This is a genomic window from Planktothrix agardhii (genome assembly GCF_904830935.1).
Classification (GTDB): Bacteria; Cyanobacteriota; Cyanobacteriia; order Cyanobacteriales; family Microcoleaceae; genus Planktothrix; species Planktothrix agardhii.
In genome coordinates, this window is the sequence record NZ_LR882952.1 from 4,590,344 (window position 1) to 4,648,014 (window position 57,671).

Sequence of the window (57,671 nt, forward strand, 5' to 3'; positions counted from 1 at the left end):
CTTAAACATGACCCATCCTAACACACCGATCACGGGATGGACAAAAAGAATCAAGACTAATCAAAACCAAGTTAAAATTTAGAATCGGGATGACAGGATTCGAACCTGCGGCATCCTGCTCCCAAAGCAGGCGCGCTACCAAGCTGCGCTACATCCCGTTTAATCTTTTCTGAGTATAACCTAGATTTACACAAATTGGATTAAAAATTGCAAAATTGATTCAGAAGAAGCTAGGGTCGGTTGTCTGTTGTCGGTTATCAGTTATTTGTTCACACCTCCATACCTCAACACCTCAACCGCCAACCCAGGCTTAATCTGGATACCAAAACATTCCTTTGATCCCCTCTGGATCGGATATAAAACCCAAATTTCGGTAAAAATCCACAACATGAGGGTCAGCAAATAGAGTAATGTTGCTGATATCATCGCTACGGAGTTTTTTGATGATAAATTTCATCAGGGCTTTACCCATACCCTTATTCTGGAAATCTGGGTGAACAACCACATCCCAGAGCGTAGCATTAAAAGCATGATCGGATGTAGCCCTAGCAAAACCAATCAGCCGTCGCTGATTCCCTCGAATTTGCCACATAGAAACTACAAGGAAACTATACTGAATGGCTTTTTTAACTTTACGCAGGGGCCGCCGAGACCAACCGACTGCATTGCAAAGTTCTTCCAATTCATATAAATCAATGTCCCGATCGGTACTAAAAAAAATGCGACCATTATTACTTGATGACGGGCGAGAGTTTAGGGATACGGACTCCTCGCCTCCACCCTCATACCCCTCATACTCCACCTGGCAGGAGGACGAGGAGGAGGACTCTGAACTGCTAAACAAGTTTTTCCAAAAACCCATGCAGGCGTAGTTAAGGTAATAGATTTTCAATGAACGTATTAGATAGTATATCTCCCGTACCTTCACCTCAATTATGGCTCCGGGCTTAAAATCCTCAACTTTAGAACTCCTAAAACGCTTCAATCGGGCGTTTCCACAGTTTTATGAGCAATTTGTCAGTAGTGAAATTCAATTGCAAAATCTTAAACTGGCCTATCAAGTTTACCAAACCAAGCAGGCTGTTATTGAAATTCAGCCGGACAGTAACAAAAGTGTCCTCCATTTTTCCTATCGGAATCAATCATTTTTACTCAGCGATATTTTTGGGGTTTTGGCGGCCTATGGCTTGACAATTCATAGTCTGAGTTTGTATGGCCAAATTTATCCGCCGATGTTGGTGTTTATTAAGTTAGTGGTTTCTCGTGGAGGAAAAGCTCTCACGGATAAAACCTCGGAAAATGTTTGTCGGGCCGTGCGAGAAGCCTTGGCGGGACATTTTGAGGTGGAAGAAATGTTGGCGGTGGAATTTAACCTGGATGCTGGGTTAGAGGATGTGGCCACAGAATTTTATGTTGACCCGGTATTTCATCTCCCGGCGTTATTAATTGAAGCGGATAACCAACCGGGATTATTTTATAAAGTTATGTATGCGATTTGGCAGGAGGATTTATTGGTGGTGAATGCTAATTTGTTAGTTTGGCGGGGACGCACCCGGTTAATTTTATATTTATTGGGGCCAAATGAAAGTTTGATTCCTGAATATCTTGGTCAAAAAATTGCCGAGGGAATGCGACAACGGTTAATGGGAGAACGATTTTAAACAGTTATTTTCATGATTACTGCTGTCGATTTATTTAGTGGTTGTGGTGGTCTATCTCTGGGTTTTCAGCAAGCAGGAATTGAGATATTAGCAGCCATTGACAATAATCGTGTTTTCTTAGAGGTCTATCAAGCAAATTTTGATCATTTAGCTATTTTACAAGACCTCACAGATGAAGTTGCAGCCATCAAAATTATCCAACAACTTGCTCCTGAAATGATCATTGGTGGCCCCCCATGTCAAGATTTTTCTAGTGCTGGCAAACTTAATATAAATGGTAGTAGAGCTAATTTAACTTATAACTTTGCTAATATTGTTTGTGCCATTAAACCTAAATGGTTTGTTATGGAAAATGTGCCAAGAATAACTAAAAGTCCGATTCTGACACAAATATCTGAGCAGTTTTTGAACAATGGTTATGGTTTATCTGCCATTGTTTTAAATGCGTCTTTTTGTAATACACCCCAATCGCGATCGCGTTTTTTTTTAATAGGTGAACTTGCAGGTAAAAATAATGCTTTGGTAGATTTATTAAAATTGGGTTTATCCAAAAAACCAATGACAATTAGAGATTATCTTGGGGATAGATTAAATCTTCAATATTATTATAGACATCCCAGAAGCTATGCTCGACGAGGGATATTTTCTATTGATGAACCCAGTCCCACCATTAGAGGAGTTAATCGTCCGATACCACCCAACTATAAACTCCATAGTGGTGATCCGCAAGATATTGATCTACATACTATCAGACCTTTATCTACTATAGAACGGAGTTATATTCAAACCTTCCCCGATTCTTTTAAATTTTTGGGAACTAAAACCAATTTAGAACAAATGATCGGAAATTCCGTTCCTGTGAATTTGGCTTTTTTTGTCGCTTCTACCCTTTTGAAATATATATGTCAAGGTATTGATCCGGGTTGAAAATAATAATGCGGATGGCGAGACTCGAACTCGCAAGGACAAAGCCACACGCCCCTCAAACGTGCGCGTATACCAATTCCGCCACATCCGCTTATGAACACTGCGTTTAATCTTGCAGTCAACTTACTAATATAGCACAGCTTCCTCAACCTGTCACCCCTTTTCTAAAATTTTTTTCAGATCCGGCAAATTTGGGGTTGGTAGTGGTACTGAAAGTCTATTCCCATAGCAAGATAGGCTTGAAAGGAAGATTTCTTCAGCAATCTTACCGTTTTAATAATACCTTTACTTTAATTCTAATTAATTGATAATCTCCCTGATCCTGCAATAATTGATAATCAGAATATTGTAATCCTAGTTTAGCTATATCTTTGGGTCTGGTGATAATTAAAATCGTGTCAACGGGAGTATTTACAGGAAATAATTTTAATAATCTTTGCTGAATATTATAGGTCATAAACTCTATGTTTTGTTGGGTATAATAGACCAAACTAGGTCTAAAGACCCCAATCACTAATAGGGGTTCATTCGGTTGATGAACTTGACGAACTGTGGTTGATAATTGTCTGAGGGGTAAGTGTCGTTGAGTATCTAATAATTGACCTACAGGTAAAGCTACTAAAGCCATAAATGCAAAGAATCCTAGGGCATTTCCCGCCCAAACTGCCCGTCGCCATTGAGGTTTAATCAGACAATAGAGAGTAATTCCACTAGCAATCAACCAGATAATTCCTGATACCGTTGTTAAATGACTGCTTTCTAATAATTGGGAAAAATTGGGGGTATCATCTCCGACTAATTTAGGACTAATAAAACTAGCGATCGCTAATATCAACAACACCAGAATATTTACAAAACCTGTGATTAAAAATGGTAGAGAAATTTTAGGATGTTCAGACTCAATATTATTTTGTTGATTTCCCCATAAACTAATTAAAATCACGCCCGCAGGAATCGAGGGTAAGATATAACTAGGTAATTTCGTCGCTGAAAGACTAAAAAATACAAAGATAATTACCAACCAAAATAGAGCAAATAAGCCCAAATGTTGAGACCGATCTTGCGATCGCCAATCTTGGATTTGCCAAAATTTAACCTGATAAATTGCTATAGGTAAATACACCGACCAAGGTAATAAAGCCACTAAAATTACTGGAAAATAATAAAACCAAGGGCCAGGATGATTACTGACAACACTGGTAAAGCGTGCAAAATTATGATGTCCAAAAAATGTGTTTAAATAGGCTTGACCATTAGCCATAGTCACTAAAACAAACCAAGGGACAGCAATAATTAAAAATACCAAACTTCCCTTAATTAACTGCATTTCCCAGATAACTTTTTGCCATTGTTTTGTATAAATCAGAAACCCCCCAATAATCAAAATCGGTAAGACAATTCCAATCGGCCCTTTAGCTAAAACTGCTAAAGCTGCAAAACTATAAAATATAAAATACCAGCCTTTTTGTTGGCGAGTTTTAGGTTGAGCATAAGCTAAGAAAAATGCTAATAATGAAATCGTCATACAGGAGGCTAGAAGCATATCAGAAACCCCCGCCCGTCCCCAAGCAATCCAAGCCGGATTTAAGGTCATCATTGCCATTCCCCACCACGCTCCCCCCCCTATATCCCCCCGTAGACGGGTGGAATTGAAGGGGGAGCAGGTGCGAGCAGATTCCGTTTCTAAAGATATCAACCCACCGAAATAACGCAGGGTATAAAATACTAAAAAGGTAGATAATATTGCGGCTATGGCTGAAGGTAATCGTGCCCCCCATTCATTTACTCCAACGGTTTGAAAAGCGATTACTATTAACCAATAAATTAAGGGCGGTTTATCAAAGCGAGTTTCCCCATTCCAATAGGGGGTAATCCAATCTCCTGTTAGGTGCATTTGTCGGGCGGCTTCGACAAACATCGGTTCAGTTTTATCAATTAAACCAATATCGCCTAAATGACTTAAAAATGCGATCGCACTTAACAAAAATAATCCTAAAATAGAAATGCCCCAAGTCAGCTTAGGGTAGTTTTCCCAGGATTCCCAAATTGTTTTAAAGTATGAATTAAATTCTGATTTTTTACTATTCATGATTCTCTCAATTTTTGATTTTCACGGGAAACTTTTAACCAAGCTAAACTAATCGTTAAACAGATATAGCCTAAACCATAACCTGCCAGAATATCGCTAGGCCAATGACATCTTAAATAAACGCTACTAAACCCAATAATTATTAACCAGATTGTAGCGAATCCATAAATATAGGGAGTCGATTTTGGATAACGTTCTGCGAGAAGATAAGCTATAAGAAAATAAAACAAAATATTCCCCGTCGCATGACCACTAGGAAAACTTCTACCCACAGATTTTACGAGTCGATCCAAAGGGCGACTACGCTCAATCATTGGCTTGAGAATTCTATCGACTAAAATTAAAATTCCCAAGGTGGAAAAGGCTAACACTTTGGCTTCAATCCAATACCGTTTCCAGGCTAAAAAGACCAAGGTTAAAGCCACAATTACCGCCGTTCCTTTTACCCCAGTTAATAAATAGAAAAATCTAAAAAAATCATCCCAACTATCAGGAAAAATTTGATGGGGAACTTGAATTAAAATTTGGTCTAAAGCTAAATTCTCATTAACCGAGACTCGAATCGACAGTAAAATAAATGCACATAAAATAGCTAAACAAATCCAGAGTTGCCGTTGAGGAATTGCTTTTTTAAACGCAATTAATTGATGAGTTAAGGTTAAACGCATTATTTTTTACGTTTACAGATCAGCAGTTAAGCAACTTTTGATTATACAATAAGTTGAAATACTGGGTCAATGCGAAAAAAAACAGAAGTTAAAAAAGTTGTTTAGGTTTTCAAGGTATCGGAGAAAAAGAACTAGAATATCTAATTAGAACTTCATTAGGATGGGAGAGTCTATGCTAGATACACTAGATATAACCTTATCACTGGACAAAGAAAGCTACAAAAGCCAAATAGAGGCTTTAATGAAGGAGTTGCGATCGCTTCAGCATACCTGTCGAGAAAAAAAATTACCAATTATTATTGTTTTAGAAGGTTGGGCCTCCGCCGGAAAAGGGGGACTGGTGAAGAAAATGGTCGGATATATGGACCCGAGAGGATTTGCCGTCCATCCCATTTGGCCATCAACCAATGAAGAATCCCGCTATCCTTTTCTCTGGAGGTTTTGGCAGAAATTACCCCCCCAGGGCAGTATTGGTATTTTTTACCATAGTTGGTATACCTATGTTTTAGAGGATCGTTTATTTGGACGCCTGGAAAAACAGGAAGTCCCAATGGCGATGCGACAAATTAACGCCTTTGAACGTCAACTGGCGGACGATGGGGCGGTGATGGTGAAATTTTGGATACATTTGAGCAAAAAAGAAATTAAACAACGCCTGAAAAAAGCCTCAGAAGACGAGTTAGAAGCTTGGCGGGTGCGTCCTGAAGATTGGCAACAGGCCAAAAATTATGATACCTATAGAAGTCTAGCGGAAGAAATGGTAATTCATACCGGGACAGGTTCCGCCCCCTGGACATTGGTAGAGGGAGATTGTAAACGCTGGGCCAGGGTGAAGGTATTATCAACGGTAGTGGCATCAATTAAAGAAGCCTTAGACCGTTTAAATATTCAGTTACCCCCCGTATTTACACCCTCCCAAACCCATTTAGAACCCACGGAACCCCACCCCCTAGCGGCGGTAAATCTGAAAGTTACTTTATCTCCAGAAGACTACAAAAACCAACTGCGTCATCAACAGGCCAATTTAGGTCAACTGCAACAAATTCTCTATCAAAAACAAATTCCAGTTTTAGCTTTATTTGAAGGTTGGGATGCGGCGGGTAAAGGCGGGGCGATTTAAACGATTAACCGATATTTTAGATCCTCGGAGTTATGAAGTGAACACCTTTGCCGCTCCCACAGATGAGGAAAAAGCCCGTCATTATTTATGGCGGTTTTGGCGACGCTTACCTCCGGCGGGTAAATTGGGGATATTTGACCGCAGTTGGTATGGTCGGGTTTTGGTAGAACGAGTTGAAGGTTTTGCTACAGAATTAGAATGGCGGCGGGCCTATCAAGAAATTAATGAATTTGAAGAACAGTTAACCAGTGCGGGCTATGTATTAGTTAAATTTTGGTTACATATTGACCAAGAAGAACAGTTAAAACGGTTTGAGGAGCGAAAAGAAAACCCCTATAAACTCCATAAACTCACGGAGGAAGATTGGCGAAACCGGGAAAAATGGCCGTTGTATGAAGTCGCCGCCAATCAAATGATTCAACGGACTCATACCCCTAATGCGCCCTGGACATTGGTAGAAGCTAATGATAAATATTATGCTCGGGTTAAAGTTGTTGAAACCGTTGTTGATGCAATTCGCCATCATTTAAAACATCATTAATTCCCGGCCAGATTTATCTAATCCAATGTTTGTTATTCTAACTCGAATTTTATTTCTGTTGCTAGTTGCTGCCATTATATTTAAAGCCTGGGAAATTTTGGGTAGTAAGAATAATGGCTTAATTAATCGCTTATTATTTATCCTGGTTTTAGTTTTAATTCTTGTCGCTTTATTTTTCCCAGATAGCCAAGTTGGGTCAGTGGTATTAGGAATTTTATCAATTCTTTTTAGACCTCTTGGCTTTTCAATTTTGCTATTATTAATTGCTTCTATTTTTATTAAAAATGGTAAAATTGATAAACCTGGGCCGGGTTTAATTTTAATAGCATTATTAATTTTAATTGTAGCTAGTACCCCCGTATTTGCTAACTGGTTAGCCCAACAGGTGGAAAAGGTGGCTTTAAAAACCGTACAAACGGATTTATGTTGTGGAGAAAGGGCGGGAGCTATTGTATTATTAGGACGGGGAACCACCGAACCGAAATTACCTTATCGGAAACAAATTCAATTAACCGATACAGGCGATCGCATTCCCTACTCCGCCCAACTATTTAGACAGGATCGAGGCCCGTTTATTATTGTTAGTGCTGGCCCCCGTAATCAATTAGTTAATCCCTTAGTTGAAGCTAATGATGTTAAACAACTTTTAGTTTATATGGGGATTCCTCCTGATAGAATTATCTTAGAAACTCACGGCGGAACCACCCATAATAATGCCGTTGAAATTTATCGAATTATGCAAAATCACAATTTAGGTAGAACTATTATTCTAGTGACTTCCGCCCTAGAAATGCGTCGAGCTAGTCTCGCTTTTGCTCGAATTGGGTTTAAAGTAATTCCGGCTCCAACAAATTTTTATACATTTGTTCATCAGACAAAATATCTGCGTCACATTACCGGGGCTGATTTCGCGCCCAGTGCTGAAGCATTATTACTAACTACAAGAGTTTTGAATGAATACTTTTTAACCTTCTATTATTTTATCCGAGGTTGGTTAGCACCAACTATTTAACATCTAGGATTTTGAGAATTGCGATGAGAAGGATCTGATAAGCAGGGATTTGAAAATGAATCTACTTCGCCAGAACTTCCCACAATTACAATCAAAGAAAACAGAATTAAAAATAAAAATCCTAATATTTGCCAATTGTAATTGGGTTTTGGCTCCTCTTGAATAGGTTTAACATCAACTTGAATTTCTATCTTTTTACCCTGGATTGGGCCAGCTAGTTTAATACTTTTACAGGTAATTTGATCCGGGACATGATCTTTATGTGACATGATGCTTACCCAAGTATAAGTCTTGTACTGATTCGCTAATCAACTACAACTGGGTTGACTAAGATTCTGGATCAAATCCTAAGCAAAAAAAATCTGTAGAGATTTGGAGACCAAAGCCCTACAGTCCAAGATTACAAATTGTTTCAGAAGCTCAAACAGGACTTACGCACAAGACCAAAGAAACCGGGTTTCTGGCCGGTGATTTTGCGAATGAAATCTGGATTTCTCGTTCAGCAACCCGGTTTCTGGGTAAGTCCTATCAAACTTAAATCTAGTTTCAGGCAGAACCCTGGGACTAGATTTAACCCTAATTATTCATTACGGAATTTAGATAGGAAATTGCGAAGTTGTTCCCCCGCCACATCTCGTCCACCTAAACCGAAAGCAATAGCGATCGCCACCGCCACGGCTCCTAACAACAAACCAAAAGCTAAATTGACAATATCACTGGCAATGCCCATTTGTTGTAAGGCCATGGCACCGACAAAGATAATAATGGCAATCCGAGCCGCCTGGGCTAACAGACTCGATTGACGAGTCCCAGAACTTAAAATTAAATCATGGGCTAAATTGGCAAAATATAAACCAATTCCAAACACAATCACGCCAATCAAAACTTGACCCGCGATGATAATGATTTGATTGATAATTACAGTTAAAGCAGCTAATCCCAAAATATCCGTTGCCGTAACCGCCGCAAATAACATAATACCGACTAACACCACAATTCCGATTAACTCAGAAGGAGTACGTTGGGTTAATTGGGCAGAAACAGGAGGGACTGTATACTCATTGGTTTCGGGGGTTTCCGTGGGAATATACTCCTCAACAATTGGAGATACGGGAGTATGAATCCCCAACCAGCGAAACACATTATCAAACCCCACACTGGTCAGAATATTCGTGACCAAATTGGCGATAAAACGGCCAATAAAATAGGCAGCAATTAAAACTAAAATTGCTAAAAATACTTGGGGTAAGGCGTTAAAAATTTCCGTCAGCATTAAAATAGCTGGCTCAGAAATTGCCTTAACTTGCAGGGCTTCTAAGGCAGAAATCGCGGTAGGGATCAAAATTAAAACGTAAACAATCAATCCAATAATGGAAGATGCTTTTTGATTCCCCGCGACCTGATTTAAGCCGAAACGAGTTCCGAATTGATCAATTCCGACAGCAGCTAAAAGGTTAGTAACAATTCGACTCACCACTTGAGCCACCAGCCAACCCGCACCTGCAATTACTAATGCCGCCACAATATTCGGCAGAACTGCCAGGATCTGATAGAGCATATTTTGAACAGGCTCTAATAATCCTTGTAACTGAAGGGTACTGAGAATTGCTGGTAAAAATAACAGCACCACAAACCAATACAGGGCATTCCCTAGGGTTTCACTCAGGGAAAATTGGTCGGGAGAGACAACCTCATTATCACTAACTTGTTGATTTAAACGTTCATCCAGACGAAGTGTTCGGAACAATCGAATTAATAAAGTTCGGGCAATAGTGGCTAAAATCCAAGCCGCCGCAATTAAAATCGTCGCCCCAAAAATTCGGGGTAAATAACTGGTGACTTGGTTGAGTAAATTGGTTAGGGGTGTCGATGCTGCGGTCAACTGAAGCTTATCCAGAAAGGCAACCACCGCAAAGATAAAAACAATCCAGAAGGCGACGGTTCCCGCCCAAGATTCTACCGGAAGTTTGTCTTCTGGTGCTGTTGAACCTGAAACCCAACTGGCAATTTGGTTGTCTAAGCCTGTTTTTTTAAACAAGCTTTTAACTAAAGATTGAGCAAATAAGGCAATCAGATAACCAACCAGTAGAATCGCACAAGCTAAGGCAATATCCACCACGGAGGCTTGACCAAGCTTTATGTCATTAATATTGGTAGGGATAGCCAAGGAGTTATCCTGGGCAAAATAAAGGGGGGATAGGGAGGATAAGTCCGTTCCCCAAAAGGGTATTAATTGATCGATTCTATTCATAATTGTTCCAGTAACTTATTCGATGTTTTGATACTCGTGCGCTGTGGTTTGAACGAGAGTGCATCTTAAGTCTGGTTAAAATGGCAGAAAAAACCGCTAAAATTTAAGGTTTTTTTTGTTTTCTGATGCGCCCCTCGTTTATACTAAGATTCTTTCATGTTTTCCATGAAATTAATCTGCCTATAGCTTGAAGGTTATGATGCCATATCGTCAAGTTTTTGAACAATCTATTTTAATTTCGGCCAATTCTGGGGTTGTGGAACGGTGTTTTACAGATTTGGAACTGATGCACCAATGGTTGAATCCGATGTTACGCTGTGAACCGATTGATGTATGGGATACAACTGTGGGGGGGAAATGCCGATTTTTGATTCAAATTCCCATATTTCAACCGAGTTTAAAAACAGTGGTTTTAGAACGGGAACCGGGGTTAATTGTTTGGGGATTTGAAGGCTATTTTAAAGGATGCGATCGCTGGGAATGTGTACCGGAAATCCCAGGGACTAAACTTTTAAATAGATTTGAATTTGAAATCCCTAATCCTCTAATTAAATTCGGTTTTAATCTCTTTGCTGCTGCTCTAACAAAAGCAGACATGGAAGCCCAATTAAAACGATTAAAACAAGTAGCAGAAAATCTTTAATCAGTCATCAGTCATCAGTTAACAGTCATCAGTTAACAGTTTATTACCCATTACCGATCACGGATTTAAGAGGATTACGCAGATTAACACAGATTAAAATCTGTGAAATCCGTGAAATCCTCTTAAATCCGCGATCCCTGTTACCTTAAAATAAAAAGGAGTTTTTAACTTCATAGTCAAAACCCCTTTTTACTGTTTAAAAAATTAAAGGTTCAATTATTTGCAAAGCCGCATTTGAACAGCCGGTTGAGCTTTTAGGAAAGCGATCGCCTGATCGCCTAAAGCATAAACATCATTGTAGAGATTGATCAGATTTTGAACGTTAACCGTAATTGCGGTAATTCCTCGGTAACTTAGAAGTAATTCCAAAATTGAAAGTTGACCATCCCCGGCGGATTCACGTAAAGCAGTAATCACTTTATCAACCGCGATATCAATGGTGCTTCCCGAAGAAACAAATTGATTAAAAGCTCCTACCAATAATCTGCCATAGGTAGAATCTAGTAGATCATTAACAACATTATTAGGAATTTTGACAGAGAAATTCAGTGCTTTCTGGAATTGCTCAACCTGATCGGGAGTCAGTTTTGCTAAAGTAATCATAGAACGAAGTTGATTAGACTGTTCTCCCGTTTGAGCAAAGGTTTGTAAATCAGCAGTGGCTAAGGATATATTTGCTGGGCCATAGATCAATCTTAATTCATCAATAGCCGGGGACGGTTGAGCAAATATTCCCAAACTAATTGTTAATCCCAATACTATAGCTAACCCCAGGGATATATATTTAGATAGACCCTGCGTAAAAAATTGATAGGGGTTACGAATACCCCGAAACCAACGTCCTGAATTTAAGTTCATTTGTTCCTTCCTCACAAGTTAAATTGAGTAACACAGTTCTGTTGTTGTCCCATACTATAGGTCTGTTTTAACCCTATTTAGGTTCCTTTAGATAGAGACTTCTCAAACTGTTAGATATTCTGGCTCATCTGATCCAGTATTTGCCGAATTATAGCAGTATCCTGAGCCGTCGGTAGAATTTCTAAATAATTCTCTAAATCTTGCTGTGCTTCTCTCCATCGCTGAAGATGGTAGTACATAATCCCGCGATCTCGTCTTTCATGGGGTGAATCTGGAAACAGTAGTAAAATCCGTTCTATTACCCCCAATGCGAGTTCTATAATTACCCCCTAAAAAGGGCATTAATTAACTTAAAATTCCTCCGATAAAAAAGGATTTTCTGCGGGAAAACTGGGCAAATTAATTGATGCTAAAGACTCTAATTTTTTTCGTCGTTGCGGATAAACTAAAGGGGCTGGCCAGTTAGCACTATTTTCTTTTTGATCGGGTTCCTGCACGGCTACAGAGCCCGCATTTTTGGATTTTGTTTCTCCTAAATTAAAAGACTGACCCCCCATCGATTTAGTCGATTGTGGTTGAATAGCTGTATCTTCTGATGTTACTTTTAATGAAAATAGATCAGTATCTTCTGAAATGAAAGAGGCATATTCTAGGCGAATTCGCTCTAATTCTCCTTCTAAAAATCGAGGTTTAGGTAATTCTTCCACAGGAATATTGTTAATTGAAGCTGTCAACTCTACGGGAGGTTTAAAACCTGGTTCAGAATTCAATTCCGATGTTAAGGATTCTAACCCATGATTAAGAGGAATCTCCTGTTCTAATTCTGAAGATATTGGATCTAAATCCTTGGATGAATTAACTGCATCCTCCATCAAATTCATCGGGTTATGATTCGGGTTTAAAGCGTCTGACCAAGGTTTAACAGGGGGTGCTTTTGGGACTAATAAAGTGGCAGATGAGGATAGGGATTGTTCTTCCGTAATTACCGATAGGGTTTCTAGGTTTTGTTTTCCGGTTTCAAACTGGATTTGATTGTTCAAACACCGTTCTAAAGCGACTTTAAATTGGAGGGTTTGGCGCTGTTGACGATGGAGACGCGATCGCAATTCTCGGTTACTATTTTGAGATTGAACTAACTCATGGAACTGTTCATTATAGCGTTGTTGAGTTAAGGCCGTATCCCTTTCCATCTGGGCGAGTCGGTTTTGGGTAACTTCCCATTGTTGGGTTAAGGTTTCGACTAAAACCTGTTGCTGTCGAATCACTTGATTGGCAATTTCCAACTTTTTAAACAGTCGTTTAACTTGATCCTGTGTCGCCCCTAATTCCTGGGTATGTTGCAATAATTGTGTTTTTTGATCCTGTTGATTTTGCCGACTTTCATCTAATTCTGCTTCTAATTCAGTCACCCGATTAATTAAATCTCGGTTACATTCATGGAGAATTTGCACCACTTTTACCGGATTTTCTTGGGTTTCTGCTTCCACTGACATCAGCGAAGCAATCGCCATTTCATTCCCCTGAGAACCCTCAACAAATATCTCCTCTGGAACTACCAAATCTCCACTATTAGACTCCGTTTCTGCTTGTTCTAACTCGGCAACGAACTGGGTCAATAATTCCTCCAGGGGGATAGCATTGGGAAAGTTCACCGTCTCCCAATCCTGATCCGGAGTCACAACCGGACTAACGGACTCCTCCGATGGGGGAAAGGGTGGGGATAAAGGTGCTTCAGTAGGCTGATCAAACGATTCAGGAATGGGGAGATCGGCTTCAGACATAGCTTTATTTATTGGGTTTGTTATTTTAATTCTTGATACATGGTGAAATGTATTGTTACTAATAATAAGGGAAATTGAGAATTAAGTCAAGTTGCCAGGATTATTTTAATTAGCAATGTATTGTTATTAACTAATCATTAATGTTTCTATTAATATTGTATTGTCCGGGTTAATGTTTATGCAGTGGGTTTATTATGAAAGCGGAATATTCAACTTGAGCAGGATTGTTCCCCCAGATCAATCCGGGCGACCCTCCCGACCGTCTTTTGTGTCCACCATGAACTTTTTAGGGTTCCCATAAGACGCTTGACTGTGTACTGTTGACACCAGAATAAAAAAAAGCCAAATTATGACAACAACGAACTCAAAAACTTGGAGCCAACGGTTTGAGAAATCTCTGCATCCTGCGATTGCAGAGTTTAACGCCAGTATTAGTTTTGATATCCAACTGATTGAATATGATTTGACCGGATCAGTTGCCCATGCTAAAATGTTAGCAAAAACTGGTATTATTAGTCACGAAGAAGCCGAAAAATTGGTTTTGGGTTTAGAACAAATTCGTCAAGAATATCGAGACGGAAATTTTAATCCTGGTGTTGATGCCGAGGATATTCATTTTGCCGTTGAACGTCGCTTAACTGAATTAGTAGGAGATGTGGGTAAAAAACTCCATACCGCTAGATCTCGCAATGATCAAGTCGGAACTGATACCCGTTTATATTTACGAGATCAAATTCAACAAATTCGACAACAATTAGTTGATTTTCAAAAGGTATTATTAGATCTAGCTGAAACCAATGTGGAAACTTTAATTCCAGGTTATACCCATTTACAACGGGCGCAACCGATTAGTTTAGCCCATCATTTATTAGCCTATACGGAAATGTTAAACCGAGATTGGGAACGTTTAGGAGATGTCTATAAACGGGTTGATATTTGTCCTTTAGGGAGTGGAGCATTAGCCGGAACAACTTTTCCGATTGATCGCCATTATAGTGCTGAATTATTAGGATTTGGTCGAGTTTATGCTAATAGTTTAGATGGAGTCAGTGATCGAGATTGGGCGATTGAATTTTTGAGCGCGGCGAGTTTAATTATGGTACATTTAAGTCGCCTTGCTGAAGAAATTACCCTCTGGGCTTCTCAAGAATTTAGTTTTGTTACTTTGACCGATAGCTGTTCTACGGGTTCGAGTATTATGCCTCAAAAGAAAAACCCCGATATTCCTGAATTAGTGCGAGGAAAAACCGGGCGGGTATTTGGTCATTTACAAGGATTATTAGTGGTGATGAAGGGATTACCTTTAGCCTATAATAAAGACTTACAAGAGGATAAAGAGGCATTATTTGATGCGGTAAAAACCGTTAAAGGCAGTTTAGAATGTATGACCATTTTAATCGCAGAAGGCATAGAATTTCGCTCTAGTCGTTTAGCTGAAGCGGTGGCGGAAGATTTCTCGAATGCAACGGATGTGGCTGATTATTTAGCCGCGCGAGGAATTCCCTTTCGTGAAGCCTATGGTTTAGTGGGAAAAGTGGTTAGAACTTGTTTAGAAGCGGGGAAATTACTTAAAGATTTAACCCTAGAAGAATGGAAACAATTACATCCTCAATTTGAAGCCGATATATACGAAGCGATCACTCCTCGTCAAGTGGTTTCGGCTCGAAATAGCTATGGGGGAACCGGATTTGATCAGGTCAAACAAGCCTTACAAAATGCCCGTCAACGGGTTGAATAATTGTTAGGAATAGGGATCACGGATTTAAGAGGATTTCACGGATTTCACGGATTTTAATCTGCGTAATCCTCTTAAATCCGTCCCAGATTGCTATATTTTTGATCAGACCACGAAGGAGCGATCGCTTCCTAAAATACATAAAGCAATATTTTTGTCAAGTTCTGCTCATGTAGTAAAAACCGTCTATTGAATCAATATAATTCAATATTAAATTTCGCTAAAGTGGGAAAAAAGATTAAATTTAGGTCAATATAATGTCTAGTCCGATTAATCCTCCTGAATCTGAAGTGGTTGTTTCTCAAGTTCCTGCTAGATTATTATTAGTAGATGATGAACCCGGACTGCGAGAAGCTGTACAAGCTTATTTAGAAGATAGTAATTTTAGTGTTGATACGGCCAGTAATGCCAAACAAGGGTGGGAAATATTACAGCAAAGTTTGCCCGATTTAGTGATTACTGATGTAATGATGCCGGAAGTTGACGGTTATCAATTTTTACAACAAATGCGGGAAGACCCCCGTTTTAAAGCCTTACCCGTTGTTTTCCTAACTGCTAAAGGGATGAAAAGCGATCGTATCCAAGGGTATCAATCCGGATGTGATGCTTATTTATCTAAACCTTTTGATCCTGAAGAATTAGTAGTAATTGTTAAAAATTTATTAGCCAGACAAGCCGCCCTTCGTAATAGTAGTGGTGATGGCAACCCCGATATTGCCACCTTAGCAGGTCAAATTGCCCGGATTGAAAATATGTTAAAAGGCAAAAGTGGAATTCATCAAACCCCACCCCCAATTAAAATTGATTTAACCCCTCGAGAACAGAGTGTTTTAGATTTAGTCGCTAAAGGATTAATGAACAAAGAAATAGCGCGGGATTTAGAAACCAGTGTGCGGAATGTGGAAAAATATGTCAGTCGTCTGTTTACAAAAACCGGAACCAATAGTCGGACAGAATTAGTCCGTTATGCCCTCGAACATGGATTAACTCAGTAAAGAATAGTGAAGATGGGAAGGAGAAATCCTTCCATGTTTTAATCTTAGGGGAACGGATATCATTAAGGCTTTGATTAGCTTCTGGACTTCAAAGCCGCAGTAACAAGTTACGACCATGAGTATCTGTACCACAGGTGTTGAGCAAACCATAACCATCTGTTAACTGTTTAACTTGGTTCGTAATTTTAGCGGTGGGTAGCCAAGGGTTTGTATGACGATAGGCATAATAGACCTCAATCCCATCAATCCCTAAATGAGCCGCTTCCGTAATTAATTCCGGCACCGGATAACGATAACGGGCTGGATGAGCTAAAACAGCCAATCCTCCCCCCTGTTGAATCGCAATAATCACGTTTTTAGCAGAATAGGCATCTGTTCCCTCGGTGGTGCAGCCTTGCAGATAGGGTTGCAAACTAGAAGCGTCGGGATCAAAAGCATAACCGAGAATATGGACATCCACAGCCAATAACCGGGCATTAATTTCTACTCCCGTCCATAACCGAGGAGCCTGATTCACCCGTTTAGGATACTTATGTTTCCAGTTATCTAACCACTTTTGAGCTTCTTTGTAGCCTTGGGTACTATGATGATCGGTAATGGTCAGTCCTTTTAAACCAATTTCAATCGCCTGTTCCATGACTTCATAGGGTTCTAACTGCCCATCTGAACGTCGAGTATGGAGGTGAAAGTTATAGGACTTGGGGCAGCTTCTCGCATTCAAGGTTTGAAAGACCTGTTGCAGTGAAGACCGATCTTGGGCTGGGGGTGTCAATAATGATGATTTCACAAATCCTGTCTGGATGTGAAACCACCTTGATAACGATTCAAAATCTGAGGTTAGATTAACACTCATACCGTCTTCATCTTAATAAACTGTTACTATAATCTACTGTATCCAATTTATTGGGCAGTTGCTACAAGATCGGGTTAGGATTGACCAATTTTAGATTTAAAATTCTTATATAAGGAAATGGGCAATAGGCAATAGGGTTTTAACGGTTGACGGTATTCACGGTAAGTGATTAAGGATACCATAATTGCTGAGTACCTAAAAACCCGAAACCCTGGGGTAAGACTTGTCCTCACCCCCCCTATGTTAAACTTATTAGAAACGATTGTTTTAGCCAAATTACCCCAGATGAGTCGTCAGGAGTTAGAAGCTATGTTTGGTGTAGATGATTTAAGAAAAACCCGTTTTGCTCAAGAGTTGATTGAAGAGGGGGAGCAAAGAGGGGAAATTAAAGGTAAATTGCAAACAATTCCTCGCTTATTAGGCAAAGGTTTTTCTGTTGAGGAAATTGCCGATATTTTACAATTGGATATCGAGCAAGTGCGACAAGCTATTGCTAATTTGAATTAGATGGAGAATTTGTAGTCAATATAAACCGGGTTTATCAACAAAAAATCTTGATGAACCTGGTTTTTAGGTTTAATAGAAATTAAAATTTGTAATTGCGATCGCGCACCCACAAACTAACTGGAATTGCTTTTCCTTGAGCATTAACCTTCACTTCCACCACAAAAGATTGTTGATTATTTCTTTGTGCTTCTGTAATGGTGCTATTAATTTGATCCCGTTGGTTTTCCGGCATATAATACCGTTCTAAACCGTATTCAATATTCCATCCCGTTGATTTTCCCTGTAAAGCTATTTGATTATTAGATAAATTATCAGGATATTCTGCACTGACTTTTATCGGTTTCCAAGCGGAGGGATGCGGAGATTTTGCTGAATCTTTCGGCTGTTCCAAGGTGACATAAATTAAGGTTCCCTGGGGTAAATATTCCGCGCCTTGAGCAACTTCTTTCCAACCGGGAAGTGCTTTGAGAGTATCAGCACTGGAAATATTATAACTCAGGGTTTGATAATATCCTCGGAAAAAATCATAGGGGTCAACGGGGGCGGTTTGTAATACCACAGTTTTTCCCGTTACCTGAGTATAAAACGCTTGGGAAGGAACTGCTAAAATTAGGATTAATTGAAATAATAACGGAAATAAAAATTTCCAAACAGGGATCTGTTTTTTAACAACAGGAGACGGAGTTAAAATAACGGAAGATTGAGTATCATTCGAGTTAGAAGAATTCATGATTTTGACTCCTAAAAATTGATGAATTAACGATTTTGGGTTCTAGCAGCAGCTAATAAATGGCGTTCAAACCATAATCCAGCCAGAATTACCCCCACACCACATAAGGTAAATACAAAGGCTTTTAAAATCAATTCTGTGTTATATTCAAAGGTACGACTCATGATTTGGGTAACTAATAAAATCATCCCGCCCCAAAAGGCAAATCGTTGAGTTTGGGCGAGTCCAATTCTAATTAATCCCGTTGCTAATATAAACATCTGCACATTGAATAAAAATGTGGCTATTTCAGGAATTAAATTGATTTGTAAATGCCAGAAAAAGATAAATCCTGTTAATCCTAAAAATCCGGCAATGACGCTAGTAACCGAATCAAATCCCCATCTATTCGGGTGAATAGCACCGGGTTTAATCAATTGAAACCATTGCCATAAAACTATTCCTAGAAAGATATAAAAATCAATCAGAAGGAAATTACTCATGAACACTGAATTGTTGGAATTGTTCTGTAAAAGATCATTCCAAACTCCATTAAAAGATAAACCAAAAAATACAATACTTAACTGAATAATGGAGAGAGTGCGGGCTGAGGGTTGAAAGGGTCTACTATCAATCATCGGCCATAAAATATCATCATAACTCCACAGTAAAGCGGGAGTAAAAATAAACATAATGGCGAAGATTAACCCTTCGGGTAAATCAGAATTTAGCAGGGGAAGAATGCTGATTTGTAAAGCGGGAATGAGAATCAGTAAGGTCATAATAAATAAGACCCGGGACTGACAACGATAGGCGAGGGGAATGAATAGAAATCCGGCAATTAAAGGGGTATGTTCTAAGAATAAATGTAATATAGAAAAGGGTTGAGGTGAGTATAAATTAGATGCTCCACTCCAATAACCCATACCATACAATAGTAGTCCTAAAAATCCTAAAGAAGTCAATTGCAGACTATAGGACATGGCTAAAACACCAATTCCCCAGACTAAAAATAGTTCATAAACTGAACCACTTTGATGAAAAATTTGCCCCATCAAGGCAATATTTGCCCCTAAAATTAAGGCTCCAAATAGTAATAATCCTTGACCTAATTTTTGTTTTCTTCCTACTTCAAAGGAGTCTGATGGTTGTTGCCATAAATAAAAGCCAGTTGCATTGACTCCTATAAATAAACTCAGAAGTAGGATGACTTTAACGGTTTTTGACCAGTCCTGCCAATTAGCTGCCACAAAGGTAATGACACCTAAACCTAATAGAATGGCTCCTAACCCTATTAAAATCATGACAAACCGACTACTGGCGGCGGTTTCAAGATGATTAAATTGATAGCGGTTGGCTAACTGTTGATAGACAGAATCATCAATTATTTGTTCTTCTTGCCAGAGTTTGGCTTCGTGACGAAGTTGGCGACGGAATTTTTCGTTAATCATTTGAGGTGATATGAAATAATGTTAAAACTGAGTGATATAATCCTATTTTAGTTCTAACCTAAATATTCTGGAAAGTACAATTCTGGTTTTAATTGAAAATCAGGATTAATTATTTAGGTCTGTGACAGATTGTTAACTTGCACAGAGAAAAAATACTCAAAATCCTAGAATGGCTTTTTTCTTGATTTAGATGCTAAAAAAGTTAGCATTTTTTCAAATACTTGGACGGCTAGTTCTGGATCATTATCTCTAGTAAATATATCATAATTGGGATGGGAATTTGCCTCTATAAACCAATATTGATGATCTTTGTCTATGGCAATATCTAACCCGGTATATTTTAAATCTAATTCTTGAAAAATAGGTTGACAAAATGTTTCTATTTCTGATATAATACGAGGATTATTAATATATTTGGCTCGCGCTCCTTGCCAATGTAAAGGACTTAGATTTCCGGCAAATATTGCCTGACTAATATCTTTTTCATATAGTAGTATTAATTTTTGATTTAAAAAAACGGCTCGATATTCCCGTTGGATTAAAATATACTCTTGAGCAACAGCAATATAATCATAACTTTTATCATGAATGTTAAAAATTGTGGTTAATGCGGTTTCAATTTCCTCAAAACTTTTACATAAAAAAACATTCTGCCCACTGGAACCAGAATTACGTTTAACAATCACGGGAAATGGGAATATCCTCTCAATTTCTTGAGCAATATCAGGAATGGTTTTAAACTTTAAATACTCTTGATATTTCTCATCGCAAAATAGGGAAAGAAAGCCCGATGTTTTCGGAATTTTAATTTTTCCCTTTAAAATCGAGTAAGTATATTCCTTATCTTTGAGAATTTTGAAAACAGATTGATCGACAAAAGGTGTGCTATAATTACAGAAATAATAATTTTTATCGAGTTTGATTTTGATTAAATTCTCATGATCATGGAGAATTTCATAATCAATATTTAGATTCTGGCAAGCCTGGAGTAATAGCCTAATATTATTTAACATAAAAATAGTAGGGAATTATGAATTACGAATGGGGGAAAAATCTGTAAACGGAAATTGGAGACGGCCGAAAAGACGCTTTAAATAACGACTAGGCTATCTCCTAATTCCATTATCATAGAGTTACCGAGTGGGATTATTTCCCTGTACTTGTTGGCGACCATTACGAATCACTCGCATCATTTCATTTAACTGTTGTTCGATGCTTCCTAGGACGTGATCTGCATAGTCATCGGCGCCGTTTTGAATTTCTTCGCATTCAGCCATAGTCCGCGATCGCATTTCCTCTAATTCCTGTTGAAGACGATAACGAATTTGTTCAATTTCAGACAAGGTTTGTTGCTGAAGCGTGTCACATTCATTTTGAACCTGTTGACGCAATTGATCAGCTTCAGATTTTGCTTGTTGAATCAAACCCATTTCATTTAATATTCTAGCGGCTCTTTGTTCAGCCATAGTGACAATTTCCTGAGCATATTCTTCCGCTTCTTGGAGAATTTCATCCTTATGACGGACAATAATATCTGACTCTTGAAATGCACTAGGTAAATTCAATCGAATCAAATCTAATTGATCCAGTAATTGTTCTTCATCGACTAAAGTTCGTCGAGTTAATGGAATTCTAGGACTATCGAGAATCATCTCCTCCAGTCGGTTAAGTTCCCGTTGAATATCAATTCCAGGGGAATTACTGACAGTAGTTTCCGGTTCTACACGGAGTCCATTTTGTTCGGGTTCTAGTCTTGGGGTTGATTCCTGGCGTAACATTTATATAATTCTTTAGCAACGTGATTAGGAACAAGATGATCAACAGAACCTCCAAATCGGGCAATTTCTTTAACAACACTACTAGAGAGGAAACTATATTCCTTTGAGGTTGCCAAAAATACCGTTTCAATTTCTGTTGATAGAGTTTTATTGATATGAGCCATTTGCAGTTCTAACTCAAAATCAGAAAGAACTCGCAGCCCTCGAATTAACACTTGAGCATTCCGTAGTTTTGCATAGTCTACCGTTAGACCGTCAAAACTGGCTACTTCCAGATTGTTCAGATGTTGGGTACTGTAGCTGATTTGTTCCATCCTTTCCCCTACGCTAAATAAAGGCTTTTTATTAGGATTTCCCAATACCGCCACAATCACCTGTTCAAATAGTTTACAACCTCGCTCAATGACATCTAAATGTCCTAACGTAACCGGATCAAAGCTACCAGGATAAAGGGCAATCACTCGTCATGGCAAGATGAATATTATTACCAGATTATAGAGCGAAGGGGGAACGGAGCCTTAAAACACAGTTATGTCGTAAATCTAACCCAAACAAAACCTTAAAATGTTTCAAGGACTGCGACTAGATCAACCCATAACCTGTTAACGTGATCTCTTGTCTCAACTCTTTGAAGCCTGGGACACCTCTTAACGGACTAATAAAGGATAGATATAGATATGTCAGACAGTGGAATTCTTACTATTATTGCCCGTGAAATCCTCGACTCTCGCGGACGCCCAACCCTCGAAGCCGAAGTCTACCTCGATAACGGAGCTTATGGACACGCTCAAGTTCCCAGTGGAGCCTCCACCGGAAGCTTTGAAGCCCATGAACTCCGAGATGGAGATAAAAGCCGTTATGGGGGTAAAGGAGTTCTAACGGCGGTTAAAAACGTCAACGAAGTCATCGCCCCAGCCCTGAACGGAGTTAGCGCCCTAGAACAAACCGTCATCGACCAAATCATGCTCGACCTCGATGGCACTCCCAATAAAAGCAACCTGGGAGCTAATGCCATCCTAGGCGTCTCCCTAGCCGTCGCTAAAGCGGCCGCCGAAACCCTGGGTTTACCCCTCTATCGTTACTTAGGCGGCCCCATTGCCAACCTCCTCCCCGTCCCCCTGATGAACGTGATTAACGGAGGTTCCCACGCTGCTAATAACGTGGATATTCAAGAATTTATGATCGTTCCCATTGGGGCTCCCACCTTCAAAGAAGCCCTGCGTTGGGGTGCGGAGGTGTTTGCATCCCTGAGTGACGTCTTGAAAGGTAAAGGCCTCCTGGGTGGCGTGGGAGATGAAGGCGGTTTTGCTCCTAATTTGGGTTCTAATCAAGAAGCCCTAGATATTCTCATCCAAGCTATTGAAATCGCGGGTTATAAACCCGGTGAACAGGTCGCACTGGCTCTGGATGTGGCCGCGAGTGAATTCTATAAAGATGGTATCTATACCTACGACGGTCAACCGAATAGTGGGGAGCAACTGACTGAATACCTGAGTAAATTAACCAGTCAGTACCCGATTATTTCCATCGAAGACGGTCTCCACGAGGATGACTGGGTTCACTGGAAATCCCTAACGGAAAAACTCGGTAGTAAAGTGCAACTGGTGGGCGATGACCTATTTGTGACTAACCCAACCCGTTTAAAAAGAGGTCTTGAGGAGAAAATAGCGAATTCTATTTTGGTGAAACTCAACCAAATTGGTTCTCTGTCGGAAACCTTAGAAACCGTTGACCTAGCAACCCGCAATGGTTATACTTCCATAATTAGTCACCGTTCCGGGGAAACTGAAGATACCACGATTGCAGACTTAGCCGTTGCTACCCGAGCCGGACAAATTAAAACGGGTTCTCTGTGTCGGAGTGAACGGGTCGCCAAATATAACCGTTTATTACGGATTGAAGACGAACTCGGTGCCCAAGCGGTTTATGCTGGAGCCGTTGGTCTAGGCCCCCGTTTCTCGAAATAACTCGGAAACACCAATAAAACAGTCCAGCCTTGGGCTGTTTTATTAATATTATTTGGAAAAATCACAAAAAATCAAACTAGACATGAACAGAAACAAAATATTCACCAAGGGTGCAACGCTTTTCTTAACGGGATTAGCAACGGTCGGTTTAGTTTTAGGAGAAGCGGTATTTTCTTCAGCCAGCGCTGCTCAACAGTTATTTTGTAATGGACGAATGAATAATGGTTGGACTTATTCAGCCCAGTTTCTTAACGGTCGTTTCACAGAAATTCGTTGGGAACGTTCAGGACAGCCCCCCATCGTTTCTAACCTAAGTTTTCAATCCACCAATAACGCCAGACAACCTGTTTATACAGGGTCAATTATGGCAGCCACAATGGTAACTTTAGTTGATCTTTCTCGTGGTAATGTGCGACCAGGTTCACAAATATCGGTTACGGCGGAAGAATGGGGCACCAGCACCGGAAATTGTGGTCTCTCCTCGGGTAACTCGATGGGAAACTCCTCTGACTGGTTTACTAACGCCCGGAAAAATTTAATTGGTTCTAATGAAAATCAAGCCAGACGTTGGCTGACAAGAAACAATTTCGTCTTTAATCAAACGATGGAACATACTAATCGCCGTATCATTGAGCGCTGGAGTCGTAATAACCCCAATGGAGTTATTGATGTGATTTTTGTCAATAATAGGGTGTCTGATGTGGTGATGGTTCGTTAATACAATTGGCAAAGAAATAGGTAATGGGTAATGGGTAATGGTGGGTAATTGGTAATAGGTTTAGCCATGGTAAACTGAGTTCCGGTGACGCTGTTGGGGTGGAAAAGGAAGTCACCAAGACTACCAATAACGGCAATAAGACAATTCCAGCCCCCAGCAACAATAGACCCCAACTGCATCCGACTAATATTTTCCCCATGGAATTGCTTTTACCATAAGTAACAAATGCTTGCTATCTTGTTTGGGTTAACAAAAAGTTATGATATTGCATCCGGTCTTCCCTCAAGGTGGATTCAATTCAATGTCCAAGTTCATCCCACGCGGAAAAGACGTGGGTTTTGTGCGAGAATCGCTATAAGCTTAATTAATTAAGTAGTTTGGTGAAAACATCAACTCTCCGACCCGATCTTTAAGGATACCCCAAAGGGGGAAGGGGGGTGTAAATCAGCAATAATAACTTATTTGTGATGAGGAGATTGTAAATCTATGCCACAGGTTGAAGCTATTACGATTGACTTCCAATCTGAAACCTATAAAGATGCCTACAGCCGAATTAACGCTATTGTGATTGAAGGAGAACAGGAAGCCTACGACAATTACATCAAGCTGGGTGCAATGTTACCTGAGCAGCAAGAGAATTTGGCGGGTTTAGCCAAAATGGAAATCAGCCATAAAAGGGGGTTTCAGTCCTGTGGTCGGAATTTAACCGTCACACCGGATATGGAATTTGCCCAGGAATTCTTTTCTTCCTTACACCAAAATTTTAAGGATGCCGCGACTGAAGGCAAAGTTGTCACCTGCTTGTTGATTCAATCTTTAATTATCGAATGTTTTGCGATCGCCGCTTACAACATTTACATTCCCGTAGCCGATGATTTTGCTCGCAAAATTACCGAAAGGGTGGTCAAAGACGAGTATATGCACCTCAATTTTGGGGAAGAATGGCTAAAAGCGAACTTTGAAGCCTCCAAAACCGAACTCGAAACGGCTAACCGCCAAAACCTGCCGATTATTTGGAGAATGCTTAACCAAGTCGCCGATGATGCTCACATTCTAGGAATGGAAAAGGAAGCATTAGTCGAGGATTTTATGATTGCTTATGGGGAAGCTCTAAGCAATATCGGGTTTTCGACCCGCGATATTATGCGAATGTCCGCCTACGGTCTCATCGCCGCCTAAAATACCCTTTGGATTTTAGATCAAATCGAGTAGAGACGTTCCATGGAACGTCTCTACTTTAGACGTTAAACTCTAAAATCCATCTTAAAATCTATAGTTGAATCATGTTTGGTTTAATCGGTCATCTTACCAGCCTAGAACACGCCCAAGCCGTTGCCAGAGATTTAGGATATCCTGAATATGCTGATCAAGGGTTAGATTTTTGGTGCAGCGCCCCGCCTCAAATCGTTGATGATATCAAAGTCACGAGTATTACAGGTCAAACTATTGAAGGCAAATATGTAGAGTCTTGTTTTTTGCCAGAAATGTTAGCCAGTCGTCGCATTAAAGCGGCCACTCGCAAAATTATCAATGCGATGGCTCATGCTCAAAAAAATGGCATTAATATCACAGCTTTAGGGGGATTTTCCTCGATTATTTTTGAAAATTTTAACTTAGAACAAATTCAACAGGTTCGGAATATTAAGTTAGAGTTTGAACGGTTTACCACCGGAAATACTCACACCGCCTATATTATCTGTCGTCAGGTAGAAAACGCGGCGGCTCGGTTAGGGATTGATTTAACTAAGGCTACCGTTGCTATTTGTGGAGCCACAGGGGATATTGGTAGTGCGGTTTGTCGTTGGCTCAACAGCCACACAGAGGCCGGAGAATTGTTATTAATTGCCCGGGATAAGGAACGTCTCAATGCTTTACAGGAGGAGTTGGGACGGGGAAAAATTATGGGATTAGAAGAAGCCGTACCCCAAGCAGATATTATCGTTTGGGTGGCGAGTATGCCCCGAGGAGTCGAAATTAATCCCTATACCTTGAAAAAACCCTGTCTGCTAATTGATGGTGGTTATCCTAAGAATTTAGCCACAAAAATTCAACATCCTGAAATTTATGTCCTAGACGGCGGAATTGTGGAACACGCCCTTGATATTGACTGGAAAATTATGAAAATTGTCAATATGAAGTTACCCGGACGTCAACTATTTGCCTGTTTTGCGGAATCAATGTTACTGGAATTTGAGAAAATTTATACTAATTTTTCCTGGGGTCGCAATCAAATTACTGTTGAAAAAATGGAACAAATTGGTAGGGTTTCTGTGAAACATGGCTTTAAACCTTTAGCTTTACCATTGTAATCAGTTATCAGTTATCAGTTATCAGTTTAAGAGTTACCAGTTATTAGTTCTGTTAGTTCATTTTTTAACAGAAGTAAGAAGATATTAAGGCTAAATCTAAATAGCATTTTTGGGGAATCTTGCCCGCTAAGACTGTAAACGGTTGATCGGGTTTACCCAGATGATTTACTACTAATAAAGCATCGGTAAAATCTTGATTTTTGGTATAATCATTGACAGTAATAATTGTTTTTAATCCGGCTTGTTTAGAGGCGGAAAATCCATGATAAGAGTCTTCAAATACTAAACAATCTGCTGCATTTAATCCCAATTTTTCTAAGACATAAAAATAAATATCCGGGGCAGGTTTTTTGGCTGAAACAATATCCCCGGCGGCAATAATTTCAAACCAGTCTGGATGAATTGCTGTATTTTCTAGTAAAGCTAAAACATTTGGTAAGGCGCTTGTAGTTGCGATCGCTAACCTAATTCGGTGCTCCTTTGCTTCTTGAATTAATCGTTGTGCCCCAGGACGCAAAGGAATTGAACCCTGATCTAATAATTTTCGATAATATTCATTTTTTAACTGATGTAGATCCCTAATTAAATCATCTAATTTTTCCGTTAATAAAAAATCCGGTTCATATTTTTCAATATAATAACGAATCCGCTCTTTTCCTCCACCAATTGCCAATAATTCACCATACAAATCTACCGACCAATTCCAAGACAAACCAACTTGAAAAAAGGCTTGATTAAACGCAATTCTATGACCATCCCGTTCCGTATCCGCTAAAGTACCATCCACATCAAAAATCAGCGCCTTGAGTTCTCCCATAGTTTTAAATTCAATATTTTTTCTATTCCCTTGTTACTGAGCGAAGTCGAAGTATTCCCTATTAATTAAACTTTTGTTTAGCCTGCTCATAAACCTCAACGGTAATTTGAGTAACGCCTAATTCCTGAGCAAACTTTTCAATCTTTTTCCGCGCCGCCGGACGGACAAAAAAGGGAATTTCTTTTAAACGAGTTTCGGCTTCTGTTGTCCATTCCATGATCATCAATTAAGAAAGAGGATAATTACATTAATATATAATGGAATCAGAAAGGCCGCAATAGGAGAATCATTAATATGACTCTATACCAACCCAATGATATTATTGCTCAACGCTATCGCATCGTTACCACTTTGGGTGAAGGAGGCATGGGAATTACCTATGAAGCCGAAGATCTCACCAATTATCAACGAGTTGCCGTTAAATCAGTTTCCCTGCGACAGATAAAAGACTGGAAAATCTTGGAATTATTTGAACGAGAAGCTAAAGTTCTCGCCCATTTGCATCATCCCGGAATTCCTAAATATTTGGATTATTTTCACCTCGATACCGATGAAGATCGACAGTTTTATTTAATTCGAGAATTAGTTTCTGGAGACTCTTTAAATACTTGGCTTGAAAAAGGTTGGCATCCAACTGAAGCCGAAATCAAGCAAATTGCTGTTAAAATTTTAGAGATTCTCAGCTATTTACATCAACTCAATCCCCCAATTGTTCACCGGGATATTAAACCTCAAAATATTATTAGAAAAGCAGATGGAACAGTCTTTTTAGTGGATTTTGGAGCCGTTCAAGATGTTTACCGTAACACCATTTCCTTGAGTGGAACCTTTGTGGGAACGATTGGATATATGCCACCGGAACAGTTGCGAGGAAAAGCCTATCCTGCATCGGATTTGTATAGTTTGGGAGGAACTTTATTATATTTATTAACCAACCGTTCCCCTGATGAACTGCCTCAAAAACGAATGAAAATTAATTTTGATTCTATTGTTAACATTTCACCCGAATTTGCTGACTGGTTAGAGATGATGTTAGAACCTATCTTGGAAGATCGATATCAGTCTGCAACCGCAGCTTTAAAGGCACTGAAAAATAATTCTACCATCACGTCTTCTAATGCTTCTCAGATTCAGGTTTGTCATAAAAAGCCGAAAGGAAGTCGAGTTAAAATCCAAAAAACATCCAGAAGCTTAGTTGTTGATATTCCCCCTGTGGGTTTTCGGGTTGACTATCTATTTTTATGGTTTTTTACTATTTTTTGGAATGGAATGATGCTCTTGCCAGTTCTATCTAATGGCATTCTATTTCTATTCTCACCCATTATTCTTTTTGTAATAGTAGGTGCTGTTTCATTTTATTATCTTATTTGGGCTTCATTTAGCAAAACTCAAATTAAAATTGATCAGAAAGAGTTTATAATCCATAAAAAATTATTCTTTAAAATTTGGATATCACAAGGAAAAACAGCGGATTTGGATAAAATTTTGATCAACAATACAGGAACTACTATTAATGAAAAACCCGTAATCAATTGTATCTTGTATGAAGGAATTATCAAGCATCAATTTGGTTCTTTATTGGAGCAGCAGGAAAAAGAATGGCTAGTGGCTGAGATCTCTGATTTTCTGCAAAAATTAAAGGGGAGAAAACATTAAGCCAACTCCCGTTAATCTGCCTATTGCCTAAAAAAAAAGCGGTTAGTTATCAGCTTTCCCCGCTTTTTTAAGTATTGCTATTGTTTTTCATATTCAGATAAATAATATTATTCCGAACAGAAATTCCGATGATATCCCGGAATTAAAATACAGTTAAAATAGAAACCATCAACTATATTTTAATTGGGAGCAGCAGCAGCTTTTTGTTCCGCTATTTTTTGATTATTAGCATATTGGACGGCTCTATCTTCAGCTACCGAAAACTTAGGATGGGAGTTAGGCACTTTTTTCATTAACTCACTGGCCCGTTTCCATTCCGTTCCCACTTTTGTCCATTCCGCTCGGGTTTGGGCTTTCTGGGCTAGATTGGCAGTATTGATCGCAGTCTTAACCGCTTCAGAAAACGGATCTGCCGTCACAGCCGCGGATGTAGTGGGTTTAGGAGAATCGGAAGCCACGGGTACAGAGGGGGTATCGGCAGATTCACCCGAGGAGGAAGATCCGGCGGGTAAGAAAGGGAGGCGGAATATGCCGGCAAAATGCAATCCCCCCAAGATGGCCAAAACCGCTAAAACCCCGAACAAGACCAACGGTAAAACCTTGCTTTTGGGCTTTTTCGGTTCAACCTGTCGAGTCGTTTCCTCAATTTCATCATCGGGATCATCATCCTCCTCGGGATTGTAGGCGGGTGCTACATTATTATTACTGGGGGGCAAATATTCATCTTCATCATTGATGAAGTCATCATCAATGATTTCGTCATCAATATTGTAATCTTCATCTTCGTCATCGACTAAAGGGACAGACGATTGATCTAAATCAACATCATCGGCGGGATTCATCATCGGTTCTGGCGGAGTTCTCAGAACAATTTCTTCTTCCCAAACGGGTAAATCATCTCCGAACTGACGCCCATAAACCCGAACGGTGTAAATCGTTTCAACACCGAGGCGATCCATACCATTTCGGACTAATTTAACCAAGTCTTTTTGATAGTGGGGAACCTGATCCCCCTCCATCATTACATGGAGGCAACCGTTCTCCCGCATGACATCGGCGTTAATTCCTTTGGATTTGAGGGAACGGTTAATCGCGTCTGCGATCACCTTGGGATCGCCCTGTTTAGCCAGTTCCCGTGGGCTTTGATCTTGTGATGACATAGCTAAAATGATTTCACCTGTCCATGACTAATGATAGTATCACTGATTAATCGCTGTGCAACTATTTTCTGAAAATTAGCACTTTTATCCCCGTTGAAATAGACGACACAATTCAATAATGTGGATTTGTAGGGTAGAGAGTTCATCCCCACCGCGTTTGAGATGGGCTTCTAGTTGCAGCAACAGGGGTAAACTCTGTTGAAATTGCCCAATTGTGGGAGTTTGGACTTCTTTTTGCAAGAAAAATACTCGGTTGGGGTTGCCAATTTCGGCGGTTTTAGCAATTTCGACTTTATCCCTAACTCCGGTTTCCATCATTAATTTAATCCATAACCAAGTCCGAAACTGACTAACTAAAGTTGCCACAATTTTCAGGGCGGGTTCATTATGTAGGAGCAGATCTGCTATCAACTCTAGGGCTTCGCTGGTTTGTCCGGCTTTAATACAACTGGCAAGTTTTAGGCTATTTTGAGTATTGGACTGAACTAATCGGGAAATGTCCTCTACACTCAAGGGTTGACGAGTATTTACACTAAAAAGTTGGAGTTTTTCCAATTCGTTATACAGTTGTCGGATATCATTTCCAACTAACTCCGCCAGGAGGTCGATACCATTCGGGGTCAGTTTTACCCCGCGTTCGCTGGCCAGGGTTCTAACTTGCTGTTGTAACTTATCGGTTTCCCAAGGTTTGATTCGAGAAAATTCCCGTAATTCTCCTTTGGATTTCCGAATCTGGTCTTCTAAGAATTTAGTAGATTTAAGCCGTTTATCAGGTTTGTTGGCACTGGTTAATAGTAAGGTGGTAGTATCGGGGATCGCGGGCAGGGTTCGTTCTAACTCCTGATAAACTTCCGTTGAACATTGCTGCATCAGGGGGGTATCGGCTAACCAAACAAAGCGTCCACCTAACCCAAACGGGGGAGTCATGGCTTGATTGAGTCCCATTACGATAGAATTTGCTTGATCGGACACAATTCTGTCAGAATTGAAACTATCCCAACTGGGATCAACGACGGCCGATCGCAATCGTTCCACCGCTTGCAATAAGGAAAAGTCATCGTCTCCCCAGTACAGGTAGATTGGCATAATAACTTAATTTTTTCAAAAGAGGCGATTAAAATTGGACGATACTTATCAAGTTTATGTGAATCGGGTGGCGCGGTTAACGCTACCAGAATCCTATCATTCTCAGTTGGAGTATATTCAGGAGTCCCCAAAGTTTAAGCCTGACTCCCAGGGTAAACGCCAAGCTGTGCCTTTTCCTGGTTATACCATTATTACTCCCCCGGCTGAGGAGGATTTGGATAATCAAGAGTTCTATAAAAATCTCCAAGATTGTCAACAGCAACTTGGTGAAAAGTTTGATCCTAATTTTTTAATTACTATCCCCCCAGATAGTTTACATTTTACCCTGGCTGATTTGGTCTGGGATAGTGCCTATCGAGATGGTAGTCAAGATCCTAATTTTGAGCCGAATTTGCATCAAGCGATCGCTCAATCTTTTCATGGGTTTAAATCAACTCCAATTTCTTCGAGTATTCGCTGGCAAATCTTTGGTTTTATGTTATTACCAAGGGCGATCACCGTTTGTTTGGTTCCCCGAGATCAAGAATCCTATCAAAAAACCCTTGAATTCCGCCGAGCTATCTATCAAAATCAGGGTTTAATTCCATTAGGTGTCGATCAACAATATTATTTAACGGCACATATCACTTTAGGTTATTTCGGAAGTATTCCTGAAGATTTAGATCGGGCAAATTTTTGTAATATTCTATCTTCTTTTAATCAACAATGGTTAGATTCAACTCAAGAAATCTGGGTTAACCGAGCCGAACTCCGCAAATTTGATGACATGAATCGCTATTATCGAGAACCAGACTGGCCTGTTTTAGAGTTTAAATCCTAGGGTTTAGTGATTGGTTGTTCGGGTGTTGATGGTTAGTCTCTAACGGTCAACACCTCTTAAGAAGAAACAGGAAAAGGGCAACAGGTAACAGGAAATCCTTATAGATGATTCATGTTATTGGAATTGGGTTAGAAGGAGCATCGGGACTGAGTGAGTCTGTGCTTAATTTAGTTATAGGAGCGACGGTATTAGTCGGAAGCGATCGCCATTTAAGTTATTTTCCTGAACATTCAGCCACCCAGTTAACCTTGGGAGATTTAACAGAAACTATTGTCGCCATTCGTCAACAACTGATTAGATGGGAAGTTGAAAATAAACAATCTAGTAATAATTATATTGTAATTTTGGTATCAGGTGATCCGTTATTTTTTGGGTTAGGTCATTTATTAATAGCCGAATTTTCCCCGGAAAAATTAACCTTTCATCCCCATATTAGTTCGATTCAATTAGCTTTTAATCGAATTAAAACTCCTTGGCAAGATACTAAAATTCTCCGAACCCAGAGTCCCGGGATGGAAACCTTAATTCAAGCCTTAAAACAGGGGGTAGAAAAAATAGCAATTTTAACGGATACTATTTATAATCCCCAAGCGATCGCCCAATTAATCGGTAGTTTAGATTTACCTAATTGTTATCAATTTTGGGTTTGTGAAAATTTAGGGGGAAAGGATGAACGGGTGCAACAATGGGATATAAAAATATTAAAAAATCAAGTTTTTTCACCCTTAAATATTGTTATTTTATTACGTCAATCTCGCTCAGAAATAGAACCCTTAGATCTATCTAAAATCCCGACTTTTGGCATTCCCGATCAACTATTTTTAAGTTATAGCGATCGCCCCGAACTAATGACAAAACGGGAAGTTAGGAGTTTAGTTTTAGGAGAATTAAGATTACAACCCAAACAAACGATCTGGGATATTGGCGCCGGAATGGGTTCAGTTTCCATAGAAATTGCCCGACTTTTTCCTGATTCTACTATTTATGCAATCGAAAAAACAGCAGTCGGAACCAGCTTAATTGAACAAAATCGTCAACGGTTTCAAGTGAATAATATGGTTTCAATTCATGGGGAAGCACCGGATATTTTACATCATTTACGTTCTCCTCATCGAATTTTTATGGGCGGATTTGGAAAAAATTTAAGCGAAATATTAGGGATTTGTAGTATTCGTTTAAGTCCGGGCGGTGTGATTGTTTTAGCTTTAGAAACCATTGAACACTTAAACACCGCTTTAAATTGGTTAGAACAACGAAAACGCATTGAGGGAAGTTGGAGTTATCGCATTCTCAATATCCAGTTATCTCATTCCGTTCCCATTAATCATCTAACCCGTTTTTCTCCCTTCAACCCCGTCACTCTTTTAACAATTACTCACCATAGCTTATTTGCCTAGGAATTAGGAGGGCAGGGGGAGCAGGGGGAGCAGGGGGGAGGGAAGGGATAGGGGGAGCACCAAGCAGTGCGAGCGTCCTCGCTCGCTGAATATCACCCAAAACCCAAAACCCAAAACCCATTCGTAATTCATAATTCGTAATTCGTAATTCGTAATTCCCTAATTCGGCTGGCGACTAAACAATTTAAAATAGGTAGAAACCCAGAATTGTTTAATCGGGAAAGCAATAAAAGTTAAAGGATTAATCGTAATAATGATATTACGAACATCTCCTTGAGCTAGTTTAATCACTTGTTTCGCAACCCAGTTAGGAGACATTACCCCAATGGGGTTTAAGTTACTTTTGAATGGCCCTAAAATTAATTTCCGAATCACACAGGGTGCATCCAAACGACGGAGAGTAATTAAATCTCCTAAAGTCCGTTTACTCATTTCGTAGAGGGGACTAAATGCTGGCCCGACTTCCGCTTCCGATGTGTTGACCCAAACTTCTTTTTTGGCAATATCAGCGTTAGTTTTAACGGTACTTAGGAATAATTCTAATAGACGCCAACCGGAAAACGTATTCACCTGATAGGATTGGCTAATCGCTTCTTCGGTTCTCATTCCGTTAACATTAATCCCATGATTAATAATTAAAATATCTACTTTTTGGAATAACTCCCCTAATTGTTGTTCCTGTCCGACTTGCCAAGTTACGGTTTTGATGGGAATTGTTTCCCCCTCAACCGTTAAACTCAAAGGTTGATCACCGGAAGTCAAAGCCAGAACTTTTGCTCCTTTAGCATGGAGATGAAATAAAAGAGCTTGTCCGAGAGTTCCCGATGCTCCAGTCACAGCAACGGTTTTTCCCTTCAATGAAAGCGCCGTTCCCATGATTTTATCTAATAAAGTCAAAGTGCCACAAAAATAGGAATTTTGATTATCAAAATGATGTCGCCAATGGTAGGTTCGATTTACCATCCAAGGGGCAGGAGGACGGTCAAATTCCCCTGGAGTATGGGTTAAATCCGTAAGTTTATCTATATTGGGAATTCCCATTCCTCGACCAATAGCTGAGAATAGAAAACTGAGGGTATAAATACAACCGAGAAGGGCAAATCCCTGGTTTTCGGGGGTGTAAATATGGGCGATCGCCAGAAATATCAAACTAAAACTTAACATCACCCCCGCTTCGGGGACATCATTATACCAATGGGCTTGGCGATAAATTTCCTCACTCACGGGAGTTAAATCGGGACGGAATACCCGATGATGCCAATTGTGCAAACGAATTAAGGGCGGGAAAATATGAGCCGAGACATGGTAAAGATCCCTTACCATTTCTACTCCGACGATAGAACCGACTCCCCAAGCTAAATTTCCGATCCAAACCATTATCATGTCTAACCCCACACACCTTTAATTCGCAAGTTCTCCGCCCACTGTAAGTAAGACTTGAGTTTAATTGTAGTCAAATTTGGCTCTAATTTTATGGGTAAACCAAAATCAGGGATTTCTGGGTAATTTTATCAAAAATGGGAGCCAGAAGACCCGCACCATAAGGAAAGTTATCATAGGATTTTAACCGTTGTGAATCTGTGTTAAAATCAGATTGTGAGTTAGGAATAATTATCTACGTTTGAAACCATCCTAGGTATGATCGAATGAGTCGAATTCTCATTGCTGAAGATGAACCTCGAATTGCCTCCTTTTTGGAAAAGGGACTGCGGGCTAATGGATTTATCACAACCTTAGCTTGCAATGGACGAGAAGCAGTAGAAAAAGCCCTCGCCCATGAGTTTGACTTGTTAATTCTCGACTTAGGACTTCCCGATCAAGATGGGTTTCAAGTTTTAGAGCAATTACGGGGTCAAGGAGAACAAATTCCGATTATTATTCTGACCGCCCGGGATAATATTACGGATAAAGTAGCAGGGTTAGAGGGGGGTGCAGATGATTATGTGACTAAACCCTTCCGATTTGCAGAACTTTTAGCTCGGGTTCGTGTCCGTTTGCGACATCATCCCCAATTGACGAATAATGAAGATAAGACTTTAACCGTTGGCCAAATTACACTGGATTTATATACCCGTCAAGCTTGTTTGGGAGAAACACCCATTACCCTATCGGCTAAGGAATTTCAACTGTTAGAAACGTTTTTGCGCCATCCGGGTCAAGTGTTGAGTCGGGAACAACTATTGGATCAGGTTTGGGGATATGACTATGATCCAGGCTCGAATATTGTTGATGTTTATGTGGGCTATCTGCGTAAAAAGTTGGGGGGTCAACGGATTGAAACGGTACGGGGAATGGGGTATCGTTATTGTTTGAATTCATAACAAATGATCCTTGGATAGTTTTCAGGATTAGCCAAGGATTAAAAACCCCTGGCTAATTTGATTATAAATCTCGATGGGTAAACGGTTTCGCGTTACTTCCCGAATAGGTTTCTACAATATGTCCGTCCCCAACGACTTGATATTTATAAGTAACTAACCCTTCCAAACCAACGGGGCCACGGGGAGGCATTTGTTGGGTACTAATTCCTACTTCTGCACCGAAACCATAGCGAAATCCATCCGCAAATCGAGTTGAACAATTATGAAAAACTCCCGCCCCATCGACTTGATTTAAAAAGGTATTTGCTGTGGCTTGATCTTCTGTTATAATAGCATCGGTATGACCGGAACCATAAGTATTGATATGGGCGATCGCTTCTTCTAAATTACCGACTATTTTAATAGATAAGATTAAATCACTATATTCCGTTGACCAATCTTCCGCCGTTGCGGGTTTAATATTAACAATTTTTAGGGTTTGATCATCCCCGCGCAATTCGACATTTTTAGCTTGTAAAGCCGTTACCGCTTCTAATAAAAACCCAGGGGCGATATCTTGATGAACTAATAGGGTTTCTACCGCATTACAAGCCGCCGGATATTGGGTTTTTGCATCAATTGTAATGGCGATCGCTTTTTTAATATCCGCCAATTTATCAATATAAATATGACAAATTCCTTCGGCGTGACCTAATACTGGAATCCGAGTATTATCCTGAACAAACTTCACAAAAGAATTAGACCCACGAGGGATAATTAAATCCACATAATCATCTAATTGTAATAACTCTAAAATTTCCTCACGGGTGGTTAAAAGTTGAACTGCATCGGGATCAATTGCCGTTTGGGATAATCCTTGACGAATGGCTTTAACCAAAACTTGACAAGAATTAATCGCCTCTTTTCCGCCTTTTAAAATTACCCCATTCCCCGATTTAATTGCTAAGGCAGAAATTTGAATCACCGCTTCCGGGCGAGCTTCAAAAATTACCCCTAAAACCCCTAACGGACAGGTGATTCTTTTTAGGATTAAACCCTGATCTAATTCTCGATGAATTTGCACAACGCCCACCGGATCAGGCAATTTAGCAACATCTCTTAATCCGGCAATGGTACTCTTTAATTTAGAAGTATCAAACTTGAGACGATTATATAAAGGTTTAGCAATTCCTTCAGCCTCAGCGGCGCGACAGTCAGCTTCATTAGCCGCAATAATTTCCGACGCAGCCGCTTCTAAAGCCTGAGCAATGGCTTCAATAGCTTGATTTTTTTCTGCTGTTGATAATATCCCTAATTTCTGTGCTGCTACACGAGTTTTTGCAGCAAGTTCCACTAAAGGAATAGAACGGGTTTCCGAGACTGTCATTGTTAAAATTTAACCCCAAATTAGTCAAAAATTACTATTTTTTTATCATACAGTCATCAGTGTAGAGACGTGCCAATAGCCTACGGCATCGCTGCGATCGGGCGCGTCTCTCTAGCAGTGATCAGTCTATTACCGATAACCCTGTTACTGAGCGAAGTCGAAGTATTACCAATTCGTAATTCGTAATTCGTAATTCGTAATTCGTAATTCGTAATTCTTAACAGCGATCGCAAATTCTGAGATGATGGGGAAGCTCGGACTATTGATATCAGTGTATAGCTTGTATGCGGATTGCTCTTTTCACTGAAACTTTCTTACCCAAAATTGATGGGATCGTGACGCGGCTGTGTCATACGGTGGAACAGTTACAACGGTTAGGAGATCAGGTTTTGGTGATTTCTCCCGCCGGGGGACTCACGGAATATAAAGGGGCTAGAATCTATGGAGTGGAAGGGTTTCCCCTACCCCTGTACCCAGAGTTAAAACTGGGTATTCCCCATCCTGGTATTGGCGTGGAATTAGAAAAATTTCGACCCGATCTGATTCACGTTGCGAATCCAGCGATTTTAGGGCTAGGGGGTTTATATTATGCCAAAAAGTTAAATATTCCTTTGGTGGCGTCCTACCATACCCATCTTCCCCAATATTTGCACCATTATGGTCTAGGAATGTTGGAGGAGGTACTCTGGAGTATGTTAAGAGCGGCCCATAATCAGGCGCAATTGAATCTTTGTACCTCAACGGTGATGGTAAAAGAACTGCACGCCCACGGAATTGAAAGGCTAGATTTATGGCAAAGGGGAGTAGATACAGAAATGTTTCAACCTTCTTTGGCTAGTGTGGAAATGCGCGATCGCCTTAGCCTGGGAAACCCGGACTGTAATCTATTACTATATGTTGGTCGTTTAGGTGCAGAAAAAGAAATTGAACGAATTAAACCAGTTTTAGAGAAAATTCCCAATTCCCGTTTAGCCCTGGTGGGAGATGGCCCTAACCGTCAAGTCCTAGAAGCCCATTTTCGGGGAACTCCCACCCATTTCGTCGGTTACTTACGGGGAAAAGACCTAGCAGCCGCCTACGCCTCGGCTGACGCCTTTATTTTCCCCTCCCGTACCGAAACCCTGGGATTAGTGCTATTAGAAGCCATGGCCGCGGGAACCCCCGTAGTCGCGGCCAGGTCTGGGGGGATTCCCGATATTGTTACCGATGGCGTTAATGGCTATTTGTTCGATCCGCGTCAGGAAGATGGGGCGATTACCGCGACTCAACGGTTATTCGACAATTCTCAAGAACGGGAAATCCTACGGCAAAATGCCCGTAAAGAGGCAGAATCTTGGGGATGGGCCGCAGCTACCCAACAGCTACGACGCTACTATCAAGGGATTCTCAGCCGTTACTCCTTTCCCTCCGTTGCCTAGTATTCAGTGGAAACTTCAAGCCCCAGGCAAGGATGTCAACCATGACCATCCTTTGTCTGTTATCATCTACTCAATTACTCAATCTATTAATATCTTCTAGTTGGGAAGGTTTCTATTCGAGCAAACCCAGTTAACTTCCTCTAATCAGAGTTTTTCAGTTCTCTATCCCTCACCCAAACTATCCCCTTCCCATGACTTTTTCTAATGCTGGTAGCATCTTAGCTACGCTGACACAAGTGGATCGTATGGGCCTATTGGCGGCGCGTGTTAAGAATCTGCCAATTGGGGAATTTATCTGTATTTTAGATTTTATTACCGCAGAATTTCAGCAATTTCTTAGGGCAATTGATCTGATTAATAATGAAGGAATAGAGACTCTATTAGAACAATTACTCGATGCCTTTACCCTCAAAATTGGGCAAATTCTGCAAGCCGATCGCACGACAATTTTTTTAGTCAATCGCGGAAAAAATCAACTCTGGTATACAAAAGTTGATGAAGAAACCGGACTAGCAAAAGAAATCCGTTTACCGATGGATTCGGGAATTTTAGGGTATGTTGCCCGCACGGGTAAGGGCATGAATGTGGCCGATGCTCATGCCTGTGAATTATTTGATGTGGATGTGGATGAACCCCCCGGATATTATGCCCGCACCATTCTGTGTATGCCGATTTTTAGTAGCCAAAATCCCCAAGAATCCGTGGCGGTAGTACGATTATTAAATAAAGCCGAAGATACGGAATTCACCGAGGAAGATGAGCAACAATTTCGAGCTTTTGCCGATTCCATTGGGATTATTTTAGAAAGTTGTCAATCGTTTTTTGTTGCCGCCCGAAATCAACGGGGAGTCGCCGCTTTATTAAAAGCAACAACAACTTTAGGGCAAAGTTTGGATTTAGAAACAACCTTACAAGCGGTGATGGAACAGGCACGGGATTTAATGCAAGCCGATCGCAGCACCTTATTTTTATTACAAAAAGAAACTCAAGAATTGTGGACAAAAGTAGCGAATGCCGATGGTTCAAAAATGATAGAAATTCGGATTCCGGCTAATCGTGGAATTGCCGGATATGTAGCTTCAACGGGTCAAGTTTTGAATATTCCTGATGCCTATTGTGATCCTCGTTTTGACCCCAACACTGACCGCAGGACGGGCTATCAAACCCGAAATATTTTATGTATGCCAGTGTTTAATGCGGCCGGGGAATTAATCGGAGTAACTCAGTTAATTAATAAGAATAAAGGGAGTTTTACTAATTCCGATGAAGAATTTTTAAGGGCGTTTAATTCTCAGGCGGGAATTGCCTTACAAAATGCTCAGTTATTTGAAAATGTCATGGTGGAAAAGCAATATCAGAAGGATATTTTACAAAGTCTTTCTGATGTGGTGATTTCCACGGATTTACAAGGGAAAATTGTCACAATTAATGATGCAGCTTTGGAATTATTGGGCTGTCCAAAACCACTCGTTGGCGATCGCTCTATTCGTCAATATTGGGAAGAAAAATTAGCCGGACGTTATATTTGGGAAGTCCTACCGATTGAAAATTTAAGATTTCGTTTAGAAGATAGTCTCCGCCATGCCGCCCGTCATTATGTTCCTGAACAAAGTTTAACCGTCGGTTTAATTAGACAGGAAGAAACTGAAGGAGATGTGATCCAAACTAGCTATATTTTAGGCATTCCCGATCGCTCTAATTCGGAAATTTATCATCCCTGGGGAGAACCCACAGACCCCCAACCCAATAATATAACCTATCCTAAACAACAAGTTCGACCAATAGAACGCAGTATTAATTTAACCGTTAATCCCCTTACTAACCCCGAAGGAGGAGTTAGAGGAGGCTTAGTTGTTTTAGAAGATATTAGTCGGGAAAAACGGATGAAAACCACCATGTATAGGTATATGACTCCGGGGGTTGCCGAACAGGTTATGGCCTTGGGAGAAGATGTATTAATGGTAGGAGAACGTAAAGAAGTGACGATTTTATTTTCCGATATTCGGGGTTATACAACCTTAACAGAAAATTTGGAAGCCTCGGATGTGGTGGCGTTATTAAACCAATATTTTGAAACTATGGTAGAAGCGGTTTTTTCCCATGAAGGTACTTTAGATAAATTCATTGGGGATGCTTTAATGGCGGTGTTTGGGGCTCCCCTTCCCCTGCGAGATAATCATGCTTGGATGGCGGTCAAATCGGCTTTAGATATGCGTCGCCGTCTGAAGGAATTTAACCAAATGCGACCGGATGAACCGCAAATTAGAATCGGTATTGGCATGAGTTCGGGGGAAGTGGTATCGGGAAATATTGGTTCACAAAAACGCATGGATTATACGGTAATTGGGGATGGGGTGAATTTAAGTTCTCGCTTAGAACAAATTACTAAACAATATGGTTGTGATATTATTATTAGTGAAATGACTTATCATTTATGCCAAGATAAAATTTGGGTACGGGAATTGGATCGGGTGCGGGTGAAAGGAAAGAATCAGGCGGTGAGTATTTATGAGTTAATTGGCAATCGTTCGATGGCTTTAGATGACCAGGTAAGAGAGTTTTTAGATTGTTTTAATCAAGGAAGAGTAGCTTATTTAGCGAAAGAGTTTAAGCAAGCAATTCGGATTTTTGAAGAAGCAAAAAAAATGCGCCCCGATGACCGGGCGGTACAAATTCATCTAGTGCGATCGCAACAATATTTACAAACTGCTGTTCCTGAAGAATGGGATGGTGTTTATACAATGACAACCAAATAAATTTTAACCCAATTGATTTTATATTGATTTTTTAATTGGGCTACTGTAGCATCAATTTTCGGAAATGGTATTAGGCTGCATCGGGAAAGCTCAGTATTAGAGAGACGCGCCGTGGCACGTCTCTACAATAATGACTGTTATCCTAGAACAAAATTACTCTTACCTATCAATCTACTATCGACTCCCAACAGTTCAGCCAACTGTTGTTGACTACTGGCTATTTTAATTAGGGTGGAGTCGTTAAAAGAGGTGATTTGTAACTGTTCAAAAGTTAAACCTCCGGTTAAAGCGATAATATCCGCTCCGTTAGTAAAGTCGGTAATTAGCTCATTCCCAAAACTACTGGCCAGATAGAAGCGGTCATTACCCGCACCACCAGTTAGGGTGTCATCGCCCTCGGCTCCAACTAACCAGTCATTACCCTGACCTCCGGTTAAGATATCGTTGCCTTCTCCGCCATCGAGGGTATCATCACCTTGATCACCCGAGAGCAAATCATTGCCTTCGCTGCCGTCGAGAAGGTCATTGCCCTGACCGCCATAAATCATGTCGTCTCCTGAGTTACCCGAAATGGTGTCATTGGCTTCGTTACCAGAGAGAAGATCATCACCTTCGTTTCCTTCTGTTATGTCTTCTCCTTTGTTTCCCAAGATAGTATCATCTCCGTTGCCACCTTTAATTAAGTCATTCTCTTGACCTCCAAAGAGTTCATCCTCTCCATCACCTCCATCAATCAGGTCTTCTCCTAGGTTGCCGTTAATCCAATCATTCCCGCCATTACCCGTAATGATATCGTTACCCAGGTTCCCGTAGAGTTCATCTGCTCCATCATTTCCGATGATTTGGTCGTTATCTTTGCCACCGAGGACGGTATCGTTACCTTCTAAGGCAAAGATGACATTGGCTTCTGCTGTACGTGATATGGGTTCATTGTCGGTAACCTTGAGTTCTTGGGTAGGAAATTCGATGGTTGTTATAAAATTGGTGGAGTCATAGATATCCGCACTGCCATTGAATACCGGAGTTTCGGGAATTGGTTCCGGTGTCGGTGCAACTGTTGGAACTGGTGTCGGAGTTACCGTTGGAACTGGTGTCGGAGTTACCGTTGGAACTGGTGTCGGAGTTACGGTTGGAACTGGTGTCGGTGCAACTGTTGGAACTGGTGTCGGAGTTACCGTTGGAACTGGTGTCGGTGCAACTGTTGGAACTGGTGTCGGTGCAACTGTTGGAACTGGTGTCGGTGCAACTGTTGGAACTGGGGTCGGAGTTACGGTTGGAACTGGTGTCGGAGTTACCGTTGGAATTGGGGTTGGAGTTACCGTTGGAATTGGGGTTGGAGTTACCGTTGGAATTGGGGTTGGAGTTACCGTTGGAATTGGGGTTGGAGTTACCGTTGGAATTGGGGTTGGAGTTACCGTTGGAATTGGGGTTGGAGTTACCGTTGGAATTGGGGTTGGAGTTACCGTTGGAATTGGTGTGGAAGCTACATTAGTAACTGCCACATCTGAAGCATCAAAACCACTATAATTAGCATCGGTACTGGTAGCTGCCGCCGTAACAATATTATAGGCAATATCTCCATCATCTACGCTATCATCTACTCCAGTAACGGTGACGGTTTGTGCCACATTCCAATTAGCCGATGTGAAGGTTAAACTGGTTTTATCTACTGTACCTTCGGCGGTGTTACTGCTAGTTAATGGGATGGTGACATCGGCTGTGGGTTGGCTATTTAAAACTACTGTAAATGTAGCTTTTCCCCCGGCTTCTGTTGTGGTTAAACCTGTGGTGGGTGTGACAGTAATGCCTTTGATATCGTTATCGGTATTAGTAACTGCCACATCTGAAGCATTAACACCACTATAATTAGTATCGGTACTGGTAGCCGCCACCGTAACAATATTGTAGGCAATATCTCCATCATCTACGCTATCATTTACGCCGGTAACTGTGACGGTTTGGGGAGTATTCCAGTTAGTTGCTGTGAAGGTTAAACTGGTTTTATCTATTGTACCTTCGGCGGTGTTACTGCTAGTTAATGGGATGGTGACATTGGCTGTTGGTTGGCTATTTAAAACTACTGTAAATGTAGCTTTTCCCCCGGCTTCTGTTGTGGTTAAACCTGTGGTGGGTGTAACTGTAATGCCTTTCGTATCGTTATCAGTATTAGTAACTGCTACATCTGAAGCATTAACACCACTATAATTACTATCGGTACTGGTAGCCGCCACCGTAACAATATTGTAGGCAATATCTCCATCATCTACGCTATCATCTATTCCAGTAACGGTGACGGTTTGCGCCACATTCCAATTAGCCGACGTGAAGGTTAAACTGGATTGATTTACCGTACCTTCGGCGGTGTTACTGCTAGTTAATGGGATGGTGACATCGGCTGTGGGTTGGCTATTTAAAACTACTGTAAATGTAGCTTTTCCCCCGGCTTCTGTTGTGGTTAAACCTGTGGTGGGTGTAACTGTAATGCCTTTCGTATCATTATCACTATTAGTAACTGCTACATCGGCAACAGCAACACCACTATAATTAGCATCGGTACTGGTAGCAGTAGCCGTAACAATATTGTAGGCAATATCTCCATCATCTATTAAATCATCTACTCCGGTAATGGTGACGGTTTGGGGAGTATTCCAGTTAGCAGTGGTGAAGGTTAAACTGGTTTTATCTATTGTACCTTCGGCGGTGTTACTGCTAGTTAATGGGATGGTGACATTGGCTGTTGGTTGGCTATTTAAAACTACTGTAAATGTAGCTTTTCCCCCGGCTTCTGTTGTGGTTAAACCTGTGGTGGGTGTAACTGTAATGCCTTTCGTATCATTATCACTATTAGTAACTGCCACATCTGAAGCATCAAAACCACTATAATTACTATCGGTACTGGTAGCCGACGCCGTAACAATATTGTAGGCAATATCTCCATCATCTATTAAATCATCTACTCCAGTAACGGTGACGGTTTGGGGAGTATTCCAGTTAGTTGCTGTGAAGGTTAAACTGGTTTTGTCTATTGTACCTTCGGCGGTGTTACTGCTAGTTAATGGGATGGTGACATCGGCTGTTGGTTGGCTATTTAAAACTACTGTAAATGTAGCTTTTCCCCCGGCTTCTGTTGTGGTTAAACCTGTGGTGGGTGTAACTGTAATGCCTTTGGTATCATTATCAGTATTAGTAACTGCCACATCTGAAGCATTAACACCACTATAATTAGTATCGGTACTGGTAGCAGTAGCCGTAACAATATTGTAGGCAATATCTCCATCATCTATTAAATCATCTACTCCAGTAATGGTGACGGTTTGGGGAGTATTCCAGTTAGTTGCTGTGAAGGTTAAACTGGTTTTGTCTATTGTACCTTCGGCGGTGTTACTGCTAGTTAATGGGATGGTGACATCGGCTGTGGGTTGACTATTTAAAACTACTGTAAATGTAGCTTTTCCCCCGGCTTCTGTTGTGGTTAAACCTGTGGTGGGTGTAACTGTAATGCCTTTCGTATCATTATCACTATTAGTAACTGCCACATCTGAAGCATTAACACCACTATAATTACTATCGTTACTGGTAGCCGCCACCGTAACAATATTGTAGGCAATATCTCCATCATCTACGCTATCATCTACTCCGGTAATGGTGACGGTTTGGGGAGTATTCCAGTTAGCAGTGGTGAAGGTTAAACTGGTTTTATCTATTGTACCTTCGGCCGTGTTACTGCTAGTTAAGGGAATGGTGACATCGGCCGTTGGTTGAGTGTTTAAAACTACTGTAAATGTAGCCTTACCTCCAGCTTCAGTGGTTGTTAATCCTGTGGTGGGTGTGACGGTGATGCCTTTCGTATCATTATCAGTAATCGTCACACTTTGGTTAGTGGTAGTTCCTAATGCGATTCCTGTGGACGGGTTGCTAATTGTTAAAGTAGCTGTTTCCGCACCTTCGACCAAAAAATCATCATTAACTGTAAGGGTTACTTGGCCTGTATTACTGCCATTTGGGATGGTTATTTTAGCGGGAATTGTAGTAGTAAAATCAGCAGGAATCGCAGTACCAGTTAATGCTAAATTAACTGTTTGATCACCGACGACATTACCTTCAGCATTAGCGGTAAAGATAATAGCTGTTGTCCCGGCTTCACTGGCAGTAGTTGTGCTGGCAGTCAGGTTAACTTTTGGTGCGGGAATGGTAATATTAAAATTAGCTATGTCGGAAAGATCGACACCACCATCGGCCGTACCGCCGTTATCTTGCAGTTGCACACTAACGGTAGCAGTACCGGGTTTACCACTGGGAGTGTAGGTCAGCGTGCCATCAGTTGCTACACTGGGTTGAGCGGTAAATAAGGTATTGTCGGTGTTAGTAACGGTGTAGTTGCTAACAGTTTGAGTTGATTCATTGGCGGGGCCGAAGATAACAGTATTTGCCCAATTACTAACGCTTTGAGCCGTACTTGTCCAAGCTGTTAGGATTTGGTTTCCAGCGTTACTAAAACTGGGTTTGTCGTTGACAGAGTTAACGGTAATAGTAAAGGTTTGAGTCGTGGAAGTATCAACAGCACCGTTAGCAGTGCCGCCGCTATCTTGAACTACAACATCAAAGGTAGAAGTGCCGTTGGCATCGGCGGCGGGGGTGTAGGTAAGATTCCCGTTTGCGTCTATGGCTGGCGATACTGCAAATAAGCCAGGAGTGCCGATGTTACTAACAGTATAAGTGGCTGTTTGGGTGGATTCGTTGGCGGGGCCGGGGCTGAAGTTAGCCCAACTTGGTACTGTTTGCGCCCCAGCATCTTCATTAACGGTTGGGTTGGTGGCGGTGAAGCTGGGAATGTCGTTAACGGGGGTAACGATGATGGCTGCGGTGTCGGTGGCGGTGCTGATACCGATTTTGATGTTGGTGTTGGCTGTGCTGCCATTGGTGCCTGCGACTTGATCCCAGGCTTGAAAGGTTATGGCGTTGGTAAGGGTGCCGAAGTAGTTGGTGTTTGGTTGGAAGTATATGCGGGTATTGGCATCTGCAGCTAGCAAGCGAGCGCTGGTACTGGATACTACTCCTAATGGGTTCCAGGTGGTGCCGCCATCGATCGTGTAGAACCAACTGCCGTTTGTGGTGTCGGCGGCGGTGAGAGCGATGCCGGTGAGGGGTGATGTATTGGGGTCGGTGACGTTCCCGCCTAAACTGACGATTTGGGAAACCAGCGTCCCAACGGCTCCTGTGGGCGCAACCACATCTTCTAGAACAGAAGTGAGGGTGACAGCCGTATCCGCAAGGGTGGGTGCTGTATTGAGGCTGCCGTAGATATCGTTATTATCTGTAGTAGCGCTTGCGTTCTGAGCAGCACTGTTGCCGCTGGTGCGGAGATAGCCAACAACATTGACAGTGGGAAGAGCCGTTGGCATTCCCTGTGTGTTGCCTTGGGAGGTTTGTGCGTTTTTTGCGGCTGCATCCAACACGAAAATCGCGCCTGCCAGGGCTTTGCCATTATTGTTCGATCCCGTGCCGCCTGTCGTGGTGTTGTTGATTAAGGTGGTGTTTTGCAGCGTTAAAGAGCCTTCTCTGACAAAAATCGCGCCCCCCATCCCGGCACCACCACCACCACCAATGGTACCACCATTGCCGGCGCCAAAGCCGCCTGTGACACCAGTACCAAGGCCACCGCCACCGCCAAAGCCACCAAAGCCACCGGTGCTTGTACCAGCACCACCGCCGCCACCAAAGCCACCCCGGCCACCCGGGTGGCCTTGGTCGCCAGACGCACCACCGCCGCCACCAAAGCTACCGGCGTTGCCGCCGCTGCCAATGTTGGCTCCACCGTTGCCGCCAGCACCGGCAGCGCCGAATGCCCCGCCAGATCCGCCAGATCCGCCACTTAAGCCACTGCCATTGACACCGTTGCCACCAAAGCCGCCGCCGCCGCCACCCCCTGCAAAGTTGGAACCTCCGCCGTTACCGCCAAGACCACCGCCACCACCTAGGGCTCCACTAGCGCTATTCCCGCCGATCGCCTGGTTGCTGGTAAAAGTGACATTATCAATTGTCACAATGCCGTTATAGATAAATAACGCGCCGCCCATGCCAGCCGCGCCACCACCGCCACGCGGGCCATTTCCGCCTTGTGCCCTTCCTCCATTAATGGTCATATTTGAGAAACTGACGGTTCCCGACTTGACAAAGAAAGGACGAACATCACCAGCGTCATTGCTACTGTTGTTATTGACATCCCCGCTCACGGTGAACCCGCCACCAATAAAGGCGATATTGCTGTCAATCAGAACTTGGGGAACTCCCGTAAATCGGACATTTGTGGTCAGAGTAATAGTGTCATCGCCGGCTGCGGTATTCGCATCTAAAATGGCTTTGCTTAATGTACCTGCTACAGTGCCAGTGCCATTATCATTTGCTACCGTGACATCAAAGTTAGCCAGTGTATAGTCATAATCTGCCATCGCCTCCTGATTAAAGGGTACAGTGGCTTCTATTTTGCCCGTTACTATTTCTAAATCCCAGTCGCCACCTAATGCTTGATTTCCGGTTAAGTCGTTAGAGGCAGCAACATCTGCCCCGGTGATTTCACTTAATCGTTCAACAAAATTCTTGCCAGTTTCCCCGGAGGCTACGTCGCATCCATACAATAGGATATCGCCATTTTCTGTGAGGGCATTTCCCCACTGTTTTAGCTGAGTATTAAAATTTTCTATATCATTCCCATTCAGTACATCAGTACCGAGTTTTAAACTGCCTTCGCTACCGTGAGAAAGTATCTGTACAGATTCAATATTTTTTTGATTAGCTAAGGCATTAGTAATTTGTTCAATCCCGCTAGATATGTTATCTAAAATTACAATTTGAGCGGTATCGGCGTTATTAATTAAGCTTTGATAATCTTGTACTGAGGAGTCTACGAAAATGATTTGCTTGTTCACGGCAGATTACGTGATTTTTTTGTAAAGTAATTTAATTCTTAGGTATGTAGTTGCGCTTCAGCGCTCTTAAGAATCGCCCAAGTGCAACTATGTACCTATTGTTCAAGGCACGAACTCCGTGAGAACCCTAACCATAATATTGTAAATCTATCGAAAGGTAGATGTCAATACCTAAATATTAGTAATTTTTCCAGGTAATCTTTAGCAAATCAGCACCCGTTTTTGTTCCGGGGAAATAAATACGGAAAACTCATTATTTTCACTCATGGCTTCCAACATTCGCTCCACTAAACCCCCCACTGGGCTAGTCATAGCTGCGTGAAACCTGATTGCTGCCAGTAAAGTAGAACCTGATCGTGGTAGTCCTGATATAAAGTGGGCTTTCACTGGCTTCGGTGTTGCAATGCTTACAGGTAGAATGGTTTGTTGTTGAGTCAGTCTGGTTAGGTCACCTGAATTAATTTAAAAGGCTGTATTTATACCTTTATACAGATGACACGCGACACTTTCAATATAAATAACCTAACAAGGTGCTTTTCGGTTGTCAATGGTTTAGCCGCTCAATGACAAATCTTTATATTTATTTGAGATATTTTACAGAAATTATCAAAAAAGTCGCAGTGATAACGTGGCGCGGGGGCGGGTTTATGATATTATTGATTTTATGTGTTTGTGTTATAGTCAAAAAAAGTAAATATAAATAACCATCTGCGTTAATCTTTACTATATTATTTCCAGGTGATACTATGAAATTTATTAATCCCAAAACAGACTACGCCTTTAAAAAAATCTTTGGTTCGGATCAAAGTCAAGATATTTTAATTAGTTTTCTGAATGCAATTGTCTATCAAGGTGAGACTTTCATCACTTCTTTAGAAATTATTGATCCCTACGCCCCCGGCAGAATTTCTGGTTTAAAAACCACTTATTTTGATGTTAAGGCTCAACTGAATAACGGCGAAAATGTATTAATTGAAATGCAGGCGTTTAATGTCCCAGCTTTTGGCAAAAGGATTCTTTATAATACGGCAAAAATGTATGTTAATCAACTAAAATTAGGGGAAGTTTATCCAGAATTAAGAGCAGCAATTGGTGTAGCGGTGACGGATTTTATTATGTTTAATGAACATAATAAAGTCATTTCACAATTTACGCTCAAGGAAGATGAGTTACAAGTAAATTATCAACATAGTCCGTTAAAATTAGTATTTGTGGAGTTACCAAAATTTAATAAAACTCTGGAAGAATTAACAACTATTACGGATAAATGGCTTTATTTTTTACGCAAAGCACCGGATTTAGAAGTAGTGCCAGAATCTATGTTAATTGTACCGGAAATTGAGAAGGCTTTTGCGATCGCTGATCGGGTAAACTTAAGTTTAGAGGAAGTAGATGATTTGGAGAAACGAGAACAGTTTGAACGGGAAAGAATAGGTGCTATTGAGTTAGGTAAAGCTCAAGGGTTGGCTGAAGGGATACAAATTGGTGAACAAATTGGTGAACAAAGAGGTGAACAAAGGGGTGAACAAAGGGGTGAACAAAGGGGTAAAATAAATCTGATTAAACGCCTATTACAACGGCAATTAGGTGAACTAAATCAATCAATAGAAGATAGTTTATCACAACTAACTTCAGAGCAATTATCAGCTTTGGCTGAAGCTATTTTCGACTTTTCTAGTGTAGGTGATTTATCCAGTTGGCTAGAAACTAATTGCCCTAGTTGAACATGACTGAGGTATTATCTAAGTCCCTACCTATATTATTTTCCACTAACACTATGAAATTCATTAATCCCAAAACAGACTACGCCTTTAAAAAAATCTTTGGTTCGGATCAAAGTCAAGATATTTTAATTAGTTTTCTGAATGCAATTGTCTATCAAGGTGAGACTTTCATCACTTCTTTAGAAATTATTGATCCCTACGTCGCCGGCAGAATTTCTGGTTTAAAAACCACTTATTTTGATGTTAAGGCTCAACTGAATAACGGCGAAAATGTATTAATTGAAATGCAGGCGTTTAATGTCCCAGCTTTTGGCAAAAGGATTCTTTATAATACGGCAAAAATGTATGTTAATCAACTAAAATTAGGGGAAGTTTATCCAGAATTAAGAGCAGCAATTGGTGTAGCGGTGACGGATTTTATTATGTTTAATGAACATAATAAAGTCATTTCACAATTTACGCTCAAGGAAGATGAGTTACAAGTAAATTATCAACATAGTCCGTTAAAATTAGTATTTGTGGAGTTACCAAAATTTAATAAAACTCTGGAAGAATTAACAACTATTACGGATAAATGGCTTTATTTTTTACGCAAAGCACCGGATTTAGAAGTAGTGCCAGAATCTATGTTAATTGTACCGGAAATTGAGAAGGCTTTTGCGATCGCTGATCGGGTAAACTTAAGTTTAGAGGAAGTAGATGATTTGGAGAAACGAGAACAGTTTGAACGGGAAAGAATAGGTGCTATTGAGTTAGGTAAAGCTCAAGGGTTGGCTGAAGGTATTGAAATTGGTGAACAAATTGGTATTCAAATTGGTCAAATAAATCTGATTAAACGCCTATTGGAACGACAATTAGGTGAACTAAATCAATCAATAGAAGATAGTTTATCACAGCTAACTTCAGAGCAGTTATCAGCTTTGGCTGAAGCTATTTTTGATTTTTCTAGTGTAGGTGATTTATCCAGTTGGCTAGAAACTAATTGTCCTAATTGAACATAACTGAGGCGATGCTTAAGTCCCTAACTATATTATTTTCCACTAACACTATGAAATTCATTAATCCCAAAACAGACTACGCCTTTAAAAAAATCTTTGGTTCGGATCAAAGTCAAAATATTTTAATTAGTTTTCTGAATGCTATTGTCTATCAAGGTGAGACTTTTATCACTTCTTTAGAAATTATTAGCACATTGTTCAATTGTATCGCTACAGTGAGCGATCGCCATAGTTGTAAACCTCTCTGGAAACCACCTTTTATGATACAATAGTTAGACTTTGGGTACTACCTAAATCTACTCTGTCAGCAGAATATCAGTGACTTCAGCCCTGAGAGTATTAACCTTTGTGAATTTTTAGAGATTAACCTGTCGTTTAACTTCCTGTTCAATTTGATTTGGAATATTATCTATTTCTGTTGAGAGTTTTTCCAGAGATTGTTCGACTTTTTGATGCAGTTCATTCATTTGATGTTGTTGTAAATTTCCCCATTGAGGTAATTGATTAATAAATTGTTGCAGATCCACAATCACATGGGTTAAACTATTCATCTGGTCTAACTCAGGGCGTTTTTGGAAAGCTTGCACGACAATTTCTAGCTCCGATTGCATCATACTTAAAGTCTTTTCCAATAGATTTTGACGTTCTAAAAGATTTTGAATCACCGCCATTAAAGATTGCAATTCCTGAGCTAATTGAGGATTGGGATTAATTGCTAGTCCCGAAGATATATTTAAAGTGGAGATAGTTCTTTGTAACTGATCCATGAGTTGATCTAAATCCGCCTGATGTTGCTGAGTTAAACTTTTATTTGTTGCACTATTTTTCCGAATTTGTTGGGCTAATAATTGACGATTCAGCCAATTTAATCCTAGGGCGAAGGCACCCGTAATTGCTGCATAGGTGATTGGTTGTCCCGTGAGCAAACCAAAGGAACCGATAATTGCTGCAATAATAAAGATTAATTCGACGAGTTCCGGCCATTGCTTTTTATTAAACATATTATTTGTATTAAATTTAAAGGGATAGGAGCTAAAGGAGTTGATACTAGGAAAGGAATTGAATCATTGTCACCCTACCATCCGATAGACATGGTTTTTATAGGGTTGATATTGACTTCCTATCGTTCCCTTCCACTGCTCAAGGATTTGTTCCAATAAAGGAATGCGTTTTTGAATTACCATCACTTTTCTTTACGGTTTGCCAAGGAACTAATTATACTATATTAATTAACTTTAGTAAACTTAGTAATGATTAAAATATTGCATCTTTCGGATATTCATTTAGGAAGTGGTTTTTCCCATGGACAAATCAATCCTGAAACGGGCTTAAATACTCGCCTAGAGGACTTTACGGCTACCTTGGGACGCTGTATTGATCGAGCGATCGCAGAACCAGTGGATTTGGTCTTATTTGGCGGAGATGCCTTTCCTGATGCGACTCCCGCCCCCTATGTCAAACAAGCCTTTGCCGCCCAATTTCGGCGGTTAGTGGATGCAGAAATTCCCACGGTTTTATTAGTAGGAAATCATGATCAACATTCCCAGGGACAAGGGGGAGCCAGTTTAGGGATTTATCGAACATTAGGAGTTCCCGGTTTTGTAGTTGGGGATAGTTTGGCAACCCATACCATTCAAACCCACAACGGTGCGATTCAAATTATTACTTTACCTTGGTTAACTCGGTCAACTTTATTAACTCGTCCCGAAACAGAAGGATTATCTTTAGAAGCCGTTAATCAACTCTTAATTGATCGTTTAACCGTCGTTTTAGAGGGAGAAATTCGGCAATTAAACCCGGAATTACCGACAATTTTATTAGGGCATTTGATGGCGGATAAAGCCAATTTAGGAGCGGAAAGGTTTTTGGCTGTTGGTAAGGGATTTAATATTCCCCTGTCTTTATTAACTCGCTCTTGTTTTGAGTATGTAGCATTAGGTCATGTCCATAAACATCAAAATCTGAATCGGACTAATGATCCCCCGGTTATTTATCCAGGGAGTATTGAGCGAGTGGATTTTAGCGAAGAAAAAGAAGACAAAGGATTTATTTTAATTGAAGTCGAAAAAGGTCAAGTTAAATGGCAATTTTGTCCGTTAACTGTGCGATCTTTTTGTACAATTAAAGTGGATCTTTCTAAATCTGATGATCCTCTCCAAACCTTAATTAAAGTGATTGAAAAAAATCACATCCAAGATGCAGTTGTTCGGTTAATTTATCAACTGCGTTCCGATCAATTAGATTTGATTAATAATACAGAATTATACCAGCTTTTGAGTGCCGCCCATAGCTATACAATTAAACCGGAATTAGTTAGCCAATTAGCCAGACCTCGTTTACCTGAATTGGATTCTGGTAGCAGTATTGATCCCATGGATGCGCTCAAAACCTATTTAACCAGTCGGGAAGATTTACTAGGATTTCAAACCGAAATGATCGAAGCGGCTCAACTGCTATTAGCGGGAGAATAATAGAATTAAGATTCAGACGGGGGAGAATCATTTCGGTGTTTTAAAGTTCGTTCAATTAACTCAATTAAACCTTTACCATTGGAGTCTGAATTTATTTGTTTCTCAGGAGTATGATCTAAGAATTGAATCAACTCAGGGCTAATATCCTTAGCTTGTTCCACAATTAAAATAATCAAATCTTGACTCACTACGAATGACTGGACTTTAAGCCTTTGAGTAGGTTTGAGTAGGTTTAGTTGAACGGTAATTACCCATTCTCCCCCAACAACCGTTAAAATCAGAAGTTGAGTTGCGACCGAAGGTCGGGAATTAACCCTAGTTTCCTTTTGTTGAAGTGTTGATTAGATTCAAAATTGAAGCGGTAGACCCGCCCCGCTTCACCTTGGAGATGCCACCAGAGCCTCTCAATTGATTAAACTTTAGGTGGGATATCTATAGAACCTGATTAATGAATTTTTTATCTTTGCGATTAACAACATTGGGACTGTTGACCATTGGAGCCTTAATTCATGTTCCGGTTGCCAATGCAAACCTATCAAAAACCATTTATCCTGTCCCCCCATCCTCCCTTCCTGCTAAGGATTTAATCTCTAATTACGGTTTTGATTCTCCTCTGATTTTGGCGGCTGATAAAGAAGAAGAAATCAATATTAAAGTCTATGAAAATGCCAGTCCCGCCGTGGTTTCCATTGATACAAAAAAAACTAATGGCAGTGGAACCATTATTAGTCCCGACGGTTTAGTATTAACCAACGCCCATGTTGTATCCGGCGGAGGCACCGTCATCGTCACCCTAGCCGATGGCCGCAAGTTAGAAGCAGAGGTCATCGCCTTTGGAGAACCCGGACTCGATTTAGCCGTGCTGAAAATTCGCAATATTCAAAACTTACCCACTATTCCCATCGCTAGTCCCAATTCGGTGAAAGTCGGTCAACGGGCCTTTGCTATTGGCAACCCCTTTGGCCAATTCCAAAATACCTTAACCGTAGGAATTGTTAGTCGTTTAGACCAAAACCGTAATTTAATTCAAACCGATGCAGCGATTAATCCAGGGAACTCTGGGGGCCCCCTGCTCAACAGTGATGGGGAATTAATTGGGGTGAATACGGCGATTTTTACCAGAGGTCAGGGCGGGGGAAATATTGGTATTGGTTTTGCCATTTCCGTTGACCGGGTTCCCCCATTTTTGCAAGCGGTGAAAGAGGGACGGGCATCTCGCACCCCGACGGCGGAAACCCCGGCTTTTGAAAAGGAAAATGCCAAACAAATTCAATTAAATAGCCCTGAAGTTACGGATACTTTGAAACAGGGGGATGAAGTTTTACCCGTTGATAATAGTTTTTATCATGTTTATGCTTTTGAGGGGAAAGCGGGTCAACAGGTAACGATTGAAATGAATAGTAATGAGATAGATTCCTATTTAATTTTGTTAACAGAAGATGGAGAGGAGTTGGCTCAAGATGATGATGGGGGAGGAGAGAAAAATGCCAAAATTACTACCACTTTACCAAAGGATGGAACTTATCTTTTATTAGTTAATTCCTATGAGGCAGGAGAGGCGGGAGTCTATCGTTTACGCTTGAAAGCAACGGAATCTTCCTCCAATTCGGAAACAGGTCAACTGATTTTAAATGAAAAAGGAGTATTAGAAGATCAGGATTCTGTTTTGTCATCCGATGGTAGTTTATATGATGAATATACCTTTGAAGGAAAACAGGGACAGTCTATTTTAATTCGCTCAGAAAGTCAAGATTTTGATTCCTATTTGGCATTATTTGATCCCAAGGGCAAATTAATAGCTGAAAATGATGATGCCAGTCAGTCTGATAAAAACGCAGAAATTCGGGTGACTTTACCCGTCACAGGTCAGTATCGAGTGGTTGTCAATGCTTATGATAAAACAGGTCGAGGTCAGTATTTATTAACTGTCCGTTAGCGACCCCATTACCCATTCCCCATTCCCCATTCCCCATTCCCCATTTCCTACCATACCGAGGTTTTTATGCGATCAATGTTAATCTGGACAACAACAATGGGTCTATTCGCTGTGCTTCAGACCCCATTATTCGATGTTCTCAATGTCTCTAATTCCTATCCCTTAAGGGGTTTAGTCCTTGAAAAAGTCCTAGCCCAAGAAACCCCTAATCCTCAACCCTCAGCCAGTCCTGAACCTCCGGTGGAGGAAACACCCTCACCGAGTCCAATACCTTCTCCACTACCTAGTCCACCACCTTCGACCATACCCACCCCTCCGGCATCTGCACCCCTGTTATTAGAAGAGCAAGGTGAACTCAAAGAAGGAGATCAAGTTTTAGCGTCGGATAAGAGTTTGTATGATGAATACACTTTTGAAGGAAAAGAAGGTCAACAAATCACTATTTCATTAGAAAGTTCTGAATTTGATCCCTATCTTGCCCTGTTTAATTCTGAGAATGAATTACTGCAAGAACACGATGATATCAGTCAAACCAATGCCAATGCTGAAATTACTATCACTTTACCCAAAACCGGAACCTATCGAGTGATTGTTAATGCTTATGATAGTAAAGGTAGAGGAAAATATTTACTCAAAATCAAGTAAATAAGGGAGACGTGCCCAGGGTGCGTCTCTGCTACAAAGCAATACTTTCTAATAGTACCCAATAGCGATTATCAATAATTAATTGACTGATTTGTTCAAAAATGTCTCGACAGTGATTCTGGCTTTGTAAAGGTAGGGATTCATTTTTAATAAAAACAGTCATTTTAGTTTCGTCTATCATCGCAGTGGCGGTATCAAAAACTATTTCAGCAATCACTAATTGATTCACACTCACTTGACCAATATTTTCCCTGGCAATAATAGAACTCGGTGTTTGATAGGTGATTTCTAGGTTACAGGATTTCAAAATATCAATCATCATCGGTCGGATATCTTCGAGACCGACATTAACAACAAAAAATCCGGTGTAGCGGGCCATAGGGAACTCCAGATGTGCAATAAATTAATTAGAACTTCAAAGGGATTGACACTCTCAGGTCTGAAGACGCTGAGATTCTGCAGACAGAATTAGTTTAATCTAATTCTCGTTACGACTGCCGCATATCGTCTACTGAGTTGATTAAGCGACAAACCTAATCTTCCCGATACTTTTTTTAAAATATTAGCTGCACCATTTAAGTCAGCATTAACAACAAAACCATCAGATGTCCGATAAAGACCACGCTTAATTCTGTTTCCAGATGCTTTCCACCCCATCGGTTTCTCACCGTATTTAGGTAGGGAGTCCCCATCTAAGAAACTAGCTTTTGAAGTATAGGCTTCCTCGGTTTCAATAAACCTAATCCCGTGTACATCACAAAGTTGTTTTACACGGGATTTTAGTGTACTCAAAGGCATTTGGACAAACTTTTGATTGTTCAAATTACCCAGATTAGCATTAGTTTTGAAACCTTCATTCCAACCAATTACCAGTGTTCCAATACCATATTTAAGACAGTGGTTAATAATTAGTTTTGCTGCTTTATTAATCCCGTCACGCATTTGGTGATTGCGCTTACGAGTTACACAGTCTAACCAATTATCCCAATAATCTTGGGATTTACCTTCTTTACGAGTTGATACTTTTTTGTTCCAAAGTTGATTTTTAGCTTTTAAATCTCTGGCATCAATCAAAAAGGAATTTCCCAAGGTATCAACACAAGCTGCTAAATTGTCGGCAGTACCTAAATCAATAGACAAGGCTTTATTAATATCTAATTCATGGTTTTGTTTCTCTACTTCATAAGACATTTCTAAATAAAAAGCACCATTCTTAGGAAGAATCGTAAACTCTTTAACAGTAGAATAATCAAGATTTGATGGCATGGACAAGAAAAATTCAGATACCCCAAACCATCTTTTAACTGTTAGTCCCAGGGAAAACCTAAGTTGACCATCAATCAATGTTGGTCTTTGTCCTCCAGAATTGGGATAGGCAACTTTGAACAACTTTGAACCTTTTAAATAACCAGGAGGTTTAGGTCGAAAATGTAATTGACCTTTTTTATGTAAATCTCTCAAATTCTTAAAAGATTTAAAGGATTCTGTTACCGACATTAGGGTCTGCTGCATCGGTGTTGATGGCATTGATTGTGCCAATAAAGATTTTGATACCGATGGTTCAAATGCTAAATCAAATTTTCCCGTTAATAATTTACCTG

The 57,671-nt window shown here is 40.6% G+C and carries 47 protein-coding genes, 2 tRNA genes and 2 pseudogenes (1 of these 51 cut by a window edge); 24 read left to right on the forward strand and 27 right to left on the reverse strand.

Translation table 11 applies throughout. The features are described 5' to 3' along the window. Positions 1-84 precede the first annotated feature (84 nt). A tRNA-Pro gene (locus NMG88_RS20995) sits at positions 85-158 on the reverse strand. A gap of 152 nt (positions 159-310) precedes the next feature. Then, positions 311-862: a GNAT family N-acetyltransferase gene (locus NMG88_RS21000; RefSeq protein WP_042156520.1), complete on the reverse strand. Its 552-nt coding sequence runs from the start codon at positions 860-862 to the stop codon at positions 311-313. Between the two features lie 73 nt (positions 863-935). On the opposite strand from NMG88_RS21000, the gene NMG88_RS21005 reads away from it, so the two are divergent. Both NMG88_RS21005 and NMG88_RS21010 read left to right on the forward strand, forming a co-directional pair. Then, positions 936-1,661: a hypothetical protein gene (locus NMG88_RS21005; RefSeq protein WP_042156522.1), complete on the forward strand. Its 726-nt coding sequence runs from the start codon at positions 936-938 to the stop codon at positions 1,659-1,661. Positions 1,662-1,673: 12 nt separating this feature from the next. After that, positions 1,674-2,588 carry a DNA cytosine methyltransferase gene (locus NMG88_RS21010; protein WP_227351305.1) on the forward strand — a complete coding sequence of 305 codons (915 nt, stop codon included), beginning with the start codon at positions 1,674-1,676 and terminating at the stop codon, positions 2,586-2,588. Positions 2,589-2,597: 9 nt separating this feature from the next. Here NMG88_RS21010 and NMG88_RS21015 read toward each other — a convergent pair. The 3 genes from NMG88_RS21015 to NMG88_RS21025 all read right to left on the reverse strand — a co-directional run bounded on the left by NMG88_RS21015 (position 2,598) and on the right by NMG88_RS21025 (position 5,345). Then, positions 2,598-2,679, reverse strand: a tRNA-Leu gene (locus NMG88_RS21015). A gap of 174 nt (positions 2,680-2,853) precedes the next feature. Beyond that, positions 2,854-4,677: an ArnT family glycosyltransferase gene (locus NMG88_RS21020; RefSeq protein WP_052369691.1), complete on the reverse strand. Its 1,824-nt coding sequence runs from the start codon at positions 4,675-4,677 to the stop codon at positions 2,854-2,856. After that, positions 4,674-5,345: a phosphatase PAP2 family protein gene (locus tag NMG88_RS21025; protein ID WP_052369692.1), complete on the reverse strand. Its 672-nt coding sequence runs from the start codon at positions 5,343-5,345 to the stop codon at positions 4,674-4,676. Before NMG88_RS21025 ends, NMG88_RS21020 begins: the two co-directional genes overlap by 4 nt. Before the next feature lie 172 nt (positions 5,346-5,517). Here NMG88_RS21025 and pap point away from each other — a divergent pair. Next, a pseudogene (pap, locus tag NMG88_RS21030) lies at positions 5,518-7,006 on the forward strand (polyphosphate:AMP phosphotransferase). A 25-nt stretch (positions 7,007-7,031) separates the two neighbouring features. Beyond that, positions 7,032-8,018: a YdcF family protein gene (locus NMG88_RS21035; protein WP_042156528.1), complete on the forward strand. Its 987-nt coding sequence runs from the start codon at positions 7,032-7,034 to the stop codon at positions 8,016-8,018. On the opposite strand, the gene NMG88_RS21040 is transcribed toward NMG88_RS21035, so the two are convergent. Together NMG88_RS21040 and NMG88_RS21045 are read right to left on the reverse strand one after the other, a co-directional pair. After that, entirely contained in the window at positions 8,015-8,287 is a 273-nt protein-coding gene (locus tag NMG88_RS21040; RefSeq protein ID WP_042156530.1) for a hypothetical protein, read from the reverse strand. The genes NMG88_RS21035 and NMG88_RS21040 overlap by 4 nt on opposite strands. A gap of 311 nt (positions 8,288-8,598) precedes the next feature. Continuing rightward, positions 8,599-10,269, reverse strand: coding sequence for a mechanosensitive ion channel (locus NMG88_RS21045; RefSeq protein WP_042156533.1), 1,671 nt, complete (start codon positions 10,267-10,269; stop codon positions 8,599-8,601). Positions 10,270-10,468: 199 nt separating this feature from the next. Here NMG88_RS21045 and NMG88_RS21050 point away from each other — a divergent pair, with 199 nt between their 5' ends. Then, positions 10,469-10,912: an SRPBCC family protein gene (locus NMG88_RS21050; RefSeq protein ID WP_026787550.1), complete on the forward strand. Its 444-nt coding sequence runs from the start codon at positions 10,469-10,471 to the stop codon at positions 10,910-10,912. Positions 10,913-11,128: 216 nt separating this feature from the next. Here NMG88_RS21050 and NMG88_RS21055 read toward each other — a convergent pair whose 3' ends face one another. From NMG88_RS21055 to NMG88_RS21065, 3 genes are all read right to left on the reverse strand, one after another. Further along, complete coding sequence (locus tag NMG88_RS21055; RefSeq protein WP_254035775.1) at positions 11,129-11,770, reverse strand: alpha/beta hydrolase; 642 nt, start codon at positions 11,768-11,770, stop codon at positions 11,129-11,131. A gap of 110 nt (positions 11,771-11,880) precedes the next feature. Beyond that, complete coding sequence (locus NMG88_RS21060; protein WP_254035776.1) at positions 11,881-12,078, reverse strand: tetratricopeptide repeat protein; 198 nt, start codon at positions 12,076-12,078, stop codon at positions 11,881-11,883. A gap of 42 nt (positions 12,079-12,120) precedes the next feature. Beyond that, positions 12,121-13,551 (reverse strand): hypothetical protein, encoded by a 1,431-nt coding sequence (locus NMG88_RS21065; protein WP_042156538.1) that lies wholly within the window; start codon positions 13,549-13,551, stop codon positions 12,121-12,123. A gap of 349 nt (positions 13,552-13,900) precedes the next feature. On the opposite strand from NMG88_RS21065, the gene argH reads away from it, so the two are divergent. Continuing rightward, the gene (gene argH / locus NMG88_RS21070; RefSeq protein ID WP_042156541.1) at positions 13,901-15,289 is read left to right on the forward strand and encodes an argininosuccinate lyase; all 1,389 of its coding nucleotides are present in this window, start codon (positions 13,901-13,903) and stop codon (positions 15,287-15,289) included. Positions 15,290-15,543: 254 nt separating this feature from the next. Next, the gene (locus NMG88_RS21075) at positions 15,544-16,281 is read left to right on the forward strand and encodes a response regulator transcription factor (protein WP_042156543.1); all 738 of its coding nucleotides are present in this window, start codon (positions 15,544-15,546) and stop codon (positions 16,279-16,281) included. Positions 16,282-16,369: 88 nt separating this feature from the next. Here the strand turns inward: NMG88_RS21075 and NMG88_RS21080 are convergent, their stop codons facing one another. Then, positions 16,370-17,134, reverse strand: coding sequence for a PHP domain-containing protein (locus tag NMG88_RS21080; RefSeq protein ID WP_141292536.1), 765 nt, complete (start codon positions 17,132-17,134; stop codon positions 16,370-16,372). Positions 17,135-17,374: 240 nt separating this feature from the next. Here NMG88_RS21080 and NMG88_RS21085 point away from each other — a divergent pair, with 240 nt between their 5' ends. Beyond that, on the forward strand, positions 17,375-17,641 hold the full coding sequence (locus tag NMG88_RS21085; RefSeq protein WP_141292539.1) for an RpnC/YadD family protein: 267 nt from the start codon (positions 17,375-17,377) through the stop codon (positions 17,639-17,641). A 79-nt stretch (positions 17,642-17,720) separates the two neighbouring features. On the opposite strand, the gene NMG88_RS21090 is transcribed toward NMG88_RS21085, so the two are convergent. The 5 genes from NMG88_RS21090 to coaD all read right to left on the reverse strand — a co-directional run bounded on the left by NMG88_RS21090 (position 17,721) and on the right by coaD (position 22,040). Continuing rightward, positions 17,721-18,371, reverse strand: coding sequence for a GDYXXLXY domain-containing protein (locus NMG88_RS21090; RefSeq protein WP_174235982.1), 651 nt, complete (start codon positions 18,369-18,371; stop codon positions 17,721-17,723). Positions 18,372-18,397: 26 nt separating this feature from the next. Then, complete coding sequence (locus NMG88_RS21095; RefSeq protein ID WP_042156546.1) at positions 18,398-19,801, reverse strand: DUF2157 domain-containing protein; 1,404 nt, start codon at positions 19,799-19,801, stop codon at positions 18,398-18,400. Between the two features lie 164 nt (positions 19,802-19,965). Continuing rightward, entirely contained in the window at positions 19,966-20,814 is an 849-nt protein-coding gene (locus NMG88_RS21100; RefSeq protein ID WP_254035777.1) for an ATP-grasp domain-containing protein, read from the reverse strand. Positions 20,815-20,934: 120 nt separating this feature from the next. Then, the gene (locus NMG88_RS21105; protein ID WP_026787539.1) at positions 20,935-21,579 is read right to left on the reverse strand and encodes an ATP synthase subunit B family protein; all 645 of its coding nucleotides are present in this window, start codon (positions 21,577-21,579) and stop codon (positions 20,935-20,937) included. After that, positions 21,549-22,040, reverse strand: a complete 492-nt coding sequence (gene coaD / locus NMG88_RS21110) for a pantetheine-phosphate adenylyltransferase (RefSeq protein ID WP_026787538.1) — start codon at positions 22,038-22,040, stop codon at positions 21,549-21,551. Before coaD ends, NMG88_RS21105 begins: the two co-directional genes overlap by 31 nt. Before the next feature lie 216 nt (positions 22,041-22,256). On the opposite strand from coaD, the gene eno reads away from it, so the two are divergent. The 4 genes from eno (at position 22,257) to NMG88_RS21130 (ending at position 26,573) form a co-directional block, all read left to right on the forward strand. Next, positions 22,257-23,546 carry a phosphopyruvate hydratase gene (gene eno, locus NMG88_RS21115; protein WP_026787537.1) on the forward strand — a complete coding sequence of 430 codons (1,290 nt, stop codon included), beginning with the start codon at positions 22,257-22,259 and terminating at the stop codon, positions 23,544-23,546. Positions 23,547-23,628: 82 nt separating this feature from the next. Next, the gene (locus tag NMG88_RS21120; RefSeq protein WP_227351312.1) at positions 23,629-24,264 is read left to right on the forward strand and encodes a hypothetical protein; all 636 of its coding nucleotides are present in this window, start codon (positions 23,629-23,631) and stop codon (positions 24,262-24,264) included. 486 nt (positions 24,265-24,750) lie between these two features. Further along, positions 24,751-25,443 carry an aldehyde oxygenase (deformylating) gene (locus NMG88_RS21125; RefSeq protein ID WP_227351313.1) on the forward strand — a complete coding sequence of 231 codons (693 nt, stop codon included), beginning with the start codon at positions 24,751-24,753 and terminating at the stop codon, positions 25,441-25,443. A 104-nt stretch (positions 25,444-25,547) separates the two neighbouring features. Beyond that, on the forward strand, positions 25,548-26,573 hold the full coding sequence (locus NMG88_RS21130; RefSeq protein WP_026787535.1) for a long-chain acyl-[acyl-carrier-protein] reductase: 1,026 nt from the start codon (positions 25,548-25,550) through the stop codon (positions 26,571-26,573). A 64-nt stretch (positions 26,574-26,637) separates the two neighbouring features. On the opposite strand, the gene NMG88_RS21135 is transcribed toward NMG88_RS21130, so the two are convergent. Next, positions 26,638-27,390, reverse strand: a complete 753-nt coding sequence (locus NMG88_RS21135) for an HAD family hydrolase (protein ID WP_042156553.1) — start codon at positions 27,388-27,390, stop codon at positions 26,638-26,640. 61 nt (positions 27,391-27,451) lie between these two features. Further along, positions 27,452-27,607 (reverse strand): PCP reductase family protein, encoded by a 156-nt coding sequence (locus tag NMG88_RS21140; RefSeq protein WP_042156555.1) that lies wholly within the window; start codon positions 27,605-27,607, stop codon positions 27,452-27,454. Between the two features lie 77 nt (positions 27,608-27,684). Here NMG88_RS21140 and NMG88_RS21145 point away from each other — a divergent pair, with 77 nt between their 5' ends. Further along, positions 27,685-29,046: a serine/threonine protein kinase gene (locus NMG88_RS21145; protein WP_254035778.1), complete on the forward strand. Its 1,362-nt coding sequence runs from the start codon at positions 27,685-27,687 to the stop codon at positions 29,044-29,046. 179 nt (positions 29,047-29,225) lie between these two features. Here NMG88_RS21145 and NMG88_RS21150 read toward each other — a convergent pair whose 3' ends face one another. Both NMG88_RS21150 and holA read right to left on the reverse strand, forming a co-directional pair. After that, entirely contained in the window at positions 29,226-30,206 is a 981-nt protein-coding gene (locus NMG88_RS21150) for a hypothetical protein (RefSeq protein WP_042156559.1), read from the reverse strand. Positions 30,207-30,290: 84 nt separating this feature from the next. Continuing rightward, on the reverse strand, positions 30,291-31,292 hold the full coding sequence (gene holA / locus NMG88_RS21155) for a DNA polymerase III subunit delta (protein WP_042156561.1): 1,002 nt from the start codon (positions 31,290-31,292) through the stop codon (positions 30,291-30,293). Between the two features lie 34 nt (positions 31,293-31,326). Here holA and NMG88_RS21160 point away from each other — a divergent pair, with 34 nt between their 5' ends. Beyond that, positions 31,327-32,112, forward strand: a complete 786-nt coding sequence (locus tag NMG88_RS21160; RefSeq protein WP_042156563.1) for a DUF1868 domain-containing protein — start codon at positions 31,327-31,329, stop codon at positions 32,110-32,112. Positions 32,113-32,216: 104 nt separating this feature from the next. Continuing rightward, positions 32,217-33,509 (forward strand): bifunctional cobalt-precorrin-7 (C(5))-methyltransferase/cobalt-precorrin-6B (C(15))-methyltransferase, encoded by a 1,293-nt coding sequence (locus NMG88_RS21165; RefSeq protein WP_042156565.1) that lies wholly within the window; start codon positions 32,217-32,219, stop codon positions 33,507-33,509. A gap of 159 nt (positions 33,510-33,668) precedes the next feature. Here NMG88_RS21165 and NMG88_RS21170 read toward each other — a convergent pair whose 3' ends face one another. Beyond that, positions 33,669-34,892 carry a bifunctional sterol desaturase/short chain dehydrogenase gene (locus NMG88_RS21170; RefSeq protein ID WP_026797344.1) on the reverse strand — a complete coding sequence of 408 codons (1,224 nt, stop codon included), beginning with the start codon at positions 34,890-34,892 and terminating at the stop codon, positions 33,669-33,671. A gap of 263 nt (positions 34,893-35,155) precedes the next feature. Here NMG88_RS21170 and NMG88_RS21175 point away from each other — a divergent pair, with 263 nt between their 5' ends. Further along, entirely contained in the window at positions 35,156-35,830 is a 675-nt protein-coding gene (locus NMG88_RS21175) for a response regulator transcription factor (protein ID WP_042156567.1), read from the forward strand. A gap of 61 nt (positions 35,831-35,891) precedes the next feature. Here NMG88_RS21175 and NMG88_RS21180 read toward each other — a convergent pair whose 3' ends face one another. Beyond that, positions 35,892-37,196 carry a glutamate-5-semialdehyde dehydrogenase gene (locus tag NMG88_RS21180; RefSeq protein WP_026797346.1) on the reverse strand — a complete coding sequence of 435 codons (1,305 nt, stop codon included), beginning with the start codon at positions 37,194-37,196 and terminating at the stop codon, positions 35,892-35,894. 284 nt (positions 37,197-37,480) lie between these two features. Here NMG88_RS21180 and NMG88_RS21185 point away from each other — a divergent pair, with 284 nt between their 5' ends. Both NMG88_RS21185 and NMG88_RS21190 read left to right on the forward strand, forming a co-directional pair. After that, positions 37,481-38,614, forward strand: coding sequence for a glycosyltransferase (locus tag NMG88_RS21185; RefSeq protein WP_026797347.1), 1,134 nt, complete (start codon positions 37,481-37,483; stop codon positions 38,612-38,614). A gap of 191 nt (positions 38,615-38,805) precedes the next feature. Continuing rightward, positions 38,806-41,370 carry a GAF domain-containing protein gene (locus NMG88_RS21190; RefSeq protein ID WP_227351316.1) on the forward strand — a complete coding sequence of 855 codons (2,565 nt, stop codon included), beginning with the start codon at positions 38,806-38,808 and terminating at the stop codon, positions 41,368-41,370. A gap of 137 nt (positions 41,371-41,507) precedes the next feature. Here the strand turns inward: NMG88_RS21190 and NMG88_RS21195 are convergent, their stop codons facing one another. Next, a complete protein-coding gene (locus NMG88_RS21195) occupies positions 41,508-48,296 on the reverse strand; it encodes a DUF4347 domain-containing protein (protein WP_254035829.1) in 6,789 nt (2,262 codons plus the stop codon). 746 nt (positions 48,297-49,042) lie between these two features. On the opposite strand from NMG88_RS21195, the gene NMG88_RS21200 reads away from it, so the two are divergent. The 3 genes and pseudogenes from NMG88_RS21200 to NMG88_RS21210 form a co-directional block, all read left to right on the forward strand. After that, positions 49,043-50,020 carry an Rpn family recombination-promoting nuclease/putative transposase gene (locus NMG88_RS21200; RefSeq protein WP_235752352.1) on the forward strand — a complete coding sequence of 326 codons (978 nt, stop codon included), beginning with the start codon at positions 49,043-49,045 and terminating at the stop codon, positions 50,018-50,020. A gap of 53 nt (positions 50,021-50,073) precedes the next feature. Next, entirely contained in the window at positions 50,074-51,015 is a 942-nt protein-coding gene (locus tag NMG88_RS21205) for an Rpn family recombination-promoting nuclease/putative transposase (protein ID WP_254035779.1), read from the forward strand. 53 nt (positions 51,016-51,068) lie between these two features. Then, a pseudogene (locus NMG88_RS21210) lies at positions 51,069-51,209 on the forward strand (PD-(D/E)XK nuclease family transposase); the annotation flags it as partial. A gap of 165 nt (positions 51,210-51,374) precedes the next feature. Here NMG88_RS21210 and NMG88_RS21215 read toward each other — a convergent pair. Further along, positions 51,375-52,019, reverse strand: a complete 645-nt coding sequence (locus NMG88_RS21215) for a hypothetical protein (protein ID WP_052369694.1) — start codon at positions 52,017-52,019, stop codon at positions 51,375-51,377. A gap of 249 nt (positions 52,020-52,268) precedes the next feature. On the opposite strand from NMG88_RS21215, the gene sbcD reads away from it, so the two are divergent. Beyond that, a complete protein-coding gene (gene sbcD, locus NMG88_RS21220; protein ID WP_027249582.1) occupies positions 52,269-53,489 on the forward strand; it encodes an exonuclease subunit SbcD in 1,221 nt (406 codons plus the stop codon). Between the two features lie 5 nt (positions 53,490-53,494). On the opposite strand, the gene NMG88_RS21225 is transcribed toward sbcD, so the two are convergent. Further along, positions 53,495-53,677: a hypothetical protein gene (locus NMG88_RS21225; protein WP_027249581.1), complete on the reverse strand. Its 183-nt coding sequence runs from the start codon at positions 53,675-53,677 to the stop codon at positions 53,495-53,497. A 260-nt stretch (positions 53,678-53,937) separates the two neighbouring features. On the opposite strand from NMG88_RS21225, the gene NMG88_RS21230 reads away from it, so the two are divergent. Continuing rightward, the gene (locus NMG88_RS21230) at positions 53,938-55,425 is read left to right on the forward strand and encodes a trypsin-like peptidase domain-containing protein (protein ID WP_227364728.1); all 1,488 of its coding nucleotides are present in this window, start codon (positions 53,938-53,940) and stop codon (positions 55,423-55,425) included. 66 nt (positions 55,426-55,491) lie between these two features. Continuing rightward, on the forward strand, positions 55,492-56,070 hold the full coding sequence (locus NMG88_RS21235; protein WP_235752030.1) for a PPC domain-containing protein: 579 nt from the start codon (positions 55,492-55,494) through the stop codon (positions 56,068-56,070). 31 nt (positions 56,071-56,101) lie between these two features. Here the strand turns inward: NMG88_RS21235 and NMG88_RS21240 are convergent, their stop codons facing one another. Next, positions 56,102-56,449: a hypothetical protein gene (locus NMG88_RS21240; RefSeq protein ID WP_026787515.1), complete on the reverse strand. Its 348-nt coding sequence runs from the start codon at positions 56,447-56,449 to the stop codon at positions 56,102-56,104. Between the two features lie 89 nt (positions 56,450-56,538). After that, positions 56,539-57,671, reverse strand: partial view of an RNA-guided endonuclease InsQ/TnpB family protein gene (locus NMG88_RS21245; RefSeq protein WP_199918694.1) — the 3' portion only. It continues 148 nt past the right edge of the window; the window shows 1,133 of its 1,281 coding nt (coding positions 149-1,281); its start codon lies beyond the right edge, outside the window; the stop codon is at positions 56,539-56,541.

Coding starts and splice junctions, on each gene's coding strand:
- NMG88_RS21240 (WP_026787515.1), bottom strand. CDS start 56,449: ATGGCCCGCTACACCGGATTTTTTGTTGTTAATGTCGGTCTCGAAGAT.
- NMG88_RS21130 (WP_026787535.1), top strand. CDS start 25,548: ATGTTTGGTTTAATCGGTCATCTTACCAGCCTAGAACACGCCCAAGCC.
- NMG88_RS21035 (WP_042156528.1), top strand. CDS start 7,032: ATGTTTGTTATTCTAACTCGAATTTTATTTCTGTTGCTAGTTGCTGCC.
- NMG88_RS21075 (WP_042156543.1), top strand. CDS start 15,544: ATGTCTAGTCCGATTAATCCTCCTGAATCTGAAGTGGTTGTTTCTCAA.
- NMG88_RS21135 (WP_042156553.1), bottom strand. CDS start 27,390: ATGGGAGAACTCAAGGCGCTGATTTTTGATGTGGATGGTACTTTAGCG.
- NMG88_RS21190 (WP_227351316.1), top strand. CDS start 38,806: ATGACTTTTTCTAATGCTGGTAGCATCTTAGCTACGCTGACACAAGTG.
- NMG88_RS21120 (WP_227351312.1), top strand. CDS start 23,629: ATGAACAGAAACAAAATATTCACCAAGGGTGCAACGCTTTTCTTAACG.
- NMG88_RS21050 (WP_026787550.1), top strand. CDS start 10,469: ATGCCATATCGTCAAGTTTTTGAACAATCTATTTTAATTTCGGCCAAT.
- NMG88_RS21090 (WP_174235982.1), bottom strand. CDS start 18,371: ATGAATTCTTCTAACTCGAATGATACTCAATCTTCCGTTATTTTAACT.
- NMG88_RS21180 (WP_026797346.1), bottom strand. CDS start 37,196: ATGACAGTCTCGGAAACCCGTTCTATTCCTTTAGTGGAACTTGCTGCA.
- NMG88_RS21045 (WP_042156533.1), bottom strand. CDS start 10,269: ATGAATAGAATCGATCAATTAATACCCTTTTGGGGAACGGACTTATCC.
- NMG88_RS21125 (WP_227351313.1), top strand. CDS start 24,751: ATGCCACAGGTTGAAGCTATTACGATTGACTTCCAATCTGAAACCTAT.
- NMG88_RS21145 (WP_254035778.1), top strand. CDS start 27,685: ATGACTCTATACCAACCCAATGATATTATTGCTCAACGCTATCGCATC.
- NMG88_RS21080 (WP_141292536.1), bottom strand. CDS start 17,134: ATGAGTGTTAATCTAACCTCAGATTTTGAATCGTTATCAAGGTGGTTT.
- argH (WP_042156541.1), top strand. CDS start 13,901: ATGACAACAACGAACTCAAAAACTTGGAGCCAACGGTTTGAGAAATCT.
- eno (WP_026787537.1), top strand. CDS start 22,257: ATGTCAGACAGTGGAATTCTTACTATTATTGCCCGTGAAATCCTCGAC.
- holA (WP_042156561.1), bottom strand. CDS start 31,292: ATGCCAATCTACCTGTACTGGGGAGACGATGACTTTTCCTTATTGCAA.
- NMG88_RS21170 (WP_026797344.1), bottom strand. CDS start 34,892: ATGATAATGGTTTGGATCGGAAATTTAGCTTGGGGAGTCGGTTCTATC.
- NMG88_RS21025 (WP_052369692.1), bottom strand. CDS start 5,345: ATGCGTTTAACCTTAACTCATCAATTAATTGCGTTTAAAAAAGCAATT.
- NMG88_RS21065 (WP_042156538.1), bottom strand. CDS start 13,551: ATGTCTGAAGCCGATCTCCCCATTCCTGAATCGTTTGATCAGCCTACT.
- NMG88_RS21055 (WP_254035775.1), bottom strand. CDS start 11,770: ATGAACTTAAATTCAGGACGTTGGTTTCGGGGTATTCGTAACCCCTAT.
- NMG88_RS21165 (WP_042156565.1), top strand. CDS start 32,217: ATGATTCATGTTATTGGAATTGGGTTAGAAGGAGCATCGGGACTGAGT.
- NMG88_RS21200 (WP_235752352.1), top strand. CDS start 49,043: ATGAAATTTATTAATCCCAAAACAGACTACGCCTTTAAAAAAATCTTT.
- sbcD (WP_027249582.1), top strand. CDS start 52,269: ATGATTAAAATATTGCATCTTTCGGATATTCATTTAGGAAGTGGTTTT.
- NMG88_RS21020 (WP_052369691.1), bottom strand. CDS start 4,677: ATGAATAGTAAAAAATCAGAATTTAATTCATACTTTAAAACAATTTGG.
- NMG88_RS21095 (WP_042156546.1), bottom strand. CDS start 19,801: ATGATTAACGAAAAATTCCGTCGCCAACTTCGTCACGAAGCCAAACTC.
- NMG88_RS21140 (WP_042156555.1), bottom strand. CDS start 27,607: ATGGAATGGACAACAGAAGCCGAAACTCGTTTAAAAGAAATTCCCTTT.
- NMG88_RS21005 (WP_042156522.1), top strand. CDS start 936: ATGGCTCCGGGCTTAAAATCCTCAACTTTAGAACTCCTAAAACGCTTC.
- NMG88_RS21185 (WP_026797347.1), top strand. CDS start 37,481: ATGCGGATTGCTCTTTTCACTGAAACTTTCTTACCCAAAATTGATGGG.
- NMG88_RS21230 (WP_227364728.1), top strand. CDS start 53,938: ATGAATTTTTTATCTTTGCGATTAACAACATTGGGACTGTTGACCATT.
- NMG88_RS21105 (WP_026787539.1), bottom strand. CDS start 21,579: ATGTTACGCCAGGAATCAACCCCAAGACTAGAACCCGAACAAAATGGA.
- NMG88_RS21000 (WP_042156520.1), bottom strand. CDS start 862: ATGGGTTTTTGGAAAAACTTGTTTAGCAGTTCAGAGTCCTCCTCCTCG.
- NMG88_RS21175 (WP_042156567.1), top strand. CDS start 35,156: ATGAGTCGAATTCTCATTGCTGAAGATGAACCTCGAATTGCCTCCTTT.
- NMG88_RS21235 (WP_235752030.1), top strand. CDS start 55,492: ATGCGATCAATGTTAATCTGGACAACAACAATGGGTCTATTCGCTGTG.
- NMG88_RS21150 (WP_042156559.1), bottom strand. CDS start 30,206: ATGTCATCACAAGATCAAAGCCCACGGGAACTGGCTAAACAGGGCGAT.
- NMG88_RS21100 (WP_254035777.1), bottom strand. CDS start 20,814: ATGTTAAATAATATTAGGCTATTACTCCAGGCTTGCCAGAATCTAAAT.
- NMG88_RS21040 (WP_042156530.1), bottom strand. CDS start 8,287: ATGTCACATAAAGATCATGTCCCGGATCAAATTACCTGTAAAAGTATT.
- NMG88_RS21085 (WP_141292539.1), top strand. CDS start 17,375: ATGTTAAACTTATTAGAAACGATTGTTTTAGCCAAATTACCCCAGATG.
- NMG88_RS21215 (WP_052369694.1), bottom strand. CDS start 52,019: ATGTTTAATAAAAAGCAATGGCCGGAACTCGTCGAATTAATCTTTATT.
- NMG88_RS21010 (WP_227351305.1), top strand. CDS start 1,674: ATGATTACTGCTGTCGATTTATTTAGTGGTTGTGGTGGTCTATCTCTG.
- NMG88_RS21205 (WP_254035779.1), top strand. CDS start 50,074: ATGAAATTCATTAATCCCAAAACAGACTACGCCTTTAAAAAAATCTTT.